Origin of the sequence: Rheinheimera sp. (assembly GCF_037442525.1) — a bacterium.
Classification (GTDB): domain Bacteria; phylum Pseudomonadota; class Gammaproteobacteria; order Enterobacterales; family Alteromonadaceae; genus Pararheinheimera.
In genome coordinates, this window is the sequence record NZ_JBBIQD010000009.1 from 1 (window position 1) to 57,671 (window position 57,671).

At 52.6% G+C, this 57,671-nt stretch carries 44 protein-coding genes and 1 pseudogene (1 of these 45 running past the window's edge); 33 read left to right on the forward strand and 12 right to left on the reverse strand.

What is annotated here, in order from left to right:
- Positions 1–112: 112 nt before the first annotated feature.
- Positions 113–1,309, forward strand: coding sequence for a hydrolase (locus tag WKJ03_RS13150; RefSeq protein ID WP_337842677.1), 1,197 nt, complete (start codon positions 113–115; stop codon positions 1,307–1,309).
- A 3-nt stretch (positions 1,310–1,312) separates the two neighbouring features.
- Here WKJ03_RS13150 and WKJ03_RS13155 read toward each other — a convergent pair whose 3' ends face one another.
- From WKJ03_RS13155 to ylqF, 5 genes are all read right to left on the reverse strand, one after another.
- Positions 1,313–2,203 carry a DMT family transporter gene (locus WKJ03_RS13155; protein WP_337842678.1) on the reverse strand — a complete coding sequence of 297 codons (891 nt, stop codon included), beginning with the start codon at positions 2,201–2,203 and terminating at the stop codon, positions 1,313–1,315.
- Positions 2,203–3,084, reverse strand: a complete 882-nt coding sequence (gene cysM, locus WKJ03_RS13160) for a cysteine synthase CysM (protein ID WP_337842679.1) — start codon at positions 3,082–3,084, stop codon at positions 2,203–2,205. Before cysM ends, WKJ03_RS13155 begins: the two co-directional genes overlap by 1 nt.
- Positions 3,084–3,839 carry an RNA methyltransferase gene (locus tag WKJ03_RS13165; RefSeq protein ID WP_337842680.1) on the reverse strand — a complete coding sequence of 252 codons (756 nt, stop codon included), beginning with the start codon at positions 3,837–3,839 and terminating at the stop codon, positions 3,084–3,086. Before WKJ03_RS13165 ends, cysM begins: the two co-directional genes overlap by 1 nt.
- A gap of 101 nt (positions 3,840–3,940) precedes the next feature.
- Positions 3,941–5,593 (reverse strand): amidohydrolase, encoded by a 1,653-nt coding sequence (locus tag WKJ03_RS13170; RefSeq protein WP_337842681.1) that lies wholly within the window; start codon positions 5,591–5,593, stop codon positions 3,941–3,943.
- Positions 5,594–5,633: 40 nt separating this feature from the next.
- On the reverse strand, positions 5,634–6,569 hold the full coding sequence (ylqF, locus tag WKJ03_RS13175; RefSeq protein WP_337842682.1) for a ribosome biogenesis GTPase YlqF: 936 nt from the start codon (positions 6,567–6,569) through the stop codon (positions 5,634–5,636).
- A 135-nt stretch (positions 6,570–6,704) separates the two neighbouring features.
- Here ylqF and WKJ03_RS13180 point away from each other — a divergent pair, with 135 nt between their 5' ends.
- Positions 6,705–8,141: a VCBS repeat-containing protein gene (locus WKJ03_RS13180; RefSeq protein ID WP_337842683.1), complete on the forward strand. Its 1,437-nt coding sequence runs from the start codon at positions 6,705–6,707 to the stop codon at positions 8,139–8,141.
- Here the strand turns inward: WKJ03_RS13180 and WKJ03_RS13185 are convergent, their stop codons facing one another.
- Complete coding sequence (locus tag WKJ03_RS13185) at positions 8,142–8,618, reverse strand: hypothetical protein (protein ID WP_337842684.1); 477 nt, start codon at positions 8,616–8,618, stop codon at positions 8,142–8,144.
- Positions 8,619–8,734: 116 nt separating this feature from the next.
- Between WKJ03_RS13185 and WKJ03_RS13190 the strand changes: the two genes are divergently transcribed.
- From WKJ03_RS13190 to WKJ03_RS13200, 3 genes are read left to right on the forward strand one after another with little or no spacing between them, the layout of a single operon-like run.
- The gene (locus WKJ03_RS13190) at positions 8,735–9,316 is read left to right on the forward strand and encodes an aspartyl/asparaginyl beta-hydroxylase domain-containing protein (protein WP_337842685.1); all 582 of its coding nucleotides are present in this window, start codon (positions 8,735–8,737) and stop codon (positions 9,314–9,316) included.
- A complete protein-coding gene (locus WKJ03_RS13195; protein ID WP_337842686.1) occupies positions 9,300–11,288 on the forward strand; it encodes a phytanoyl-CoA dioxygenase family protein in 1,989 nt (662 codons plus the stop codon). Before WKJ03_RS13190 ends, WKJ03_RS13195 begins: the two co-directional genes overlap by 17 nt.
- A complete protein-coding gene (locus WKJ03_RS13200; RefSeq protein ID WP_337842687.1) occupies positions 11,285–12,400 on the forward strand; it encodes a hypothetical protein in 1,116 nt (371 codons plus the stop codon). The genes WKJ03_RS13195 and WKJ03_RS13200 overlap by 4 nt, the downstream gene beginning before the upstream one ends.
- Here WKJ03_RS13200 and WKJ03_RS13205 read toward each other — a convergent pair.
- Complete coding sequence (locus WKJ03_RS13205; protein WP_337842688.1) at positions 12,370–13,134, reverse strand: hypothetical protein; 765 nt, start codon at positions 13,132–13,134, stop codon at positions 12,370–12,372. The two genes, WKJ03_RS13200 and WKJ03_RS13205, sit on opposite strands and share 31 nt — an antisense overlap.
- A gap of 101 nt (positions 13,135–13,235) precedes the next feature.
- On the opposite strand from WKJ03_RS13205, the gene WKJ03_RS13210 reads away from it, so the two are divergent.
- From WKJ03_RS13210 to WKJ03_RS13250, 9 genes are all read left to right on the forward strand, one after another.
- Positions 13,236–13,745 carry a GNAT family N-acetyltransferase gene (locus WKJ03_RS13210; protein WP_337842689.1) on the forward strand — a complete coding sequence of 170 codons (510 nt, stop codon included), beginning with the start codon at positions 13,236–13,238 and terminating at the stop codon, positions 13,743–13,745.
- 124 nt (positions 13,746–13,869) lie between these two features.
- Positions 13,870–14,157 carry a hypothetical protein gene (locus tag WKJ03_RS13215; RefSeq protein WP_337842690.1) on the forward strand — a complete coding sequence of 96 codons (288 nt, stop codon included), beginning with the start codon at positions 13,870–13,872 and terminating at the stop codon, positions 14,155–14,157.
- A gap of 71 nt (positions 14,158–14,228) precedes the next feature.
- The gene (locus WKJ03_RS13220; RefSeq protein WP_337842691.1) at positions 14,229–14,765 is read left to right on the forward strand and encodes a tail fiber protein; all 537 of its coding nucleotides are present in this window, start codon (positions 14,229–14,231) and stop codon (positions 14,763–14,765) included.
- 13 nt (positions 14,766–14,778) lie between these two features.
- On the forward strand, positions 14,779–15,300 hold the full coding sequence (locus WKJ03_RS13225) for a tail fiber protein (protein ID WP_337842692.1): 522 nt from the start codon (positions 14,779–14,781) through the stop codon (positions 15,298–15,300).
- An 11-nt stretch (positions 15,301–15,311) separates the two neighbouring features.
- Positions 15,312–15,857, forward strand: coding sequence for a tail fiber protein (locus WKJ03_RS13230; protein ID WP_337842693.1), 546 nt, complete (start codon positions 15,312–15,314; stop codon positions 15,855–15,857).
- 207 nt (positions 15,858–16,064) lie between these two features.
- On the forward strand, positions 16,065–17,399 hold the full coding sequence (locus tag WKJ03_RS13235) for a S8/S53 family peptidase (RefSeq protein ID WP_337842694.1): 1,335 nt from the start codon (positions 16,065–16,067) through the stop codon (positions 17,397–17,399).
- Positions 17,399–18,649 (forward strand): TIGR03032 family protein, encoded by a 1,251-nt coding sequence (locus WKJ03_RS13240; protein WP_337842695.1) that lies wholly within the window; start codon positions 17,399–17,401, stop codon positions 18,647–18,649. Before WKJ03_RS13235 ends, WKJ03_RS13240 begins: the two co-directional genes overlap by 1 nt.
- A gap of 539 nt (positions 18,650–19,188) precedes the next feature.
- Positions 19,189–27,357: an Ig-like domain-containing protein gene (locus WKJ03_RS13245; protein ID WP_337842696.1), complete on the forward strand. Its 8,169-nt coding sequence runs from the start codon at positions 19,189–19,191 to the stop codon at positions 27,355–27,357.
- A gap of 118 nt (positions 27,358–27,475) precedes the next feature.
- Positions 27,476–27,694: a hypothetical protein gene (locus WKJ03_RS13250; protein WP_337842697.1), complete on the forward strand. Its 219-nt coding sequence runs from the start codon at positions 27,476–27,478 to the stop codon at positions 27,692–27,694.
- A gap of 445 nt (positions 27,695–28,139) precedes the next feature.
- Here WKJ03_RS13250 and gorA read toward each other — a convergent pair whose 3' ends face one another.
- Positions 28,140–29,489, reverse strand: a complete 1,350-nt coding sequence (gorA, locus tag WKJ03_RS13255; RefSeq protein ID WP_337842698.1) for a glutathione-disulfide reductase — start codon at positions 29,487–29,489, stop codon at positions 28,140–28,142.
- Between the two features lie 153 nt (positions 29,490–29,642).
- On the opposite strand from gorA, the gene prlC reads away from it, so the two are divergent.
- From prlC to WKJ03_RS13300, 9 genes are all read left to right on the forward strand, one after another.
- Positions 29,643–31,682 carry an oligopeptidase A gene (prlC, locus tag WKJ03_RS13260; protein ID WP_337842699.1) on the forward strand — a complete coding sequence of 680 codons (2,040 nt, stop codon included), beginning with the start codon at positions 29,643–29,645 and terminating at the stop codon, positions 31,680–31,682.
- Between the two features lie 13 nt (positions 31,683–31,695).
- The gene (locus WKJ03_RS13265; RefSeq protein ID WP_337842700.1) at positions 31,696–32,112 is read left to right on the forward strand and encodes a hypothetical protein; all 417 of its coding nucleotides are present in this window, start codon (positions 31,696–31,698) and stop codon (positions 32,110–32,112) included.
- Between the two features lie 9 nt (positions 32,113–32,121).
- Positions 32,122–32,823 (forward strand): DNA-3-methyladenine glycosylase I, encoded by a 702-nt coding sequence (locus WKJ03_RS13270; RefSeq protein WP_337842701.1) that lies wholly within the window; start codon positions 32,122–32,124, stop codon positions 32,821–32,823.
- A gap of 130 nt (positions 32,824–32,953) precedes the next feature.
- Positions 32,954–33,847 (forward strand): ABC transporter ATP-binding protein, encoded by an 894-nt coding sequence (locus WKJ03_RS13275; RefSeq protein ID WP_337842702.1) that lies wholly within the window; start codon positions 32,954–32,956, stop codon positions 33,845–33,847.
- Positions 33,848–33,856: 9 nt separating this feature from the next.
- Positions 33,857–37,411, forward strand: coding sequence for a M1 family aminopeptidase (locus WKJ03_RS13280; protein ID WP_337842703.1), 3,555 nt, complete (start codon positions 33,857–33,859; stop codon positions 37,409–37,411).
- A gap of 99 nt (positions 37,412–37,510) precedes the next feature.
- The gene (locus WKJ03_RS13285) at positions 37,511–39,718 is read left to right on the forward strand and encodes a hypothetical protein (protein WP_337842704.1); all 2,208 of its coding nucleotides are present in this window, start codon (positions 37,511–37,513) and stop codon (positions 39,716–39,718) included.
- 76 nt (positions 39,719–39,794) lie between these two features.
- Positions 39,795–40,547, forward strand: coding sequence for a class I SAM-dependent methyltransferase (locus tag WKJ03_RS13290; protein WP_337842705.1), 753 nt, complete (start codon positions 39,795–39,797; stop codon positions 40,545–40,547).
- 22 nt (positions 40,548–40,569) lie between these two features.
- A complete protein-coding gene (locus tag WKJ03_RS13295; RefSeq protein ID WP_337842706.1) occupies positions 40,570–41,514 on the forward strand; it encodes a DUF6492 family protein in 945 nt (314 codons plus the stop codon).
- A 17-nt stretch (positions 41,515–41,531) separates the two neighbouring features.
- Entirely contained in the window at positions 41,532–42,005 is a 474-nt protein-coding gene (locus tag WKJ03_RS13300) for a peroxiredoxin (protein ID WP_337842707.1), read from the forward strand.
- Between the two features lie 70 nt (positions 42,006–42,075).
- Here WKJ03_RS13300 and gmhB read toward each other — a convergent pair whose 3' ends face one another.
- From gmhB to WKJ03_RS13320, 4 genes are read right to left on the reverse strand one after another with little or no spacing between them, the layout of a single operon-like run.
- Complete coding sequence (gmhB, locus tag WKJ03_RS13305) at positions 42,076–42,630, reverse strand: D-glycero-beta-D-manno-heptose 1,7-bisphosphate 7-phosphatase (protein ID WP_337842708.1); 555 nt, start codon at positions 42,628–42,630, stop codon at positions 42,076–42,078.
- Positions 42,627–43,664 carry a glycosyltransferase family 9 protein gene (locus WKJ03_RS13310; RefSeq protein WP_337842709.1) on the reverse strand — a complete coding sequence of 346 codons (1,038 nt, stop codon included), beginning with the start codon at positions 43,662–43,664 and terminating at the stop codon, positions 42,627–42,629. Before WKJ03_RS13310 ends, gmhB begins: the two co-directional genes overlap by 4 nt.
- Positions 43,665–45,116, reverse strand: coding sequence for a bifunctional D-glycero-beta-D-manno-heptose-7-phosphate kinase/D-glycero-beta-D-manno-heptose 1-phosphate adenylyltransferase HldE (gene hldE / locus WKJ03_RS13315; RefSeq protein ID WP_337842710.1), 1,452 nt, complete (start codon positions 45,114–45,116; stop codon positions 43,665–43,667).
- A 3-nt stretch (positions 45,117–45,119) separates the two neighbouring features.
- The gene (locus tag WKJ03_RS13320) at positions 45,120–45,707 is read right to left on the reverse strand and encodes an SIS domain-containing protein (protein ID WP_337842711.1); all 588 of its coding nucleotides are present in this window, start codon (positions 45,705–45,707) and stop codon (positions 45,120–45,122) included.
- Positions 45,708–45,870: 163 nt separating this feature from the next.
- On the opposite strand from WKJ03_RS13320, the gene WKJ03_RS13325 reads away from it, so the two are divergent.
- From WKJ03_RS13325 to WKJ03_RS13370, 10 genes and pseudogenes are all read left to right on the forward strand, one after another.
- Positions 45,871–46,659: a glycosyltransferase family 25 protein gene (locus tag WKJ03_RS13325; protein WP_337842712.1), complete on the forward strand. Its 789-nt coding sequence runs from the start codon at positions 45,871–45,873 to the stop codon at positions 46,657–46,659.
- Positions 46,646–47,428, forward strand: a complete 783-nt coding sequence (locus tag WKJ03_RS13330; protein WP_337842713.1) for a glycosyltransferase family 2 protein — start codon at positions 46,646–46,648, stop codon at positions 47,426–47,428. Before WKJ03_RS13325 ends, WKJ03_RS13330 begins: the two co-directional genes overlap by 14 nt.
- Complete coding sequence (gene waaA, locus WKJ03_RS13335) at positions 47,425–49,476, forward strand: lipid IV(A) 3-deoxy-D-manno-octulosonic acid transferase (protein ID WP_337842714.1); 2,052 nt, start codon at positions 47,425–47,427, stop codon at positions 49,474–49,476. Before WKJ03_RS13330 ends, waaA begins: the two co-directional genes overlap by 4 nt.
- 11 nt (positions 49,477–49,487) lie before the next feature.
- A complete protein-coding gene (locus WKJ03_RS13340; protein ID WP_337842715.1) occupies positions 49,488–50,672 on the forward strand; it encodes an NAD(P)/FAD-dependent oxidoreductase in 1,185 nt (394 codons plus the stop codon).
- Positions 50,673–50,974: 302 nt separating this feature from the next.
- Complete coding sequence (locus WKJ03_RS13345) at positions 50,975–51,373, forward strand: hypothetical protein (protein WP_337842716.1); 399 nt, start codon at positions 50,975–50,977, stop codon at positions 51,371–51,373.
- 272 nt (positions 51,374–51,645) lie between these two features.
- Positions 51,646–52,134, forward strand: coding sequence for a sigma-70 family RNA polymerase sigma factor (locus tag WKJ03_RS13350; protein ID WP_337842717.1), 489 nt, complete (start codon positions 51,646–51,648; stop codon positions 52,132–52,134).
- Positions 52,135–52,143: 9 nt separating this feature from the next.
- Entirely contained in the window at positions 52,144–53,103 is a 960-nt protein-coding gene (locus WKJ03_RS13355) for a FecR domain-containing protein (RefSeq protein WP_337842718.1), read from the forward strand.
- A gap of 15 nt (positions 53,104–53,118) precedes the next feature.
- Positions 53,119–56,100, forward strand: coding sequence for a TonB-dependent receptor (locus WKJ03_RS13360; RefSeq protein ID WP_337842719.1), 2,982 nt, complete (start codon positions 53,119–53,121; stop codon positions 56,098–56,100).
- A 179-nt stretch (positions 56,101–56,279) separates the two neighbouring features.
- A pseudogene (locus WKJ03_RS13365) lies at positions 56,280–56,681 on the forward strand (FKBP-type peptidyl-prolyl cis-trans isomerase); the annotation flags it as partial.
- A gap of 233 nt (positions 56,682–56,914) precedes the next feature.
- Positions 56,915–57,671, forward strand: partial view of a TonB-dependent receptor gene (locus WKJ03_RS13370; RefSeq protein ID WP_337842720.1) — the beginning only. 1,946 nt of this gene lie beyond the right edge of the window; 757 of the gene's 2,703 nt are visible here — the first part of the coding sequence; it begins with the start codon at positions 56,915–56,917; its stop codon lies beyond the right edge, outside the window.

Sequence of the window (57,671 nt, forward strand, 5' to 3'; positions counted from 1 at the left end):
GGCCTTTTTGCTTTTTGTTCTTGCCCACAGCTTCCATGCTGGATGCGGCAGAAACACTGCAGGAGAGCGGGAAAGCAGCTATAATGCGCACGTTTTTTGGTCAGGGGTCTTTATGTTAGTTCGGATTGTCCAGTACTGCTGGTTTCGGGTGTCGCGGTTAAGCTGGTTATCCTGGCTCAAGCTTATCCCTATTTTGTTCACCTTGCTGTTGCTGATATCCACTTTCGGTTCCCCGGTGCCCGACCGTCAGTACCATTTTCCAACGGCTGAAACTATTCAAAGTAATTTCCATGTGGTGGAGTTTAATGATGAAGGTGAGCCACATGATATGGCACAACAAGAAGCGTTATTTAAACGTATTGCAATGCCTGACAGTGCGACTGCAGAACTGGTGATCTTTGTGCATGGCTGGCATCAGAGTGCAGAGCCGCATGACGCGAACTTTGTTTCGTTTAAGAACTATATTGCCGAGCTGCAAAAAGCTGCGCCAGAGCGCAACCTGATTGGTTTGTATTTGGGTTGGCGCGGCGATAAATACGATCCCTTATGGCTGGATGAATCTTATCGCAGTGAGGGCTGGTTTGAACCCCTGGACTTCCCGACCATTTTCCAACGCAAGCGGGTGTCGCGCAAGGTTGGTGAAGTCGGTGTCAGTCGTTTGCTGGACAGATTGGATGCTGTGGTCGAACAGGGGGCATTAAAACGATATATTTTTATCGGCCACAGCCTGGGAGGCTCAGTGGCCATTCATGCCAGCAAGGGCCGTGTAAAAGCTGCTATCGATCAAGGGAAACAAAACCCGAATTTGTATTTACTGTTAAACCCCGCCATTACCGCCAAAGAATACAAGCCATTGGATTCATTGCTGAGTGTCGACAGGCAGAAACCCAGCATGGTGGTGTTGCAGTCCAAAGGCGATTTTGCCGTAAAAGAGGCTTTTAATTTCCTGAAGGATGGCGAACGCGCGGTTGGCAACTCCTGGGCTATTACCCACGACATTGATAAATGCCCTCGCGGCAATTGCGAAATACAGCTGAACCTGAACAGTCAGTTGGCGCAGCATGACGCCATCCCCGGCTGCATGATGCAGCTGGACCGCTCAGGCTGGCGTATCCGGGCCAGGGTACAAGCCCGCAGAGGCATCGACAGTTGTGATGATGCCAATATGCAGGCGGTATGGGTTCTGGCCGTGTCAGACGATATTATCTTTGGTCATAATGGTATTTTAACGCCGGACCATGCCGGTGCGCTGGCAGAGATTCTGCGCCTGATTGACCGTCATAATAACCAAATCCCGGAAGCGCTGTAAGGTTCAGTGCCATAGGATCAATATGGTGCCAGCGACTGTCATGGCTGCACCAAGCCAGGCGCCTGCTGCCGGCCGGCGTTTATACACCAGCCACAATAAAGGCACTACCACCACAGGGCTGACGGATGACAACATACCAACCAGTCCGGCATCACCTTGCTTCAATGCCTGCAGGATCAGCGTCATCCCTATCACCATGGATAATGCGGCGTTGATCAAAACCAGCATAAACACCCTGAAGTTCATCGGCAGGTAACAGCGGGCCACTTTGAACCCCAACCAGAACAAGGTTAAATGGGCCGCTAAAGCCACCGTCATCCGCACGGCAGAGGCTGCCACTGCATCAATGTCCGTTTCCATCAGCGGTTTAATCATCAGGGTGGATGCTGCCTGACAGAAGGCCGACACCAGGCCCAGTGCTATGCCTGATCGCAACTGGCCAGAATCCGCTTCCCAGTGGTGCTGTTCTTCATTGCGTCGGCCAAATAAAATGGCTGTCATGACCCCACTGCTGAGCAGGCTGCAACCAGCCAAAGTCCAGCCCCAAATGGACTCCCCCAGAAACAGGTAAGCCAGCAGTACGGAAAACATGGCATGGGTTGCAAACAGTACACCGGCGCGTCGTGGGCCAAGCCGGTTCATCGATGCAAAAAGCGAGGTGTCGCCTATTAAGATGCCAACCAGTGCCGAGACCGCCAGCAATGGCAGCTGTGAGCTTTGCAAGGTGCTGACGCCACCCAAAGCAAAGGCCATCAGCCATAACAAAGTAGCTGCACAGGCCAGGCGGTAGCGGGTAAACGCAAAAGCGCCCAGGTGACTGGCTGCTTTGGCCGACAGCAGACTGCCAACGGCCCAACAGCAGGCTGCCAGCAGGGCCAGATATTCAAAGGGCACTAATAGATCCCTGAAGAGAGATAACGGTCACCACGGTCACAGATAATGGCCACAACCACACGACCTGGCTGCTGCTGAGCAATTTGCAGCGCAGCATAAACGGCACCGCCAGAGCTGACCCCACAAAAAATACCTTCTTCGGTGGCCAGCTGGCGCATGGTACGCAGCGCGTCGTCCTGGGTGATATCCATCACTTCATCCACCCGCGAGCGTTCAAAGAAACCCGGCAGATAGGCCTCTGGCCAGCGGCGGATGCCTGGAATGCTGCTGCCTTCGGCCGGTTGCAAACCAATAATCTGAATGGCCGGGTTTTGCTCTTTCAGATAACGGGAGCAACCCATAATGGTCCCCGTGGTGCCCATGCTGGAGACAAAATGGGTTATCTGTTGCTGGCTTTGTTGCCACAGCTCAGGCCCTGTCGTGGCGTAATGTGCCGCCGGGTTGTCCGGATTATTAAACTGGTCCAGCACCAGTCCTTTACCTTCGGCCTGCAGTTGTTTGGCTAAATCGCGGGCGTATTCCATGCCCTGTTCTTTGCTGACAAGAATCAATTCAGCACCATAGGCCCGCATCGACGCTTTGCGCTCTTCGGTCATATTGTCCGGCATAATCAGCTTCATTTTGTAGCCTTTAATGGCGGCCGCCATGGCCAGTGCAATACCAGTGTTGCCGCTGGTGGCTTCAATCAGTGCGTCACCGGGTTTGATATCGCCCCGCTTTTCGGCTTGCTGTAACATATACAGAGCAGGTCTGTCTTTCACTGAGCCTGCTGGGTTATTGCCTTCAAGTTTTACCAGTACTGTACTGCCCAGACCTTGGGTCAGCCTTTGCAGCTGTACCAGTGGCGTCTGGCCTACATAAGATTCAATGGTAGGGAACATTAAGACCTCACTGCAGATAGGCGTTTCAGATTATCGACCAGCACAGCAGTCGCCATCGCGACATTCAGGGATTCAGTCTGGCCAAAGGCTGGGATCGTCACCTTGCGGCTGATCAGCGGCGCCAGCCCAGCGCTGATGCCGTTGGCTTCATTGCCCATCACCAGGTAACCGCCTTGCTGCTGCAGTGCTAACTGGTGAATGTTTTCACCTTGCAGATAAGCTCCAAACACAGGCAAGCGGGTCTGTCCAAGCCAGCCTGACAGGTCACCGTAATGCAACTGCACCCGCAAGAATGAGCCTTTGGCTGCCGCTATCACTTTAGGGTTATACAAATCCACAGTGTCGGATGAACAGAGGATATGGCGGATACCGTACCAGTCGGCAATGCGGATCATCGCGCCTAAATTACCCGGATCGTTGATTTGATCTAACACCAGCACCCAGTCGCCTTCACTTTCCAAAAAGCCTGTGTCGGCAGGAATTTCCACTGCGGCTACGGCGGCATCATTGGTCTGGAAGCTACCTACTTGGGCTAATTCAGCCGGGCTGGCCTGTTGCACCAAAGCCGCCTTTTGTGTGTACTGGGCATGCTGCTCTAAAAAGCTGTCTGTGGCGAATAAGGCTTTCACTTGCCAGTCACTTTGCAGTAATTCCAGCACCGCTTTTTCGCCTTCCACGACAAACAGCTGCTCAATTTTGCGGTACTTTTTTTGCTGCAACGAACGCAGCAGCTTTGCCCATTTCTGACTGATCATAAACCCTACTTACCTGAAGGCGCAGCCCGCCGGACCGCGCTTTTTCTTTCGAATATCTATTGCTTACCTGGACGGGCAGAGTCAACCCAACCCCTACGGCTTTACATGGAGGCCTGATATTTTTTCTGACCCGCTACCCAGCTTTGCTGAACCTGCACTTGCCACAACTGCTCAGCAGGAATTTGGTAGATATTCCGGTCAATTAAAATAAAGTCAGCCCACTGATCTGGCAGTAGGCTGCCCAATTGTTGATCCTGAAAAGCGCCGTAAGCGGCGTCAACCGTAAAGGCTTTTAAAGCTTGGGTCAGGGTTAAACGTTGTTGGGGTAACCAACCACCGACCGGCTGGTTCTGCTGGTCCTGGCGGGTTACGGCTGCGTGAATGCCGAAGAAGGGGTTGGCGAGCTCCACCGGGAAATCCGAGCCGCCGACAATACGGCTACCCTGGTCGACAAAACTTTTCCAGGCATAAGCGCCGCGCAACCGCGCCACACCTAAGCGGTCTTGCGCCATATTTTTATCTGAGGTCGCATGGGTCGGTTGCATGGCTGGCAGAATATGCAGTTTGGCAAAACGCGGAATATCTTTAGGCGCAACAATTTGCGCATGCTCCACCCGGTGGCGGCCTTGCAGGCGTTGCTCGTCTGTCGCCAGTTGCTCAAACCTGTCGAGTACCAGGCGGTTGGTTAAATCGCCAATGGCATGCACATTGGTCTGAAAGCCAGCCTCCAGTGTGAGCTTCATCACTGCCGTTAACTGATCCGGCTGAGTGACAAACAAACCTTTTTGTTCCGGTTTGTCACTATAGGGTTGAATTAATGCTGCGCCACGGCTGCCCAAGGCGCCGTCGCCATAAATTTTCACCGAGCGCACCACCAGTTGATCGGCCGGATCCAGCAGTGGGCCTGCCTTTAACCAGTTTTTCAGTTGTGGGTCAGTCGCAGACAACATGGCGTAGATGCGTACTGGCAATTGCTGTCTGCTTTTCAGCTGCTGATAGGTTTGCAAGGTGGCCGCATCAATACCGGCATCATGCACAGAAGTGATGCCCAGCGATAACAAGTGGCTAAATGCGGCTTGCAGTGCAGCCTGCCGTTCATCTTCGGTGCTTTGTGGAATGTGCTTTTCCAGCAACAACATGGCGTTATCAATCAGCACCCCGGTTGGGTTGCCTTTGGCATCACGGATAATTTCGCCACCTGGCGGGTCCAGGGTTTCTTTACTGATACCAGCCAGTGCCAGGGCTTTACTGTTGGCCCAGCCAGCATGGCCATCGATTCGGGTTAACCAGACCGGCTTGTCTGCAATAGCTTCATCAAGCAGGGTTTTTCCCGGAAACTGGCGCTCTGGCCATAACACCTGGTTCCAACCGCGGCCAAGCACCCATTGAGCCTGTGGCTGGGATTTGGCAAAGGCAGCAACGGCAGTGACGGCTTCTGCTTCACTGCGACTGTTACGTAAATCCACCTGATTCAGGTTTTGTCCCAAACCCAGCACATGGCCGTGGCCGTCAATCAAGCCAGGCAACAAAGTTTTACCCTGACCATCCAGGGGGTTCGCCTGCTCAAAGCCGCTTAGCTGGTTACCGCGGGCCAGCACTTTGCCACTTTGGTCATCAAAAGCCAGCTGGCTGAACTGGATCAGCTCGCCTTTGGTATCAAAACCATAACCCTGAATATTGGTCAGCAGCACAGGAGCAGCACTGACGGTGCTGCTGAGTAATGCAAAAACCAGTGAGGAGGTGAACAGCTTCATTGGAGTTTCCCTGGGTTGGTCCGCGCCGGAACCAGCCGGACTAGCGGTAGCGTTTTTGAGCTTTTTTCTGGCGGATCTTGTCGCGTTCCGCTTTTTCTGCCGCTTTTTTGGCTTCTTCTAACTTAGCATTCTGCAATTCCACTGTCACCATATCCGGGGTTTCCAGACTGATGGGCCCAAACAGGCCGGCTCGCAGTTCGGTGATCAAAATGGCGCCGGCTTTTTGCAGGTCGACCACACCACCTTTTTTCATACAACCACGGCGCTCGCCTAAGGCATCCAGCAGTGCCACGTCATTCTCTGGCTGTTCGGTCAATTGATAACGCGCCATCACCTGTTGTGGATAATGTTGCAATAAGTAATCGGCGGCAAAAATAGCGATATCAGCGTAATCAAAAGCGGTGTCTTTAATGGCGCCGGTCACAGCCAGGCGGTAACCGCAACTGGCCGGGCTTAACTTCGGCCATAAAAAGCCAGGCGTGTCGGTCAAAATGACATTGTTGTCCAGCTTAATACGCTGCTGCATTTTGGTGACGCCGGCTTCGTTGCCGGTTTTGGCAATGACGCGACCCGCCAGGGTGTTGATCAGGGTGGATTTACCGACGTTTGGAATGCCCATAATCATGGCGCGGGCACCGCGTATCTCTAAATTGCGCTCTGGCAGCATCTGATTACAGAGTGCCAGCAGGCTTTTGATATGCTCAGGGTTTTGTTGGCTGATCGGAATAGCCTGAATGCCTTTTTCTTCGCCAAACTTCTGCACCCAGAGTTCGGTGACGGCCGGGTCGGCCAGATCGGCTTTATTCAATACTTTGATCACTGGTGTGTCGCCCCGTAACTCGGGCACCAAAGGGTTTTCGCTGGAAAAAGGAATGCGGGCGTCCAGCATTTCGATAATGATATCGACCTGCGGCATCACTTCAGCAATTTCTTTTCGGGCTTTGTGCATGTGGCCCGGGAACCAGTTTATCGACATAAAGCTTCTCGCATACGGATCTGCTGTGGCAGACTGAATCAACAAAACCAGTATTTTACGCTGTTGTGGCGGCTGGCAGGAATTTTTTTCCAAACAGCTGGTCTTTGTTGCAGTGAATTCAGGGAGTGAGTGGGTATGAACAAAGTAGTCAGCCTGTTGTTGATGCTGTGCAGTAGTTCTGCGTTGGCGGTCAGTTTTGTGCAACAGCAAGTGCAGTTACAACATCCAGCCAACGGCGATATGGTGCTGATGCCCAAAGCCGGGGTGCTGTTGCAGTCTGGCCATTCCGATACCCAGCGCTGGCTCAGCTGGGTGGATTTATCCAACCGGCAAGTCACATTACTGGGCTTACCCGCTCATGTGCAGTTCTTCCAGCAAGCCAGCTTAGCCGGCCAGGCCAGCGAAAGTCTGGTGGTGTTGGGCTCTGAAGGCGTCAGTCGCTATGACGCCACCAGCCAAAGCTGGTCCCGTTTAATTAATACCGAATCGCTGTACCGGGCTGTGGACCAAAAGCGCCTGCCGAGCCTGGATTTTGTGCAAGACGTTAACAAAGATGGCTTGAGCGATTTTCTGATCCCGGATTTTCAGGCCTACCATCTTTACCTGCAGCAGGCCGATGGCAGCTTTAACCGCTTCAGCCTGCCGGTGCAAAGCCGGATGTCGGTGTTTCAGGCTGAACCTGATTACCGCAGTAAAAAGCCGTACCAGCTGGATCTGGATCAGAATGGCCTGACTGATATTGCCTTTCAGCAGGACGACCAGCTTTTGGTGTATATGCAGCAGGCTGGGGGCTTTAGCACTGAGCCAAAACGGGTTGACCTGCAGTTGGGGTTAACACCGGACAACCAGGCCGAGCTGAGGGGCGGTGATGGTCGCAGTTTCCAGGGCCTGCAAATTCGCCGTCTTTTTGATATCAAAGACTTAAATGCAGATGGCCTGGCCGACCTTGTGGTGCGCCAGGAGCAATTTCAGGACGCGGTAGAACAAAGCTACAGCTACAGGGTGCATTATGCGGTGGCGGGGGTGCAAGGTCTGAGCTGGCCCGCCGAACCTGGAGGCCTGATTCATACCAAAGGTATTCAGTCGGAGCCGTTGTTTGTGGATTTAAATGGTGATCAAAAGCTGGATTTTTATACCCCGGCCGCCGAGTTTGGTATTGGTAAGCTGGTACGGGCTTTGCTGGCGGGAACGGCGGGGCTTGAGTTGCAATTTTTCCCTCAGTTGACCAGTGGCCAGTATCCGGTAAAACCCGTGTATCGCCAGGATGCAACGGCTCAGGTCAGTATCGGCAGCGCTCAGGTGAATTTGCCGGTGCTCAAAGTGCTGAGCAGTGCCACTGTGCCTGCATTATTACTGATAGGGGATGAAGACCATCTGAAAATCTATGCCAGTGCCAAAGAGAAACTGTTCAGCAGCAAAAGTGTGAGGTTAAAACAAGCGGTACCGCTTAATGGTATGACCGCTGAAGCACTGGATTTAGACCAAAACGGAAAAATGGATTTGGTGTTGCCTTTTACTCACCAGGACCCGGCCGAAGTGCGAAATCAGCTGCATTTTTTACTGCAGCAATAATCAGGGGCGCAACCAACGCTGCATTTTTGGGTAACCTTCCAGTTGTCCGGCAGGGGCACACATTCCATACCAGCTGAGCAGCGGGTGGCCAAAACCACCCTGTTCGGTGAACGCCTGGATATAACTGGCGGATCCGCCTTTGTATCCATCCGGGTGAAACAAAAACTCTGCAGGCAACTGCAACTGTTGTAACGCAGCCCAGGACCAGGCAATAGCCGCCATTTCTTCTCCGGGTCCCTGATCCGCAGATTCATTGACATTGTCATTTAACAGATGCCGGGTTGCTTCCGGCATCACTGCTATATGTCCGGCTTCATGCAATAAATCACCGGGATAGGTCAGTTGTTCCGGGTCAATCAGCAGGGTGCCATTTTTGATCAGAATACCGGGTAAAAAACCGGATGCTGCCAGAGGTTCCAGCTGATAGCTGATACCAATAGCCCTGAAAAAATTCAGCACCTTAGATAATTCATCCATTCAACTCATATCCTCTGCAGTGGAACTAATAGACTTCAGATTTTCCCGGTCGGAGCTTTCTTAGTTCCTTTTTTCTGTTAGTCTGGATTTTATAGAGGAAAACCAGTGGTTTAGCTATGAGTATTTGTCATTTTTCTTTCCTGGGATATGCGGAGAATTATCGGCAAATCCAACAGGAATTGCCGCTGCTGGAAGCGCAGCCGTGGACAGAGCATGTCAACAGGCGGGATTATCAGGGCGAATGGGATGTGCTGCCGCTGCGATGTGCTGCGGAACATCAATATGCCCACGGTATTTTGCAAAGTTTTACCCGGACTGACGCTGAAGATTGGGTGGATTTAGCTGTGCTCGAGCTGGCTCCAGCCCTGAAACACTTTTTGGCCTCCTGGCCTTGCCCCGTCAAAGCGGCCCGTTTAATGCGGCTGCAGCCACAGGCTGTGATCAAACCTCACCGCGATCACGGGCTTTGCCTGGAGCAGGGCGAAGCCCGTTTGCATTTATGTCTGCAGTCCAATCCGCTGCTGCATTTTTATGTGGCAGGGCAAAGAGTGCCTATGCAGGAAGGGCAAATTTGGTACATCAATGCCGATCAAACCCATAGCGTTGAAAATCTGGGTGCGGGCAGCAGAATTAATCTGGTGCTGGATTGTGTGGTGACCCCCTGGCTGAAGGAGCAAGTCTGTGCAACAGCAGAATAACGAACTTTTTAACAGCGCTTTTCTGGAGCGGTTTGGCCGTGCTTTGCTGGATTGCCCCTCCTCTGGTTTATCCAAACAGCTGGTAGACCCTGTATTGCATAAGCTGTGCGACCTGATTGATCTGGAATTGCATCCGGAATTTTTTACCGATCCAGATGCAACAGCGACAGCTTATGGCAAGGCCGTTTCCCCAACCACTGCAGCTCAATGTGCGGAAGACGCAGAGCGGGGCCGGGTTTTTACCCAGGGACTGTATCAGGCTATTTGTGATCAGTTGCAACTGAAGCCCACACAACCGGTGCGAGTATTGTATGCAGGCACAGGGCCTTTAGGCTGGTTGTTATTGCCCCTGCTACCTCTGTTTACTGCACAGCAGTTGCAGGTAACAGCTTTGGACATTCATCAGTGGTCATTACAAAGTTTGAGGCGTCTGACCGATGGTTTTGGTCTGTCGGACCGGATTTGCGACTGGGTTTGTGCCGATGCCACTGCCTGGCAACCTAAATCAGCTGAGAGTTTTGATTTAATTCTGTCAGAGACGATGAAACATCTGCTGCAACAAGAGCCTCAGGTGCAGGTGTTTCGTCATTTGCAGCAGTTTTTAGCACCTCAGGGGCAGCTGATCCCACAACAAATTAAACTGGATGCCTATCTGGAGTGGACTGAACAACAACAGAAAAAGCTGCAGTGGCTTGGGCCCTTATTTAGGCTGAATTTAGCCTTATGCCGCACTTTGGCTGCTGGTGATGAGTCGGCTTTTTCTGGCGAATTGTGGTTGCCTGAGTTTGAAGCAGGGCCAGTGGATCTGAAGTTAACCACAGAAGTACAGGTGTACCGGAGCCACTGGCTGAAAGAACAACAGTCACAACTTACCTTACCCCGTTATAAACAGCGGCTGATGCTGCAACCCGCTTCTGTTGTGCGCTTTCAGTATCAGCAGTTGGGTGAACCTGATTTTGAGTTTCAGTACACCGAGTTATGGCCAACCCTGTGTGAGAGCAGCGACACCAGTTGTGCCGGTTTATTCCATGCCAAAAGGTTATGGCAAAAAGCCATGCTTAAACGCTATAAAAAGTTGCAGGCTGATGTTGCAGAAGAGTGGGTGCTGGATAAAGCGTTGTTGGATTTGTCTGGTATTGGGTTGGAACCCGGTATTCAGGCTTTGCATCGTTGTGGCCGGTTAAGCGACTTTGCTGCTTTTTTAACGCCTTATCTGCAGCAACTGGACCTCGATGCGCTGAATCAGCAGTTGCGGGATTTACAGCAGCAATCCGCCACGCCTTTGCCTGTGGTACTGACTGCTGAGCAACTGGAGTTCTGGCAGCGTGAAGGTTATCTGGTGATCCCGGGCGTATTAAGCCAAGAGCAATGCCGGCAAAGCCGTGAGGTGATTTGGCAGTATTTACAGGCGGATCCACAAGAGAGAGACAGCTGGTATCAGAAAACCGACAAAATGCAGAAAATTATGCTGCAACTGTTTCGCCATCCTGTGTTGGATGCCAATCGTGACGTACCGCTGATCCGGCAGATTTTTCAGCAGCTGTGGCAGCGCACCGATTTAGTCATGACCACAGACAGAGTGAGTTTTAATCCACCGGAAACTGCGCTTTGGTCGTTCCCCGGACCCGATATGCATTGGGATGCGGAACTGATAGCGCCAGTGCCTTACGCCACTCAGGGACTGATTTATTTAACAGACACTGAAGAACAGCAAGGTGCTTTTAGTTGTGTGCCGGGTTTTCATCATCAGATTGATGATTGGATCAGAAACTCAGGCAAATCGGCTATGCAGTTGCAGCAGCAAAATTGGGCTGACTGGCCGGTGAAAGCCATAGCGGCCAAAGCGGGTGATTTAATTATCTGGCATCAGGCGCTGCCTCATGGTGCCAGCCCTAATCGTCATCATCTGCCCCGTATGGTGCAATACATCAATATGTATCCGGCAACAATGTTATCGGCCGCCAGGTCATGAACAGGCCGCAGCTGTACCAGCAACTGCTGCATAATGAAGCACAATTGCGCTTTTTGTGGGGCTGTGAAGGACTGGAGCAGTTTGTCCGCCTGATGGCTGATTTTTTACACTGGCCTGAGCTTGAATTTCAGCAACTGCTGGTATTTTTGCGCGAGCAAAACCAGCAACTGCTGCAGCCTGATCTGGAGCTGTTCAGCCGGTGTTGGTTTCCTTATGCCTACAAAAGGGCAGGGCAACAACTACTGTGGATCCCGGCTTTTCAAAAACCTGAACAGCCTTTTCTGGAAGATGATCTGGTGAGCTGGCGGCAAAGTTTGCTGGCGCAATTGATCCGGCCTGTGACACAACTGCAGCCTCTATTGGCGCAACTGCAGAACCTGCCTGTGGTGCAGCCACAATTGCTGATCTTTCATTGGTCCAGATGTGGTTCTACCCTGGTGTCGGGTTGCCTGATGCTGGAGCCAGAGCTGAACGTCTTGTCGGAATCTATGCTGATCAGTGATGTGTTACAGGACCCTGAGCTGAGTCCTTATCAGGCACAGTGTCTGGATTTGCTGGTACGGTTACAGGGCAGGTTCAGGCATCAGGAGCAACAGTTGGTGATCAAATGCAATGCCTGGGATTTACAGCACTGGCGGCTATGGACTCATGTGTTTCCAGAGAGCAGATTATTGGGGTTGATCCGGCAACCTGAAGCTATTCTGGCGTCCCACCAGCGTGTATCAGGCCGGCATATGGTGCGGCAACCACCAGAGCTCTGGTCCGGTATACAACAAGGGCTGAGCTTATTGCAATACAGAGTCGAAGTGATCCGGCAGATGGCGGATTTTATGCTGCAATTACAACAGGAAAAGCCAGTGCTGGTGCTGGATTACCGGCAACTGGTCGCCACTTCAGCCACTGAACTGGCCACACTGCTGGGCATTCAGCTGGATGAGCCACAATCTATGGCCTGGCAAAAGCGCAGAACTATGGATGCCAAGGCCCGGCAGACGGTATTTATCGCTGCTCCACAAGACCCGGCAACACAGTTCACAGCGCAGGAACAACAACTGATCCGTGAGCGGCTGCACAGTTGTTATCAGCTGTTATCTGGCCAGGGACTGGCATAACCCAGACGTTGTGCCAGCCGGGCTATTTGGTCAAACTGACAAAGCCGTGGAAACTCCAGTGGCTGGGGCTGCATCGCCAAACCAAACTGATCCACCTTCTGCTGCACAGGCCAGTAGCTTGTGGTGGGGCTTTCTAAAAAATCGGCCAGTTGCTGCTGGCTTTTGGCTGAAAACAACTCACTAAAACTCAGACTGAGCCAGTCGGCTTTTGGCCAGTGTTGTTGATAACGCAAAGCCTGATGCTGAACTTCAGCCCAGTACCACAGGTTTTTTTCCGCCGGGTTTAATTCAGGCCAAAGCGCTTTATGTTGCTGCAATAAATCCTGCTCATCTGCCGGCAGATACAGATTTTTGATCGGCAAATGGGGCAAAAAAGGTGGCACAAAAGCATTCAGTTTCAGTAGCGATTCTACAGACTGCAGCGGGTCACGGTGAATATGCAGCACTTTTACCCGGTCCAAATGTTGTTTAAACCAGTCCAAATGCCGCCAGCACGGAAAACCCGTTTCGATATAAGTATAACCTTGTGCTATTTGTTGCCGGATAAAATCCAAATGTGATTTTAAAAGTTCCGTATTCTGTGCCAATGGCGTAGTCGGGCTATTGAGATCTGGCCTGTACTGAAAGTGTAAAGGCTCATGCCGCACAACAAAATTGTCAGACCACAGCTGTAAGGTATCGGCCAGCCATTGGGTACCACAACGTCCTGTGGACAGAACAAAATACGCTGTCATTAGCTCTTCCTTTTCACGTATAGCCCGGCAGGTACCGGCTGGTAATTTGAAACCTGCTTGGTTATGCTGAGCCAAAACATAATATAAAACAAGGATATGCTATGCAAAAGCTGCAACTGCCTGAGGGGTTGTCAGTGCGCCCGGCCAATGGCAAAGACAAGGTGTTTCTGGAAGCCTTGTATCAATCCACAAGGGATGATTTGGGGCTGATGGATGTATCCGCAGAACAAAAAGCTGAACTGCTGGAAATGCAATTCAGGGCTCAGACTCAGGGCTACGGCGATGCGTACCCGAATGCGATGTATTTTATTATCGAAAAACATCTCGAAGCCATAGGCAAAGCCACGCTGGATTTTGGCCCAAACGAAGTGCGGCTGATTGATTTAGCCTTAATACCGCCGGCCAGAGGCAAAGGTTTAGGGGCTGCGGTAGTACAGGCCTTTCAGCAGGCTGCAGCTGCGGTGGCTGTGCCTATGACATTGACGGTGTTGCAGGAAAATACAGTAGCCAAAGTGTTGTACCAGCGGCTTGGCTTTGTCACAACAGCAGTACAACAGCCTTACGAGCTGATGATCTGGTATCCGCCTGCCTTACAAAAAATCATTGTTTGAGTTTTAACTCTAAATGATGACTTAAATTAACTTATTAAAATCTATGGTTTTTAGTGGCTTTTATCCGCTTACTTTTCTAAGCTGATTTGGCGCGACTAAAGGGTCATGGTATTTGGGAACTAGAATGCAACAATTTAACTTCGATACATTAACGGCCTTGCTGAACCAGCAGATCCAGTTGAAGGACGGCAGCAACAATGTGGTTCAGCTCAATGTAGACAAGGTTTCGTTACCCCGCTTTGCAACCGACGAGTATGAAGCTTTTTCGGTTGACCTGAGCAGTGCAGCAGAGGTGCATTGCCCCAGTGGTAATTATCTGTTTTGCCACCCGTCTTTTGGTGAAGTGCAGCTGTTTATGTCGCCTTATGCAGCAGATAAGTATCAAATTGTGGTATCGCGCAAAAAGAACTGACACTGCCAGGGTGAGCTGGGTTTTGCACCTGAAGTTGTAGTGTTTCCTTTCATTTCAGGAGAACAATAATTATGTCCATGCCTTATATAGGTGAAGTCAGAATGTTCGCCATCCCCTTTGCCCCGCGGCATTGGGCTGACTGCTCAGGTCAGCAGTTGGCGATTAATCAAAATCAGGCCCTTTTTTCGTTGTTGGGTACTGTGTTTGGCGGCAACGGCACTACAACTTTTGCATTACCGGATTATCGCGGCAGAACGCCTTTAGGTACAGGGACAGACTCAAGTTCAGGTATGACCTACACCTCAGGTCAATCCGGTGGTCTGGAGAATGTAACGTTGATCACTTCTCAGTTGCCGCAGCATAACCATTATTTTTACGCGCAGAATGACACTGGTACTTTAGCCAACCCAAATCCTCCTGCAGGCTCTAACATCTGCGCCAAACCTGATGTTGGTTCTTACTATGTGGCGCCCGACAGTAATCTGACGACTTTGGCTGCTGATGTTTTGTCAGAGACGGGTGGAGGTCAGCCACATAATAATTTGCAACCCAGTTTAGTGTTGCGTTTTTCCATTGCCCTGCAGGGCGTATTCCCATCCCGTAATTAAGGAGAGCCAAATTATGTCAGCACCTTTTATGGGGGAAGTCCGTGTTTTTGCCGGTACTTTTGCCCCAAGAGACTGGGCCTTTTGTAATGGACAAAGTCTGGCTATTTCTCAGTACGACGCGCTGTATGCACTGTTGGGTACCACCTATGGTGGTGATGGCGTGAATACCTTTAATGCACCCGATGCCAGAGGCCGTGTCCCTGTAGGGCAAGGCACTGGTCCGGGTTTAACCGCCAGAGTGCAGGGTCAGATGTATGGCACTGAAACTGTGACTTTGCTAAGCGCACAAATTCCTGCACATACTCATACAGTAGCTGTATCTAATACCGAAGCTAATCTGAATACCCCTTCGGGTCAGCTCATTGGTCAGGGTTACCATTATTTTGCTCCGACCACACCGATACAACGCACTGGGCAGTTATTACCCAATGCCATAGGAACTACTGGTGGTAGTCAACCGCACGAAAATATGATGCCGTTTCTGGCCATGAGTTTTATTTTGTGTTTGCAGGGTATTTTCCCTTCACGTAACTAAGGAGATACATAATGTCTGAACCATTTGTGGGGGAAATCCGGCAGTTTCCTTATAGTTTTGCGCCACATAACTTTGCCTATTGTGCTGGTCAGTTAATGCCTATTCAGCAAAACACGGCTTTGTATTCCATCCTGGGGATCAATTACGGCGGTAATGGCACCAGTAACTTTGGTTTACCTAATTTACAAGGCCGGGCCATGATGCATCAGGGCAACGGGCCCGGTTTAACCCCCCGTGTTGTCGGGGAGAGTGATGGAACACCCTCTGTGAATTTAATTCAAACAGAGATCCCTGCTCATAATCATCTGATGACAGTAAAAATTGGTGCCGCTGGTAGTATTACTGTAACTGGCACTGGTGGATATCTGACTGTATCAGAGCAATCTGATGGAACAACCCGGCAAAATGCCTACAGTAATCAGACTAATCAGTTGGTACCCTTAGCGCCTACTATGCTTAGTGTTTCAGGTGGCAGTGCTGCGCATGAGAACCGTCAACCTTTTTTGGTGATCCCATTTTGCATCGCATTATTTGGTATGTTCCCGTCACGTAACTAAGTCAACGTTTAGCTGTTTAAACCTGCAGTAAGCTAATATTCTTATCAACTTATTGCAGGTTTTTTAGTTATATCAGTATGTTTTTTAAGCGAATTTCCATTATTTTCATTTAACGCTGGCGCGCAGTACCTGTTGTGATTACAATTTAGGCAAAATGAATTGGAGCTGAACCTGCTTTAGCTCAAAGAAGTACAACAGGGATTTGTAGTGGCGCGTTTTCATTTTATATCCGGTTTGCCGCGTTCAGGCTCCAATTTACTTGCTGGTACACCGCAGCTATGCCTCGACGCGTATCCAAATTACAAAGCAGGAGCGAGTAAACCACTTGAGTCAAATAAGCTTTCTGCGTTGAAAGCTGTTCTGCAGTGGTGTTTTTGCGTATTACTTGCCATAGCCTCTGGTTCTGTCTTTGCCTCCCTCTCTGAGCTGAAGCAGCGTTTGCCGCTAAGATTTACCAATTTAAATTCAGACGTTGTATTGCAACACACAGACACGGGTTATGTATTAACTCAGGCACAACGTTCACTCCCAGTGGCGCTTGCCAGTCGTCTGGTTGTTAAAACGCGATTTGATGTTTCTGCAAGCGAGTTAAAGGCGTTGGGGCTATCTGTTTCCAGAGTTCAGCAGCTAGCAAAATTACAACAGACAAGCCTTTGGCTGTTGACGTTTGAACAGGTGAATGACTTACAAAAAGCAATCACAGCTCTACAGCAAGACCCCCGGGTATTTTACGCTCAACCGGATTTGTTACAAACTCGCCAGTTTGCACAGCAACAGCCCGGTAACCGAGAGCTGGCGAAGGTTTCTAATCATGCCGGTGTACAAAAAAGGCCAGTTCGTTTAGCCGTTGTCGATGATGGCTTTAATTTTAAACACCCTGAATTCGCCAGTTTAAATCTGATATTTGAATATGATGCCGACCTGAAGGTTAAGAATGCCAGCCCGAAAAGCGATCTGGATCAACACGGTACATTAGTGGTTGGTGTCATTGCGGCTGCTGCCGATCACAAAGGTATAGATGGCTTGGCACCAACTGTTGAGCTGATTGCCATTCGACAGGTGTCCAGTTGGACATCTGATATGGTGGTGGCTTTTTCGGTTGCGCGTATGATGCATGCCGATGTGGTGAACAGCAGTTGGACGCTGCCGTTTTTACCTGAGCCTCTGTTTGATCTGTTAACAGATTGGGTGCAGGACACCCAACCTTATCTACTGTTTGCCGCCGGAAATAATCAGCAGGATGCCTGTAATATCAATGCCTTGAGCCACTTGCCTCAGGTCTGGCTGATTGGTGCAGCAACCCGAGATGGCAAGAGGTTACCTTACTCTAACTATGGTTCCTGTGTGGCTTTTTACGCGCCAGCAAAGTTTAGCAGTACTGCAGCTAATGGGCAGGGTTATAGCGAATTTGGCGGAACCTCAGCTGCAACTGCTTATGCAAGCGGATTGGTGGCCCGCGAGCTGGCTCAGGGCCGTAAACCGGATAAAGCCACTATGCAACAGTTGTTCAGTAGATCAACGCCAACTCATGGTAGCTTGTGATGAGCGATAACAGTAAAACGGCGAACCCTGAACTGCCGCAGAACATGGATTCTCTCTATGCGAAAATGGACTACAGTGCGCATTATTCTGCCAACTTACCTGCATTGCTCAGTCAACTTAAAATTTCGCTGGCATTCACTTCATATCAGGCTGGACGCTTGATGCTGGTGCGCAGTGACGGTCATCAGTTGGATGTGAATTACAAAAGTTTTCCCCGCCCTATGGGGTTGAGTGTGACTCGCAATAGTCTGACATTAGGTATTTTTACCCAGGTCATCAAGTTCCAGCGGGAAGACGATTTGCTGCCGCAAATTAAACAACCTCTGCAACCTATAGAACAGGATATTACTGCCCCCCGGATTAAGCCGAAAGTCACGCAGGAAAAGGGAACAGCAGAAGAACCGTCAGAATTAACCCCTGAGCAGCAAAAGCAGAAACAGCAATGGTTGGACTATCAACAGCAGTTAATGGCACCTGTTGATGAGAGGGTAGATGGCTGCTTTATCACCCGCAGTGCGCACTATACAGGCATGATTAATATTCATGATATCGACTGGGGGACAGATGGGTTATGGGCCGTCAATTCCAGCTTTTCCTGCTTGTGTACTTTAAGCCCTGAGGCCAGTTTTGTGCCGAGGTGGAAACCTCATTTTATTTCGGAATTGCTGCCGGAGGATCGTTGTCATTTAAATGGCATGACCTTAAAAGATGGCAAACCGGCCTATGTCACAACATTCTCTACTTTTAATGAAGCAGGTATGTGGCGTAAAGGCAATAAGTTCGATGGCACCCTGATGGATGTTGAACACAATGAAATTTTGCTGCGTGGTTTAAGCATGCCCCATTCGCCGCGTTATTACCGTAATAGGGTGTACTATTGCAATTCTGGCGAGGGGCAGTTGTGTCGTTTTGATCCAAGCAGCGGGCACAATGAGATTCTTGCAGAAGTGCCAGGTTTTACCAGAGGCATGGATTTTTATGGTCCATTACTTTTTGTCGGTTTATCCAAAGTGCGTCCGAGCGATGTGACTTCGCCGGCACCTTTAGCTAAAAAACATGCGGAGACATTTTCAGGGATTTGGGTATTTAATCTGGATACGTTGCAAATCGTAGCCACGCTGAAATTTACCGGCAATGTGGATCAGATTTATGACGTGGCGGTGCTGCCCAATTGCAGTTTCCCTGAGCTGATCGAGCCGTCTCATCCTCGCATGCGTAATCATTTTTGTTTTCCATCATCCAAACTTTAGTACTGGCTCGCCTTTACCATGACAGGGATTAATGTATGAGCACACATTTCAAAAAAGCGGCGTTCAAGGCCTTGTTTCCCGCACTGATGGTTGCCCCACCCGGCTTCGCTTCCGTTCGTTCGGCCTCAGTGTCGCGACAGCTGTTAACACGAGCTGTGGTTGTGGCCAGTCAACCGGAGCATCCGGAAACGCTGGATGAAAAGCAGCAGACACAGGCAAACCCTTTTGCCGCTTTCGGCCATCATGATGCCGTGGAACACTTGATGCAAGATGAGCCTGCCGCAGAAACTTATGCATTTTTAGCGGAGCAAGGGCTGTTACAAGTGACTGAGCAGGTTCAGGCTACAGAATCCGGAGATAATTTTGATGGGCGTAAGGTGTTTGCGAGCCTTACTGGACTGGCATCTTTTGACGTAGATTGTGATGCGACTGGTTCAAACCCCGCCTGGCATGCAACCCCGGGACGTCACTTTTTTCGATGGCAGGAGCAAAGCGGATCAAGCGGATACTGTTATGTCAATGACAGAAATATAACCCCAATGTCTGTTGCTTTTGCATCAGGTGTTGCTAATTGCAACGCGCTTTATGTTCAATGTAAGGCTTTTGCTCCAACTAATACAACACCTGCATTCAATGATGGCGCAACAGCCACTTTGAACGTGCTGGAAGATAGTGGCGCTACTTCTATTAATTCTTTACTGGATGTCAGTGATGTAGATGCCAGCCAGACCTTAACCTGGACAGTCACTTCAGCCCCGACAAAAGGCAGTTTAGGTGGATTCCCTGTGACAGCCAGTTCAGGCAGTGCGACAGTGACGCCGGCCGGGCTGACTTATACCCCAACAGCAAATGCCTCAGGTTCGGATACGTTTACAGTTCAGGTGTCCGATGGTACTGCAACCGATAGTATCGTGGTGAACACAACAATCACAGATGTTAACGATGCGCCGACCCTGACAGCTACAGGGGGTACACCCACCTATACAGAGAATGGTTCGGCGGTGGATTTATTCAGTGCTGTATCTGCGAGCACAGTAGAGAGCGGCCAGGCCATTAACAGGTTAGTTTTAACTGTGGCTAATCTTGCTGATGGGACCAGCGAGTTACTACGAGTGGACGGCACGGACGTCGCACTGACCAATGGCACTTCAGGCACCAGTTCTGGTGGTAATTCAGTCGGCTATAGTGTCTCGGTGACGGGTTCAACGGCTACTGTGACTCTGACAGGGAGCTGGACTACTGCTGTGACACAAACACTGGTGGATAACCTGAGTTATCGTAATGCCAGCGAAAATCCGACCACAACTTCAAACCGCGTTGTCACTTTAACTAGTATCCGCGATAACGGTGGAACCAGCAACAGTGGGGTTGATACCACAGCTTTATCTATTGCCGCTACTGTGACGGTATCCGCAGTCAATGATGCCCCCAGCACTCCTACAGACGCTAATGTCGCAAGCAATACTGTGGCGGAAAATGCAGCCAATGGCACCACTGTAGGCATTACTGCCTCGTCCACTGATCCGGATAGTTCGGTCAGCTACAGCCTGACGGATGATGCAGGTGGCCGTTTTGCTATTGATAGCAGTACAGGTGTGGTGACTGTACTGGATGGCAGCTTGCTGGATTATGAAACGGCAACCAGTCATGACATTACAGTGCGGGCAACAGATGGCTCTTTATTCGCCGATCAGACTTTTAGTATTGCAGTAACAGATGTGGACGATACCGGACCTGTAGTCACTAATGTTTCATCCACTAAAAACGATGGCAGTTATAAAGCAGGCGAAGTGATCAGTATTCAGGTGACTTTTGATGAAGCAGTTACTGTCAGTGGTGGCACGCCGGGCTTATTGCTTGAAACCGGTAGTACCGATCAAACCGCCAGCTATAGCTCAGGTTCGCCCGGCACCGAGCTGAACTTTACCTACACAGTGCAGGCAGGTGATACCAGCGCGGATCTGGATTATGTCAGCACCGCAGCTCTGGTGGATAATGGTGCAACACTGCGTGATGCGCTAAATAATGATGCCACTCTGACCTTACCAGCTCCTGGTGCTGCGGGTTCATTAGGGGCAAATAAAGCGCTGGTGATAGACACTACGGCCCCTAATGCACCTTCAACCCCGGATTTAGCCGCAGGTTCAGATTCGGGCGCAAGCTCCAGCGATAATATAACCAATGACACTACACCCACACTGACAGGTGTTGCAGAATCGGGCAGCACTGTCACTTTATATGATACAGACGGCACTACAGCTCTGGGTTCAGCAACTGCAACGGGGGGGGCCTGGAGTATTACAGCCGCTCCAGCCCTGAGTGAAGGCAGTCATACGTTAACGGCCAAAGCTTTGGATGCCGCAGGCAATGAGTCTGTGGCTTCTGCTGGTTTAACTGTCACCATTGACAGCACGGCTCCGGCAGCACCTACGGTGCCGACGCTGGATGCAGGCTCAGATACCGGCAGCAGTAACAGCGATAATCTGACCAATGCATCCAGCCTTGACTTCACTGGGACAGCCGAAGCGGGTAGTACCGTGGCTTTAAGCTCTAACGTGAACGGGGCTTTGGGTTCTGCTGTTGCCACAGCGGGTAACTGGAGTCTGACCACTTCAGCTGTCACCACCGCAGGCAGTCACACTATTACCGCTGTCGCCACTGATGTGGCAGGTAACTCCAGTGGTGCCTCATCCGGTTTAGGGATAGTGCTGGATCAGACCACACCAACTGTGACTGCGACCTCACCGGCAGGAACACCGGCAGCAGAAGATACCACTGTCGATTTTACCGTCTCTTTCAGTGAGGTTGTGGCTAATATTTCCACTGATGACTTCGCATTGGGCACCACAGGCGGTGTCACTGGAACTATCTCCAGCGTCTCGGCAAGTTCAGGCGCCAGTGTCACTGTGACTGTCAGTGGTATCAGCGGTAACGGTACGGCCAAACTGAATCTGAATGCGTCAACTGACATTACTGACGCAGCTGGTAACGCCGGCCCCCCGGCCTACACTGGAGGTACTGGGCATACAGTCGCTATTCCAACAGCTCCTGATGCGCCAACAGCGGTCACAGCTGCTGCAGGTGATGGTGCTGTGACTGTAAACTTCACTGCTCCAGTCAATGATGGTGGCGATGCTATTGTGACTTACACCGCCACTTCTTCACCTGATAATGTGTCTGCAAGCTGTAATGGGCCTGCCGCCTGTCCGATCACAGTGTCAGGCTTAACTAACGGTACTGCTTATACCTTTACGGTCACCGCAACCAATGGTATAGGCATCAGTGTGGCTTCTGCGGTTTCTTCAGCTGTTACACCCAAAGGCAATCAAAGTATTAGCTTTACTCAACCAGCGGCACAGAACTTTGGCTCCAGCCCGACTTTATCAGCCACGGCCAGTTCTTCCCTGGCGGTCAGCTTCAGTTCGGCGACGACAGGAGTCTGTACTATTACCAGTGGTGGCGAACTGACTTTTGTCAGTGCAGGTACTTGTAGCATCAATGCCGACCAGGCAGGTAACGGCAGCTGGAATGCCGCCACGACCGTCAGCCACAGCTTTACGGTGAATGCTGTCGCGCCAACAGCACCAACTATAGGCACTGCAACCGCTGGCAATGGTGATGCGACAGTGGCTTTCACTGCACCTTCCAGCTCTGGTGGTGTCGCTGTAACGAGTTATACAGTCACTTCAAATCCTGGTGGTTTCCAAGGTACAGGTGCAGCTTCGCCTATTACGGTCTCAGGCTTACAAAACGGTGTCGCTTATACCTTTACCGTCACTGCAACCAATGCCTCGAGCTTAACAGGGGCTGCTTCAGCAGCTTCTAACTCAGTGACGCCTGCATCACCACAAACTATTAACTTTGGTAATCCAGGCTCGCAGAACTTTGGTACTACACCAACGCTGACAGCCAGTTCATCCGCTGGTGGTGGTTATCCGGTTAGCTTTACTTCTGCAACTACAAGTGTGTGTACGGTAACAGGCACAACAGTTACTTTTGTCACTGCGGGTACCTGTACTATTAATGCTAATCAGGCCGGTGATACCAGCTTCCTGCCTGCACCTCAGGTCAGTCAAAGCTTTACTGTGGCCCCTGTCGTACCGGGCGCCCCAGCTGCCCCTGTAGCAACTGCAGGTAACCAGGAAGCTTCTGTTGCCTTTAGCGCACCTGTGTTTACTGGGGGGAACGCTATTTCCGGTTATACAGTAACGGTAAGCCCGCCTGATGTTGCACCGGTGAGTGGCGCAGCCTCACCCATAGTGGTGACAGGCTTAACCAATGGTGTGGCTTATACCTTTACAGTAGAAGCAGAAAACTCTGCAGGTTCTGGTGCTGCTTCTGCGGCCTCCAACAGTGTGACTCCGGCCGCGACTCAGACTATTACCTTTGCTCAGCCAACTGCGCAGAACTTTGGTACTACACCAACACTCACTGCTACTACAGATGCAGCAGGCCTGGTACCTACCTTTAGTTCCGCCACTACCGGGGTTTGTACCATCACCAGTGGTGGCCAACTGACCTTTATCACCGCAGGGACCTGTACCATTAATGCTGATCAGGCGGGTAATGCCAGCTATTTAGCTGCCACTCGGGTGACCCGCAGCTTTACCGTGAATGCGGTGATACCGGGTGCGCCAACTATTGGGACTGCTACGGCGGGTGACGCACAGGCGACTGTGACGTTCAGCGCACCAGCAAACACAGGGGGTACCAGTATCAGCAGCTACACCATTACGGCCAGCCCGGGAGGCTTGAGCAGGACTGCAACCTCATCACCATTTACCTTTACGGGTCTGACAAATGGGACTGCTTATACCTTTACTGTGACGGCTACAAACTCGGCCGGTACCAGTGTGGCCTCTGCCGCGTCGAATTCGGTGACACCGCAACCAGCTAATACAGCACCGTTAATTTCTGGTACTCCGGCAGGATCTGTAGTTGCCGGAACGGCCTACAGCTTTATTCCAACAACCAGCGATCCGGAAAACGATGCCTTGAGTTTCAGCATCAGCAATCAGCCTGCCTGGGCCAGCTTTAACGCCAGCACCGGTGCGCTGAGCGGCACGCCTGCGGAAACCGATGTAGGGACCAACAGCGGCATTGTGATTAGTGTCAGCGATGGCTCTTTGAGTGCATCACTTCCAGCCTTCAGCATTACCGTGACTGCGGCAAATAAAGCTCCGGTGATTTCCGGTACGCCAATCACCAGTGCTGAGGCAGGAACTGCCTACAGCTTTGTGCCGACTGCATCGGATCCAGAGCAAGATCCGCTGACATTCAGCATTACCAATCAGCCTGCCTGGGCCAGCTTTAACGCCAGCACCGGTGCGCTGAGCGGCACGCCTGCGGAAACCGATGTAGGGACCAACAGCGGCATTGTGATTAGTGTCAGCGATGGCTCTTTGAGTGCATCACTGCCAGCTTTTTCGCTGACGGTGGTGAAAGCGAATGAAGCTCCGGTAGTGGCAGACCGCTCAGCAAGCACGGCAGAAGACACACCTTTGAGCCTGACGCTGACAGCGCAGGATCCGGATCAGGACGAGCTGACTTATGAAATTGTGACTCAACCTGAACATGGTACTGTCACCTTGCAAGGGGCTTTACTGGTTTACACACCAGAAAAAGACTTCAACGGTTCTGACAGTCTTGGTTATATCGCCAAAGATGCAGAGTTAAGTTCAGACGCAGCCACTATCAGTATTGAAGTCACAGCAGTGAATGATAATCCTGTGGCGACCGATGACAGCTTCAGCCTGCAACGGGTTGACACTAACCAGTATCAATTAGCGGTATTGGCCAATGACAGCGATGTGGACGGTGACACTCTGACGATAGACGGAGCTTCGACCAGTGTGGGTACTGTGGTCTTTAATGCGCAAGGCTTAACTCTGACAGTGCCGGATCTGTATGTTGGCCCGGTCAGTCTGCGTTACACAGTGACTGACGGCAAAGGTGGGCGTGATAGTGCTGATGTAAACCTGATTATTGAAGGAGGAGCTGCATCAAACCTGCCAGTGATTACAGTGCCTGCCGATATTGAAGTGAATGCAACAGCACTCTTTACCCGCGTACCGCTTGGCACTGCAACTGCAGTGGATCGCAATGGTCGTCGCCTGCGGGTGTCCTTGATTAACGGCAGCCTGTTCTTTGCACCAGGTGAGCATATTGTCTACTGGCAAGCGACGGATGCCGACGGCAATACCGCGACTAAAGCTCAGCGGGTCAGGGTGAATCCATTGGTGTCCTTAAGCAAAGATCAGCTGGTGACCGAAGGCAACGAAGTGGAGGTTCAGGTGATACTGAATGGTCCGTCTCCTGTTTATCCGCTGTCTGTGCCATACACTGTCAGTGGCAGTGCAGGTACAAATGACCATACACTGGTGTCTGGTGTCGCTGAAATCAGCTCAGGCCTGAGCACGACTATCCGCTTTAATGTACTGGAAGACGGTCAGGCTGAACCATCTGAGGATATCATTATTACGCTGGATACCAGTGTCAATCGAGGCAGCAAACGCAGCAGCCGTATCCTGATCAGCGAAGCGAATGTGGCTCCTGTGGTGTCTTTAACCGTGAGTCAGAATAACGAAAATCGTCTGACCATCAGTGAGGGTGACGGTGTGGTGACTGTCACTGCCACTGTGACAGATGCGAATCCACAGGATCAGATCAGCGGCACATGGGACTTTGGTCGTCTGGAGAATGTAACGTCCGATCAGACGCAGTTAAGTTTTGATCCGGACGAACAAGGGCCAGGTTTATATCTGGTCAGCTATACGGCTACAGATAATGGCACGCCGAATTTATCCGCCACCTCCAGAGTCTTTATTGTGATCCGGCCAAACTTACCGACTTTGGGCTCTGCTGATACGGATGGCGATTTAATACCGGATGATCAGGAAGGTTTTGCCGACTCAGACGGTGATGGTATTCCGGATTATCAGGATGCGATTAACGAATGTAACGTGATGCCAACCGAGTTCCTGGGACAAACAGAGTTTGTGGCTGAAGGTGATCCTGGGGTCTGTTTACGCTTAGGTACAGTGGCGGCAGAAACAGATGCAGGTGGTTTGCAAATCGCCAAAGATGCTGTTGAAACAGACAATGTTGCGGTCAATATAGGGGGTATCTTTGACTTTATCGCCTACGGTTTGCCTGAGCAGGGGATGAGTTACAGCCTGGTGATACCACAACGTTTACCAGTACCAGCCAATGCGGTGTACCGTAAATTTAATGATGTGACAGGTTGGGTAGATTTTGTCAGCAATGAGCGGAACTCAGTCTCCAGTGCGGCTGGTGAGCGTGGTTTCTGTCCTCCTCCTGGTGATGCGGTCTGGACTGCAGGTTTAACCGAAGGTCACTGGTGTGTGCAGGTGACAGTCGAAGATGGTGGCCCGAACGATGCCGACGGTATAGCCAACAGCGCTATTGTTGACCCAGGTGGTGTGGCTGTTGAGCTCAATGACAATACATTGCCTGAAGCCACAGCAGATGAAGCAGTGGTCAGAATGAACAGCAGCGTTGATGTTGATGTACTGGCGAATGACACAGATGTGGACGGCGATACGTTAACTGTCAGTCAGGCCATCAGTAGCTTTGGTACTGTGACTATTCTGGCGGATCAACAGTTAAGCTATACACCAAACCCAGACTTTGTCGGAACTGATACAGTGATTTACAGTATTACCGACGGTAAAGGCGGCACAGCAAGCAGCGAATTAGTGGTGACAGTGTTCAGCAACAATGCGCCAGTCGCTGTGAATGACAGTGCATCGACCGATGACCGAACTGCGATACTGATAGCTGTACTGGCCAATGATACAGATGCAGAGGGTGATGTACTGACTGTAAGTACGGCAACAGCGTTGGAAGGTACGGTCAGTATTGAGGCCGACCAGCGTCTGCGTTACACACCCAAAGTGGGGTTTCATGGCGTGGACACTATTACCTACACTGTGACAGACAGTTTTGGTGATTCAGCAACAGGCACAGTGAGTGTGCAGGTCAATGCGTTCCGTGATGTGACAGTCGAAAATAAATCCGGTGGAGGCAGTATGTCGGCATGGTGGTTGGGTTTGTTAGTGATGGTGGCGGCACTGCGCCGTCAGCGTCTGGCGGTGTTGTTAAGTGCTCTGGCGTTATTGAGCTTTAAATCTCAGGCTGGAGACTGGTACCTGCAGGCCAATCTGGGGCAGGGAGAAACCGAACATTCTGCCGGGGAGATGCAAAAACAATTGCCCGCAGGCAGTGCTATTTCAGGCTATGACAATAAAGACCAGTTGATGGCGGCCAGCCTGGGTTATCAGTGGAACTCTTTTCTGGCCTTTGAGCTTGGTTATCTGGATCTGGGGGAAGGTTCCGTCGGTCTGACATCCACAGTGCTGGACCCGGCCGCTTACCATCAGTTGGTCAAAGCTGTCAGCCCGGTTCTGGCTGACGGCTGGACTTTAGGGGTGAAGTTGACTCTCTGGCAAGTGGAGCAGTTCAGTGTGGAACTGCCGGCAGGTTTTTTCGGCTGGCAGGCCGATATTGAAAGTCAGCGTGGTGCAGATCGGCTGGTGTCGGAGTTGGATGGCACTGACCCTTATGCCGCCATACAGGCCAGTTATCAGTTATCGGCGCAATGGGCTGTGCAACTGGGGTATCAGTATATCGATATGGACCCGAACACAGTCAAAGCCTGGTATCTGGGTGGCCGTTACCGATTCTGATCCGTCGGCACATTGTGACAAAAGCCAGCCTGATGCTGGCTTTTGTTTTTGAACCCGAGTCAGTCAGCATAAATCTGTTATGCTGACAAAAAAATCATGAGTGAAAAGGAGAACTGCTGTGGCAGGGCAAGGTTCTGGCGGCAATGTTTTAGCCGCCTTATGTACGCTGTTTATTCCGGGCTTAGGTCAGCTACTGCAAGGCCGGTTGCTGGCGGCCATTGTGTTTTTTGTAGTGGTGGGGCTGGGTTATGCACTGTGGTTTTTGGTGGTGCCGCCCATTATCGGAGCATTGGTTCACCTGTTTGCCATTCTGGACGCAGCACGCTTTAAAGGCTGACACCAAGCAAAAAGGGCACCGATGCAGGCTAATGCCAGTCAGATAAGCAGTTTTTATGCAAAAACTGCTTATCTATTCACTAGCTTGGTTCAGCTGCAGCGGAAAAGGCAAAGCCCACGCAGACACGCCGTGAATACAATCCCTGTAGGCTCGGCTTTGGCTTGCCGGGGTTTTGCAGAACAAAACCCGTTCGGTGGGCAGCAAGCCAGATGGCTGGCTTGCTGAAATCCCAACCTCACCCTGCCAAAGACGGTCTGCTTAGTTCTTTGCCTTCCCTCGCTTTGGATAGACTCAGTGACTTCACTGTTTTAGTTCAGGTGAATCCTGATACTGCACCGTAAAAAGTAATATCAGTCGGCTTAACTGACTGGCATTACACCGATGCAGTCGCCCTTTTTCATATCTTGATAGGTAATTGAAGGTTATGCAGTGACCATGCGCAGGCTCAGCGCATGGTCACGAACTCCTCAGCCGACGTTGGGTGGATCGCCACGCAGTTATCAAAGTCGGCTTTGGTGGCGCCCATTTTGATCGCTACCCCAAAACCCTGCAGCATTTCATCGGCGGCAAAACCTATTACATGCAAACCTACCACTTTTTCGTCCGACCCGGCGCAGACGAGTTTCATCCGGGTGGGCTGGCGGTGTGCTGTCAAAGCTGTGTACATGGCGGCAAATTCGCTGCGGTACACTTTGATGGCCGCTTCACCATACTGCGTTTTGGCTTCGTCTTCGGTCAGGCCTATGGTGCCAATAGGCGGGTGGGAGAACACCACGGTTGGCACTGTGTGGTAATCGAGTTTGCTGTCGGCTTTGCCATTAAACAGCCGTTCAGCCAAACGTCGCCCTGCCGCCACTGCCACCGGCGTTAAGGCCAGACGGCCGGTGTTGTCGCCGACGGCATAAATACCGGGCACATTGGTGTTCTGGTAGTCGTCTGTTGGAATAAAGCCCTGAGCGTCTGTCTGCACACCTGCGTTTTCCAGTTGCAACTGATCGGTGGCTGGCACCCGGCCTATGGCCCAAATCAGGCAATCCACTTGCAGTGAACGCCCGCCATTCAGCTGCAGGGTCAGGCTGCCATCGGCATTTTTTTCCACCGCCAGTACTTCAGTGTGCGGGTGCAGCGTTGGACCCTCTTTGGCCATCAGCTCCACTAAAGTGTCAGACAGCATGTGGTCGAAGCTGCGCAGCGGTTTATCGCGGCGCACCAGCAAATGGGTCTGACTGCCAAGGGCATGCATGACGCCGGCTATTTCCACTGCGATATAACCGGCACCCACCACAGCGACCCGTTTCGGCTGCTGCTGCAGCGCAAAAAAGCCATCACTGTCGATGCCAAGTTCAGCACCCGGCAGCTTAGGCACCAGCGGGCGGCCGCCAGTGGCAATACTGATATGTGGCGCGCTGTAGCGTTTGCCGTCGACTTCCAGGGTATTTTTATCAACAAAACGGGCAAAACCACGGATCACTGTGACATTGTTTTTCGCCAAAACCCGGTCGTACGAGGCATGAATACGGGAGATATAAGCCTCACGGCTTTCCACCAGTTTGGCCCAGTTCAGCTCCGGCATGCTCAGGTCCATGCCATAATCCGGTGCGTATTTAATGGCATCGGCAATCTGACCTGCATACCACATGGCTTTTTTCGGCACACAGCCGACATTGACACAGGTGCCGCCCAGGTATTTGGCCTCAATAATGGCGCATTTGGCGCCGTGGCTGGCCGCTCTGTTGGCGCTGGCAATACCACCGCTGCCGCCACCAATGGCGATATAGTCAAAGTGTTCGGTCATGGGTTGCTCCGGGCAAACGAAAACATAGTGGGTTTATATGGGGTGATAGGGCTGAACTCAAGCACCATTCTGTCGCCTGCTGTGCAAGCTTTGCTTGAGATACGCAAAAAAATCCCAATACTATGGGTATTCCATCTGCTAAAGAGAGTTGCGATGAGCAATCTGTTAACACAATTCCAAGGCTTGCCGCCTTTTAGTCAAATTACCCCAGACTTAGTCAAGCCAGCTGTTGAACAATTAATAGCTGCCTGTACCGCTGATGTGAATGCGGTGGTGCAACAACAGAATCACAGCTGGCAAAGCCTGATTGTGGCCCAGGAAGAAAACAGTGATCGCTTAAACCGGCTCTGGTCGCCGGTGTCGCACCTGAATTCGGTGAAAAACAGCCCGGAGCTGCGGGAAGCTTATGAAAGCTGCCTGCCGTTGCTGTCGGATTTTGGCACCTGGGTGGGCCAGCACGAAGGTTTGTATCAAGCCTATCTGGCGTTATCCAAAAGTGCTGAGTACAAAAGTTTAAGCAAAGCGCAGCAGAAAGTGATTCAAAACGCGCTGCGCGATTTTAAGTTATCCGGCATTGGCCTGGCGGATGAGAAAAAGCAGCGTTATGGCGAAATTCAAAGCCGCCTGTCAGAGCTGGGTTCCACCTTCTCCAATAACACTTTGGATGCGACTCAAGCCTGGTTTAAGCATATCGAAGACGAAGCCTTGCTGGCTGGTATTCCTGAAGACGCCAAACTGGCAGCGGCCGAAGCAGCACAGCAGCGCGAGCTGAGCGGCTGGGTCTTTACGCTGGAGTTCCCAAGCTATATAGCTGTGCTGACGTACGCCGACCATGCCGACTTACGCGCAGAGCTGTATCAGGCTTACTGCACCCGCGCCTCAGACCAGGGCCCGACCGCGGGTCAGTTTGACAACACGGCCATTATTGAAGAAACCCTGGCACTGCGCCACGAACTGGCGCAGTTGCTGGATTTTAACAACGCGGCTGAAGAATCTTTGGCCACTAAAATGGCCGAAAGTCCGGCCCAGGTGCTGGATTTCCTGACCGATTTAGCGCGCCGCGCCAAGCCTCAGGCGGCGCAGGATTTAGCCGAGCTGCAAGCTTTTGCCAAAGCGGAGTTTGGCGCCGACAGCCTGAACGCCTGGGATGTCACTTATTATTCCGAGAAATTAAAACAGGCCAAATACGCCATTTCCGATGAAGCGCTGCGGCCATATTTCCCGGAAACGAAAGTGGTGCCTGGCCTGTTTACGGTCTTGAATAAGTTGTTTGGCGTTGAAGTAAAAGCCCGTGACGGTGTCGATGTCTGGCACCCGGATGTGAAGTTTTATGACATTTTTGACCAGCGCGGCGAGCTGCGCGGCAGCTTCTATCTGGACCTGTATGCCAGGGCGAAAAAACGTGGTGGTGCCTGGATGGATGATTGCCAGGGCAGGCGTTGGCTGGCCGATGGCAGCCTGCAGCGCCCTGTAGCCTACCTCACCTGTAACTTCAATAAACCTGTGGGCGGCAAACCGGCCTTATTTACCCATGATGAAGTGGTCACTTTGTTCCATGAGTTTGGCCATGGTATTCACCATATGTTGACCAAAGTGGACGCCAGCGCTGTGGCTGGTATTCATGGCGTGGCCTGGGATGCGGTCGAGTTACCCAGCCAGTTTCTGGAAAACTGGTGCTGGCAGCCCGAAGCGCTGGCGTTGATTTCCGGCCATTACGAGACCGGCGAACCTTTACCGCAGGATATGCTGGAAAAAATGCTGGCGGCGAAAAACTTCCAGTCAGCGATGTTTTTAGTGCGTCAGCTGGAATTTGCATTGTTTGATTTCCGCCTGCATGCGGAGTACCAGCCAGAGCTGGGGGGCCGGGTGCAAGAGTTACTGGATGAAGTGCGCCAGCAAGTCGCGGTGATAGTGCCCCCCCGTTTTAACCGTTTCCAGCATGGTTTCAGCCATATTTTTGCCGGTGGTTATGCGGCCGGTTATTACAGTTATTTATGGGCCGAAGTGCTGTCGGCTGACGCCTTTGGCCGTTTTGAAGAAGAAGGCATATTCAGTACTCAGGCGGGCGCAGATTTTCTGCACTGCATTTTGGAACAAGGCGGCAGTGCCGAGCCGATGGAGCTGTTTAAAGCTTTCCGTGGCCGTGAACCGTCCAATGCGGCTTTATTACGGCATATGGGCATCGCTGCCTGACAGTGAGGGTGTGATGAACAAAGTGTTGACTATACTGGCGTTGGTCAGCCTGGGCTTGCATCAGGCTGTTGCTGCTGAACCCATTCAGCGGATGACACAAGGGGGCACTATGGATCTGAAAACACAAATTCAGCAGCAACGCGCTGAAATTTTCCGTCTGATTGGTGACGCCAAAGCCGAGAGTCCACAGCAGTGCCGGGTGCTGGCCTTGGGGCAAAAAGCCTGCGGCGGGCCAGAAGCTTATGTGGCGTATTCGGTATCCAGCACAGACGAGGCCAGGTTGTTAAAACAGGCTGAACTCTATAAAAGCCTGCAGCAACGCTGGTTTAAAGAATCCGGCATGATGTCAGATTGCGCCATAGTGCCGCCGAAGCAGGTGGAATGGGCCAATGGCTATTGTGTGTTGGGCCCGTCGGCCGATTCCATCTGAGGATAAATGATGGCTTTTGTTGAACAATTTGAGCTGATTTACCACAGAGCAGCTGAACGCAAAGGTGGTATTGCGGCGCTGGAGGCATTACTCAGCAAGCCCCGTACCTCAGAACAGCTAAAGCAATTAACAGATGCAGAGTGTCTGAGCGAATTCAGTAAAAAAATCTTTCAGTCCGGTTTTGTCTGGTCTGTGGTGGAAAAAAAGTGGCCTGAGTTTGAGCAGTTATTTTTTGGCTTTGAACCCGCCAAAATTCTGCTGATGAGTGACGGGATGCTGGCCGAAAAAGCCACAGACCCCCGTATTATCCGCAATGCCACTAAAGTCTTTGCGATACGTGACAATGCGTTGATGATTAACGACATAGCAGAAAAATACGGCAGTTTTGGTCAGTTTTTAGCACAGTGGCCCGACACGGACACCATAGGGCTGTGGGCTTACCTGAAGCAGCATGGCAACCGGCTGGGTGGCAATGTGGGCGCTTATGGCCTGCGGTTTCTCGGCAAAGACACCTTTATCCTGAGCCAGGATGTGGAAGCCTACCTGCGCAGCTCTGGTTTGGTCGAAGGCGGCCTGACCAGCCAGAAAAACCTCAAAGCCATCCAACAGCAGTTTAATTTGTGGCGTGAGCAATCCGGTCGCAGCCATCAGGAGATCAGTAAAGTGATCTCCATGAGTGTTGGCGATAACCATGTGGGCATGGCGACGTAGAGGGTGGATTTACCCAACCCGCACAAAACCCGAATTCTGCACTGTTCAGGATTTGTTACATTTTTGTTTTAGCTTTGCGTGAGCTCCGTGTTAAGTTGACCGCTTTATGGTCTACAACACGGAGCTTCTTATGGCCACCTCAGGGTTAGAAATCAAAGGCTTAACCAAAACTTACGACAACGGCGTCAAAGCGCTGAACAATGTAAACCTGTCGATCAGCAAAGGCATGTTTGGCCTGCTCGGGCCCAATGGTGCTGGCAAATCCTCGCTGATGCGCACCATCGCCACCTTGCAGCAACCCGACACAGGTTCCATTCAGTTTAATGGCATCGACGTGCTGAACGACCCGCAGGCGCTGCGCAAAACCCTGGGTTATCTGCCACAGGATTTTAGTGTGTACCCCCGCATCAGTGCTTTTGATTTATTGGATCATCTGGCGGTACTGAAAGGTTTTAATCAAAAGAAAGTGCGCAAAGAGCTGGTCGAAAGCCTGCTGGCGCATACCAATTTATTCCAGCATAAAGACAAAGCGGTCAGCGGTTTTTCCGGTGGCATGCGCCAACGTTTTGGTATTGCTCAGGCGCTGCTGGGCGACCCGGATTTACTGATTGTCGATGAACCGACCGCTGGCCTGGACCCGGAAGAACGCAACCGTTTTCACAATTTGCTGGTCAGCCTGGGTGAACAAAAAGTGATTATTTTGTCCACTCACATTGTGGATGACGTGGCTGAGTTGTGCCCGGCTATGGCGGTACTGGCCAGCGGGCAAATTCTGCAGCAGGGCAGCCCAACGCAGTTGATTGAACAGGTGCAAGGCAAAATCTGGAGCAAAACCGTGTCTGCGGCCGAAGCGGCGGAGCTGGAGCAGCAGCTGCCGGTGATTGCTAAACGCTTGTTTGCCGGCCGCACCGTGCTGCATGTGTATGCCGAGCAGGCGCCCGAAGGTTTTGCTGCCACGCCAGCCGGTCTGGAGGATGTGTACTTCTCCACTCTGGCCAGCCACCGCCAGCAACATGCAGCTTAAGGGGGCCTTATGTTTGTCGCCATGCTGCGTTTTGAGCTGCGCTATTTTCTGCGCCAGCCGTCTTTTTATGTGGTCAGTTTGCTGCTGTTTTTAAGCAGTTTCTTTTCGGTGACGTCCGACAATATAGTGATTGGCGGCGGTGGTGAGGTGTTTAAAAACAGCCCCTTCGCTATTGCCCAGACGCTGTTGATCCTGAGCCTGTTTGCGATGTTTGCCGTGGTGAACTTTGTTGGCAGTGGCGCCGTGCGTAATGCGCAGCACCAAATGGAAGAGCTGATATACACCAAACCACTGCAGGCGTTTTCGTACCAGTTTGGCCGCTTCTTCGGCAGCTATCTGGTGGTGCTGCTGGTGTACCTGAGTGTACCCATAGGTATTTTATTGGGCAGCTTTATGCCTTGGGTTGACGCCAGCCGCTTTGGCCCGACCAACCTGTACTTCTACCTCTATAACTTTGTGGTGCTGTCGGTGCCCGGGCTTTTTGTATTGTCGGCACTGTTTTATGCGGCGGCCACCAAATTCCGCTCTTTAATGCCGCTGTACCTGATTGCTGTGGTGATGCTGGTGCTGTATGCGGTGTCCGGTACCTTTGCCCGCATGCCGGAATACCGCAGCCTGGCCGCCCTATTGGACCCTTTTGGCATCCGTACTTTCCTGGATCTGACCCGCTACTGGACCATTCAGGAAAAGAACAGCCAGTTGGTTGAGCTGAGCGGAGTGTTACTGCAAAACCGTGGCTTATGGTTGCTGATTTCCTTTGCATTGCTGGCCGCAGCCGGTTTATTCCGTGTGCCGGGGCTGGCGAAAAAAGATCTGAAAAAAGCCAAAGGCAAAGTGCTGCAGCCGCCTGTGGTGACTGTGGCGCAGTTGCAGCAAAAAGCCAGCCACTGGGGTGGCAGCAGTGCACTCTGGTGTCGCATTCGTTTTGAAATGCGTCAGGTGCTGTTCACTGCACCTTTTGTGATCCTTGGCCTGATTGCCATGGCGCAGCTGATTGGTCCCTTGTTCGGCGATTTTGACTGGTACGGCACCTCGAACTGGCCCGTGACCCAGCGTATGGTCGAGCATATCTCCGGCTCGCTGGGGCTACTGGTGGTGCTGGTGACTGTGTATTACAGCGCTGAGGTGATCTGGCGTGAACGCAACTCCGGCATGGGCGATATTATCGACACCATGCCAGTACCCAACCTGACCTTCTGGCTGGCGAAATTACTGGCGGTTGGCGCGGTCATGCTGCTGCTGTTTGTGCTGGGCACTTCGGTCACTGTGGTTTACCAGGCGATAAAAGGCATGACAGAGTTTGAGCTGTCACAGTACGCCATCCGCCTGGGCTATTTCTTCTGGGTACCGGCCTTGTTCACAGTGGTGCTGGCGTTTTTCCTGCAGGTGCTGAGCCCGAACAAGTTTGTTGGTATGGGGCTCTTTGTCGGCTACTTTATGCTGTCGCTGGTGTTGTCGAACTGGGGCTTAGGCCACAGTTTGCTGAATTTTGGCACCTCACCTTCAGTGGCGTTTTCGGACCTGAACCAGTATGGCTCGACGCTGGAAAGCCATAGCTGGTACATGTTGTACTGGGGCGCTATTAGTCTGGTGTTGTTTGTATTGGGGTACGGCTTGTACCACCGCGGCCCTATGCAAAGCCTGAAACAACGCTGGCGCATTTTGGGTTACCAGTTGGGCGCGACAGGCAAAGGCCTGATTGCTGCGTCGGTGTTGGTGGCCCTGGGCAGCGGCAGCTTCCTGTTTTACCAAACCACAGTGCTGAATAATTACCAAACGGCCGACCAGCAGCAAGATCTGCAAGCCGATTATGAGAAAGAATTAATCCAGTACGCCGGCTGGCCCATTCCGGTCACTACAGCTGTGGATGCGGCGGTGGATTTATACCCTTCAGAACACAAAGTCAAAGCCAGGGTGCAGCTGAGTTGGCAAAACAAATCCAGTCAGCCTATTGAAAAAGTACTGGTGAATTGGCCGGAAAACACGGAGCAGCTAAGCATTCGTATCGACGGCGCCAGCCTGAGTGAGCGCGATGACAAACTGAGAACCAGCTGGCTCAGCTTTACCCCTGCAATTGCGCCAGGCCAGAGCATCAGCGGTGAAATTGAGCTGGTGCGTCAGGTGGTGGGCATTCGCGAAACCGGCTTTGACCCGTCCGTGGTGGAAAACGGTACCTTTATTAATAACAGGGCGCTGTTGCCCACCTTTGGTTATCAGGAAGACTACGAGCTGCAGGACAGGCACGAACGGCAAAAGCGTGGCCTGCAGCCGAACGAACGCGCCAATAAGCTGGAAGACAGCCGCTTCTACCGGCAGAACTTCTTTGGCCAGGATGGCGACTTTATTCAGTTTGCCGCCACCATTTCAACCGAAGCGGATCAGATAGCACTGACACCGGGTTACCTGCAAAAGCAGTGGCAGCAGGATGGCCGTCAGTACTTCCGCTATGAAATGGACCAGCCGATGGTGAACTTCTACGCCATAGTGTCGGGCCGGTATGCGGTGAAAAAGCAACAGCACAATGGCATCAATATTGAAGTCTATTACCACCCGGCCCATGGCTGGAACGTGGACCGCATGATCGAATCGGTACGCGATTCTATCGATTACTTCAGCAAAGAATTTGGCCCTTACCAGCATAAACAAATGCGCATTATGGAGTTTCCGGGTTACCGCAGTTTTGCCCAGAGTTTTGCCAATACAGTGCCGTATTCGGAGCGTATTGGCTTTATTACCGACCTGCGCGACCCGGACAATATAGACCCTGTGTATTACGTGACTGCCCATGAGGTGGCGCACCAGTGGTGGGGCCATCAGGTCGGCGCCGCTGACGTGCAGGGCAGTGCGGTGATCTCCGAGAGTCTGTCGCAGTATTCGGCACTGATGGTGATGGAGCAGAAATACGGTGCCGATAAAATACGCCAATTTGTCAAATACGAGCTGGACCGCTATCTGCAGGGCCGCTCGGCAGAGCGTATTGGTGAAATGCCTTTGTTGCGGGCCGAGAACCAGTCGTACATCCATTACCAGAAAGGTTCTGTGGTGATGATGGCGATTAAAGACCGGCTGGGCGCAGAGCGGCTGAATGCCAACCTGAAGGCCTTTAACGAACGTTACCGGCTGCGCAACGACCCATTCCCGACCACGCTGGATCTGGTGCAGTACTTAAGCCTGAATACCAGCATGGAAGAACAGGCCTTTATCAACGACCTCTTTACCCAAATCACCCTGTACGACCTGCGGGTGAAAGACGCCAAAGTGACGGCGCGGGAGGATGGCAAATTTGTGCTGGACCTGACCTTGTATGCACAGAAACTGGTGGCCGATGACAAAGGCAATCAGCAGGAGCAGCCACTGGATGAACTGGTGGACCTTGGTGCCTTCAGCGCCGACCCGGACAAAGCCGCAGCTGCAGGTGAAACCCTGTATCTGCAAAAACACCGTCTGGTGTCCGGTGATAACCAGCTGCAGATCATTCTCGACAGCAAACCGCTTTATGTCGGTGTGGATCCGCTGGTGCACCTGATCGACCGCGACAGCGCCGACAATATCCGCAAGTTGTAACCCCCTCCTGGGGTCAGAGTAGGACTCTGACCCCAGCCTGTTCCTTTTTTAGAATCTCAGCTACAGTAAGTTGCTTTGTTTAATTAAAAGGAACTTGCAATGGTATTGGCACATCATCAGCCGGCTTTATCGGCGGCCATTCGCAGCTGGCTGAGTGGTTTTGCTGCAACGGCTTTTACCCTGACTCTGATCCTGCTGATGTGGGCTATGGTCAGTCTGATTGGTCAGACTCAGGATATTGTCACTCAGCTCAATGCCGAGTTGCGTTGGGCTTCCCCTCAAATCGCTTTGTCCGCTGCAGCGGCTTTGTTGTGGTTCTCGCTGATGAGCTGGTGGTCGGCCCGTTATATTTTTCAGCAGACAGAGCGTTGGATCACGGGTTATCAGGGCGATGAGCAGCACAGGCCCACCGCTTTTATCAGCGCCCAAACTGCCCTCTGGTTACCCAGAGTCTATGCGGTTGCGCCTGGGGTGCTGCTCTGCACCACAGGTTTGAGCCGGAGTTTGTATGGCACGGCATTTTTAGGTGTGCTGGTGGCCCTGCTGGCTTTGGTGTTGGTACTCAGCCGAAAAAGCTGGCGGCACGCGGCGCTGCTGAGCCAGACAGGTTTAGACCAGACCCGCAGCTGGCAATGGCTTAGCCTGGGTTTTACGGCGCTGATGGCGTTTTTTTCCATTTTCTTTTTGCCACACACAGCGGCGCTGCTCGGGGCCTTTAACACCTTGTTTATTGGCTTGGGCAGCCTGCTCTGCGGCATGACTTTTGGTGTGTATTTTGTCACCCGCAGGAGCTGGAACTGGCCGGTGATTGGTGTCATTCTGCAACCCCCGGTGCCTGTGCTGAGCCTGGCGATTTTGGCGGCACTGGCGATCAGTGCGGTGTTGCCGACCGACAACCATGGGATCCGCCGCTGCCTGACTGCGGCCGGTGCAGACGCAGCGCTGCAGTGCCCGACTCCTGCCGCTTCAGCTTCCTATGCCTACCCTGATTTAGCTGCAGCCTGGCAGGATTTCAGCCAGAAGCTGGAGCAACATCAGGCAGGAGCAGGGCTGGTGCCGGTGTTTTTTGTCGCCAGTGAAGGTGGTGGTTTGAGGGCGTCTTACTGGACAGGTCTGGTGATGTCTGAGCTGGAAAAGCAAATCCCGGGTTTTTCTGCCCATGTATTTTCGCTGGCTGGGGTCTCTGGCGGTTCGGTCGGAAATAGCTTTTATGCCGCCGCTTTGGCCGAACAGCAACAAAGTACAGTCAATGGCGCAGTATTGCAGCAACAGCTGCAGCAAGCCGTCGGGCAGGATTACCTGACACCTGTGACCACCTCGTTTTTATACAACGATTTATTGTTCCGCTTTTTGCCGTTGCAGTTTGACCCTTATCAGCAAGACAGGGCTGAAGCACTGGAACGCTCCTGGGAGAGGGGCTTTGCCAGTGTCTTTGCACTGGCGGGGGATGAGGGCCTGAGTCAGCCGTTGCAGCAGTTTTACCGGCCTTCAGCCCAGGATACAAAACGCCCCTGGTTGCCTTTGTTGTTGAGTCTGGGGTCACATCAGGAAGCCGGGGCTATTGTGGTGACGGCGCCTTTTCCGGTTGATGCGGAGGATTTTCCCGCAAGCTATGATGTTTACCAACTGATGGGCTGCCGCAGCCCTGCAGGTTTGAGTTGTGATCTGCGTTTAAGCACTGCAGCACTCAATGCCGCCCGTTTTCCTTTTGTCACACCAGCCGGTTCCATCAACTACGATTTGCGCACCGGCGACACAGCCGTCAGCTGGTCGGCGAAAACGCATATAATTGACGGTGGTTATCTGGATAATTTTGGCGCTACTGTCACCCGCCAATTGATCGCGCGGCTGACGCAACAAGGAGCTTTTGATAAAAAGCCGGATGGCCGGCAACTGGTGCCGATAGCGCTGGTGATCAGCAATGATCCGGCGCTGGAGCCAAACATTCTCAATCTGCAACGAATCGCACCCGACAACACCAGCAGTATGGTAGCAAACGAGCTGACAGCACCTCTGCAAGGTTTGTTGTCGGCACGTCAGGGCCAGGGCTACAGTGCGCTGACTCAGCTGCTGGTGACACAGAACCAAGGCGCTGCGGCCAATCCCTATTTTCAGTTTCAGCCTGAGCAGGGCTCCGTATTGAAAAACAGCCTGGTGTTTCGTTTGCCACCCAGCCTGAGTGATGTCCCCTTGGGGTGGTGGTTATCTGACCATGCGCAGTTGCAGATGCAACAACAAGTGGGACCTGAACAACCTGCCGGGCTATTGATCCAGGCTCTGCAACGCCAGATGTCAGCTCAGCCTTGAGATTGTTGCAGAGCCTGCTGGCCCAGACCTCAGGCTCTGCGTTAGACTAAAGGCCATTTTTGTCACTGGTTTGTCTATGTCGATTGCAATATCCCCTTCCGCCGAATTTCCGGCCGCGTTGCGTCAGCAACTCCAACAGAGCTTTGGTCTTTCAGTGCAACCTGACCCTGTTGGCTGGTATTTGTGCTGGAATGGTGAGGCTTTGGTGTTGCGTCATAGCGAGCTGCCGAAACAAGGCGATGTGCTGGTGGACTTTTGCAGCGGTACTGCGGCCTGGCGGCGTAAACACGGTGGCGGCAAAAGCGAAGCCATTGCCAAAGCTGTGGGGCTGAATAAAAAATCCGGCCTGAGGGTGGTGGATGCGACCGCTGGCCTGGGCCGGGATGCACTGGTGCTGGCCAGTTGCGGTGCCAAAGTAACGCTGGTGGAACGTAACTCAGCGGTGGCCGCTTTGTTGGCTGACGGCCTGCGCCGGGCTGCAGTGCACCCGGACACCGCCGACTGGTTACCAGAGCGGATGCAGCTGGTGTTTGCACCGTCGCAGCAGGCTTTAACTGAACTGCCAGCCCCCGACGTGGTCTATCTGGACCCTATGTTTCCGGCGCGGGAGAAATCGGCGCTGGTGAAAAAAGAAATGCAGGCCTTTCATCAGGTGGTGGGGACGGATGAAGACGCCGATGCGCTCTGGCCTCTGGCCTGGCAGCTGGCGCAAAAACGTGTGGTGGTCAAACGCCCGGGGTATGCCGGCTTTCTGGCCGGGCAAAAACCCACTATGCAGGTGGAAGGCAAAAACAACAGATTTGATGTGTATGTGAAAGCTGCACTCTAAGCCACAGGAGAAGGAAGACAGCATGACCATTGGCGCAGTACTGCCGCTGAAAGTGACAGGCAGTTATGGGGTGGATGATCTGAACCGCGCCCATATTTTATTCAGTTCGTTGGACCGTTTTGCCGAACCCGGTTTATTCAGTGAGTTTTATGTGGTGGTGCCCGCCAATGAAGTGGGCATTGTTGAGCAGGCCTTTGCCCGTTGGGCGCATTTGGGCATTAAGGTGTTGTCCGAAAATGAACTGGTGCCAGAGCTGGCCAACTACCCGAAAATGCGTGGCTGGCGCAAACAACAGGTGGTGAAACTGGCCATCGCCTCTAAAATGCAGGCGAAGTTCTACCTGACTTTTGATGCGGATGCCATTTGCCTGAAAGCCATCAGCAAAGCAAACCTGTTGCCTGAAGGCAAAGCGCTGCTGCAATACGAATTCCGCGCCCAGCATCCCAAGTGGTGGAAATCGTCTGCCCGTATTTTAAAAATGAACCCGAATGTCGGTGACCCGGCGGTGGGGATGACAGTGACTCCGGCCATGCTGTCGGTCGAACTGGCGAAAAAGCTGCAGCAGGAAATCACCCGTCTGCATGGCAAACACTGGGTCGATTTCCTTGGTCAGTTGCATATTCCGTCGTCGCCGCTGAACTGGTTACCGCATCGTTTTCTGATGCTGAAATGGACAGAGTATTCGTTGTATTACCTCTGTGCCCGCAAATTGGGGCTGCTGGAGCAGTACCATGTGATTGCTGGCACAGCGCAGTACCCGCAACGTTTGCTGGTGCATGAATCGCACCCTTATGAGCAGTGGGATACCGCCTATAGTTTCAGTAACCGTTGCCCGGGTTTGTTTTGTGTGGTGGGCAGCAAAACCTTTTTAGCACCGGCCGAAGTCTGGGCTAAAGTTGGGCCCTTTATTAGTACCGATAATGAAATCAGCAAATTACTGGCTGCCACCCAAGCGGTGCAGCCCTGAAGACCAAGGAGTAAGTCATGATTCAGATTGGTGAGCGATTACCGGATGTACAGTTTCAGCGTTTAACCGACAATGGGGTAGTCACGCAAAGCACGGCCGAGTTGTTTAAAGGCGAAAAAGTGGTGTTGTTTGCCGTGCCGGGTGCTTTTACCCCCACCTGCAGCGCGGCCCATTTGCCGGGTTTTGTCGAGCGGCAACAACAGTTCTATGACAAAGGGGTGGACCGTATTATTTGTCTGTCGGTGAACGACGCTTATGTGATGGATGCCTGGGGCAAGGCGCATAACGCCGGTGATATTCTGATGCTGGCTGATGGCGCCGGTAAGTTTGCTCAGGCCACTGGTCTGGCGGCAGACACAGGTGATTTTGGTGGCCTGCGTTCACGCCGTTACGCCATGCTGGTGGACGACGGCGTGGTGACACAGCTGCAGGTGGATGAGCCCAAACAATTTGAAGTCAGTAAAGCAGAAGTGATGTTGACTCTGCTGTAAAGTGGAGAGTAGGGGTGGGTCTTGACCCGCCCACGTTGTTTACAGGCCGGTCTTGACCCGCCCTTGTTAGTCAGAGCAGGCTGCTGGCAGAGGCAATGGAAGGCCAGACTTCATCGGCCAGTTGTTTATCTTCGTCACTGAGCTGCTGGCCGGATAACACCAGAATTTTTCGCCTGACGCCAGCCGCCGCAGCCGCCTGCATATCGGCGGCTTTATCACCCAGCATCAGGCTCTGGGCCGGGTCAATGCCAAAGTCAGCCATCGCTTGCTGCAACATGCCCGGTCTGGGTTTACGGCAGTTGCAGTCCAGCTGATATGGCGGCAGGGCGTTGTCCGGGTGATGCGGGCAAAAATACAGGGCGTCAATCTGCACGCCATGCTCAGCAAACTGCTGCTTCATCCAATCCGTCAACTGATGAAACTGCTGTTCAGTGTAATAACCGCGGCCAATACCGGACTGGTTGGTTACCACAATCAGCAGGTAACCCTGCTGTTGCAGTAAACGGCAGGTGTCAAACACACCGTCTATAAATTCAAACTGCTGCGGGCTGCTGACATAACCATGGTCGATATTGATCACACCGTCTCTGTCCAGAAAGGCCGCTTTGCGGGTCGGCTGACTCATAACCTGTGTTCCCGCACCAGCTTGTCAAACATCTGCTGCACTTGTTCTACCGTGATTTGTTGCATCAGGTCGGCCCCTTTCACCCGGGTGCCCCATTTCAGCTCCGACGCCAGTTTGCCGGTCTGAGCCAGCAGGTTCTGGTGGTACACCTCCACCACATAATCGCGGAACTGGTAGGGGCCGGTACGGTCCGGGTTGCTGTGCGCATACAGGCCGATCACTGGTGTGCCGACGGCCACAGCCATATGGGTCGGGCCCGTATCCGGCGCCAGCACCAAAGACACCGACTTGAGCACTGCCAGCAATTGTTTCAGGCTGGTCTGGCCGGTTAAATCCAGTATTTCTGTGCTGGCATAACGCTTAATGTCCATCGACAGCTGCTGCTCAATGGCACTGGAACCACCACACAGCACTATGCTGAAACCACGGCGGGCCGCGTAGTCGGCCATAGCGGCATAACGCTCGGGCAGCCAGTTACGGTCCGGATTGGAGGCGGCCGGGCAGATGGCCATCATTTTCGGCGACGGCAGCCAGTCGAGCTTTTTGGCGGCGAATTTAACGTCGTCGGCACTGATGGGTAACTGCCATATTGGCTGGCCGAATTCCACACCTATGGCTTTGGCAAACTGACGAAAGCCATCCAGCACATGGCCACGTGGCGCCGCTTCAATACGTTCCGACATAAAGAGTGAATGCAGCTCTTTGCTGCTGTGCCAGTCAAAACCAATTTTGCGTTTGGCGTTAATGCACAAAGAGGCCAGGTTGGCTCGAAAGGCCAGTTGCATATGCAGCAGGCAATCAAAGACTTCACCTTGCAAATCACGTTTTAACTTCAGGTAAGCCTGGCGGCCCTGCTTTTTATCAAACACCACCAGACGTACACCAGGTAAGCCTTCGAGCAACTTAGCTTCAACTTTGCCAATCACCCAGGTGATGGCCGCTTCCGGGTACTGGCGTTGAATGGCCTGTACCACAGCGCAGGCATTGACCACGTCGCCGATGGCGGATAACCGCAGAATGCAGATAGAGCGCACTTAGCTTAAGTCCTGTATTTTACGGATCACTTTACTGGTGGAGCGGCCGTCAACAAAGGTCAGTACCTGCACTTCGCCGCCGTTTTGCAACACAAAGTCAGCACCCACTATGGTGTCAATGGAATAGTCGCCGCCTTTGACCAGCACGTCAGGGTTCACCTGCTGGATCAAGTGCAACGGCGTGTCGTTTTCTGCGGCATTGTCGCCAAAAGGCACCACCCAGTCGACACTGGCCAGGCTGGACAGCACAGTAGCACGGTCTTCCAGGCTGTTGATGGGGCGTTGCGGGCCTTTGAGCCTGGCTACAGAGGCATCGGTATTCAGGCCCACTACTAAACGATCGCCCAGAGCTTTGGCCTGCGCCAGATAACGCACATGGCCGGCATGCAGAATATCGAAGCAGCCATTGGTAAACACAATACGTTCGCCGGCTTTTTTGGCAAACTCGATGTGCTGCAGCACTTTGTCGTAAGGCGTCTGGTAATGCTCACCCTGACGGAATAAATGTTTGTTCAGCTTCTGCGCCAGCTCTTCCGGCGACACTGTAGCAGCGCCAACTTTACCCACCACAATGCCTGCCGCCAGGTTCGACAGTTCTGTCGCTTCCGGCAGGCTGAAGCCTGCGCTGAGCATCACTGCCAATGTGGCAATCACCGTATCCCCTGCACCTGTCACATCACTGACTTCCAGCACCTGGGCCGGAAAGTGGTGGTGGTCGCTGGCGGTGATCAGGCTCATGCCCTGTTCGCTGCGAGTCAGCAGAATGGCACCCAGCTCCGCTTTTTGCATAAAGGCGCGGGCGGATTCCAACATCTGCTGTTCAGAGCCGGTCTGGCCACCGGCCAGCCGGAATTCGGCCAGGTTGGGAGTGATGATATCGGCCCCGGCGTACACTGTTAAATCCGCTTGTTTCGGGTCGACCAGCACTATTTTACCGGCGGCTTTGGCCTGGCGGATCATCGCCTGCACCTGCTGCAACGAACCTTTGGCGTAATCACTGAAGACCACTACATCATAAAGCGGCAGCACAGCGGCGAATTTTTCAGCCAAAGCAGTGGCATCGTCGGCACTGAAGCTTTCTTCCTGATCCAACCGCACTATTTGCTGCTGGCGCGACACCACCCGCATTTTGGCAATGGTAGGTCGGCTGTGCTGGCGCACCAGCTGAGATTCAATATGTTCGCTTTCAAGCAGCTGCAACAGACTGTCACCTGCACTGTCCTGGCCGATAATACCGAGCAAACCCACTTTGCCGTCCAGATGGGCAATATTACGTGCCACGTTGGCGGCACCACCGGCTTTGTCTTCAATTTTACTGATCTTCACCACAGGCACAGGAGCCTCTGGTGAAATGCGCTGTGAGTCGCCGTTAAAATAACGGTCCAGCATCACGTCACCGACCACCAGAACCGACGCTTTGGAAAGCTGCTGCAGCAGCGCCAGATTGATCATGGCTTAAGCGCCTTGTTTAGCCAAAATGGCAATATCCAGCGCTTCACAGAGCCAGTGGCCGATAAACATATGCACTTCCTGAATGCGCGCTGTTTCGTCGCTTTTGACAATAATTGGCAGTTTGGCAATGTCTTTGACCAGACCACCGTCACGGCCAGTCAGGGCAACGGTAAAGGCACCCAGTTCATTGGCTGCTTTCAGGGCCAGATTAATGTTCGGGCTTTTGCCGGAGGTGGTCAGGCCAATCACAACATCCTGTGGCCTTACTATGCCACGCACCTGGCGTTCAAATACCGTATCGAAGTGGTAGTCATTGGCGTGCGCGGTCAGAATAGAGGTGTCGGTCGTCAGTGCAATGGATGCCAGCGGGCCACGTTCCGCTTTGTAGCGCACCATAAACTCAGCGGCTAAATGCTGGCTGTCAGCCGCACTGCCGCCGTTGCCCATCCAGACCACTTTGCCGCCAGCCGCCAGACAATCCTGCACGGCGGCCAGCAGCTGTAAGGCCTGGTCGGCATACTGTTCTACGGTCGCGAACGCATCACGGTGACGTTGTAAACTGGCGATAAAACTCTGTTTAAACTCTGACATAACAGTCTCTTGCTGACGGAATTGTTTGCATTTTAACGGATATTTACCGGCACTAAAGCACTTTTTCAGCCGTCGCTTCAGTTCCGGACAGGAAAGATTTTTGCTCCTCCGCTGATGTGGGGTAAGATCCTGCGTCATTTGGGACGTTCAGCAAAGGCAATTCATGAGCACAGAGCCACAGGCGCCGATTTGGCTTATTAACTTAGATTCCAACCCGGAGCGTTACCAGTCGGCTACAGCCCAACTGGCGAAACTCGGTTTAACAGCTGAACGTTTCAGCGCTGTGTATGGTAAAAACCTGTCTGCCGCCGATGTGGCAGCCTGCTACGACGTGGCGCTAAACCAGCAAAAATTCCGCCGCCCTTTGTCGCCCGGTGAAATTGGTTGCTATTTAAGCCACCGAACTTTGTGGCAACGAATGGCTGATGAGAATATTGAGCTGGCCTTTATTTTGGAAGATGACATAGATCTGGAACCGGAGTTTCCAGCTTTGCTGAAAAAAATCAGCCAGTTACGGAACTGGGATATGATTAAACTGGCGGATGACCGCGCTGGTGAAGGCGAGGATAAACTGGACATTGGTGACGGCTACCAGCTGGTGAACTTTGCCAAAGTACCCAACTGCACCACAGGGTACGCACTGACCTTAAGTGGTGCGAAAAAACTGCTGAGCCGACCGAAGTTTTTCCGCCCTGTGGATGTGGACCTGCAGTTTTACCCAGAGCTGAACCTGAGCGTCTATTCCATTCTGCCATACCGCTTATGGTCGGCCAGCCGTTTTGACAGCGAAATCGACAAAATGAGTGGAGGCAGCCGGAAGGGCGGCACCTCCTTTTTCCGCAACCTGAAATACCGCTGGCAGCTGGCGCAAATTCGCAAACATCATAAATCCGGTGATGTGCAGCAGGTCCGGCTGCAGCCGGAGCAGGAGGCTGACCATGGCGCGGCGTAAAATTTCCTGTTTTGTCATTTGCTGTAACGAGGAAGACCGCATTGAGGCTTGCCTGAAGCCGCTAAAAGGCTGGGTCGACCAGCTGATTGTGCTGGACTCCGGCAGTAAAGACCGCACTGTTGAGATAGCCCGGCAGTACGCCGATACTGTCTACCAAACCGACTGGCCTGGCTTTGGCCCACAGCGCAACCGTGCTCTGGCGTATTGCGAACACGACTGGGTGCTGAGTATTGATGCCGATGAAATTATCACCGAGCCGCTGAAAGCCGAAATTGATGCCGTGTTATCAGAACCCGACCTAAAAGCCAACTTTATCAAAATGCCCTGGCATACCTATTTTTTTGGCAAGTTACTGAAACGGGGCCGTTATTCCACACCACAAGGCAAACTTTTTCTGAAAACCGGTGCCGCTTTTAAAGACCGGCAGGTGCATGAAACTCTGTTGTTACCTTATGAGAATATCCGGGTATTAAAAGGCGCCATTATTCATCACAGCTGGCGCAGCTATCTGCATTGCCAGGAAAAACACCTGAAGTACGCCTGGTTAGGGGCAGAAGACAAATTTGCCTGTGGCAAAAGCGCCAATCTTGGTTTTGCGGTGTTGCGCTTTTTTACCGATTTTATCCAGCAGTACCTGCTGCGTGGTGGTTTTCTTGATGGCTGGCGCGGTTTGCTGATGGCCATTGTACTGGCGCAGTATGCCTTTCATAAATACGCTGCGCTGACTACCCTGGTGGCAGAAGCCAAAGCACACAAGGCCAAAGCATGAAATTTGCGCTGCTGCGCTGGCTCTATAACCTGCTGGTGGTGCTGCTGACGCCGCTGTTGCTGCTGTATTTGCTGCTGCGCTCACGCAAAGACCCGGCCTATCGCCGTCGTTTTGCCGAGCGTTTTGGGTTGGTGGTGCCTGTGGGCGCGGCAAAAGGCGGCGTGTTGCTGCATACCGTCTCAGTGGGTGAGTTTAATGCCGCCAAACCGCTGGTGAACCAATTACTTGCCAGCTTAAAGCTGCCGCTGCTGGTCAGCTGTACTACCCCCACAGCCTCAGAAGCCATTCAGTCCTTTGCTCCCGGTCAGCTGCAGCATGCCTACTTGCCCTTTGATTACCCCTGGCTGACCAAGCGCTGGCTGAAAGCGCTGTCGCCCAGGCTGGTGATGGTGATGGAAACTGAGCTGTGGCCAAACTTGTTACAGGCCTGTTTTGAGCTGGGCATTCCGGTGCAACTGGTGAATGCCCGCCTGTCGGCCCGCTCGGCCAAAGGCTATCGCCGTTTTTACTGGCTGACGGCGGGTTTGTTGGCGCGGATCAGTCTGGTGCAGACGCAGGACAGAAACAGTGCCCGGCGCTTTAAAGCGCTGGGGGCGGCCCGGGTAGAAAACGCTGGCAATATTAAGTTTGACCTGCAGATCCCGCCGCACAGCACCGCATTGGCGGCACAACTGAAACCGCAGCTGCAAGGCCGCAAAGTCTGGGTGGCGGCCAGCACCCATGCGGGTGAAGATGAAGTGCTGCTGCAGGCCTGCCAGCAGCTAAAAGCGCAGATCCCTGAACTTTTGCTGGTGCTGGTGCCGCGGCATAAAGAGCGGTTTGACAGCGTCGCCACTCTGATTGAACAGGCGGGGCTGAGGTACTGCCGTCGCAGCCTGCAGCAGTGGCCAGAGGCCGACACCGCCGTCTGGCTGGCGGATTCCATGGGCGAACTTTTAAGCTGGTACCAGCTGGCCGACTGGGTTTTTATCGGCGGCAGCCTGATTGAGCGTGGGGGGCACAACCCACTGGAAGCGATGGCCTTCGCCAAACCTGTGCTCAGCGGTCCTTATGTGTTTAACTTTGCCGTGCTGTTCAGTGCCCTGAAAAAACAACAGGCGGTGCAGTTTGCTGCCGATGCCAGCGCCATTTCCACAGCTTTAATGCAATGGCAACAGCAGCCCGGGCTGGCTGAACAGCTGGGACAGGCCGGTTATCAATTGTTCTGCCAGCAGCAGGGGGCCGTTGCCCGGTTGTTACTGCGCACTCAGCAATTGCTGGCGCTGCAAGATTTTGTATCTGAAGAAAAAAGTTCATCGGTGTTATGGGCTGATACTAGTTTTTTCTCCGAACTTTCAACCGCCGGATTTTCAGAAAAACCAGCGCAAATTTCCGCGGACTGTTTAAGGCCGCAATTCTGGCAACAACAGCAGGCGGTGGTGGGCAGCAGCAAGGGCCGCCATACCGTCTGGTTTGTCAAAGCGGCTGGCACTGAATGGGTGTTGCGGCATTATTACCGTGGCGGCCTGGTTGGCAAGCTGAACAAAGACTGGTTCTGGCCTGTGCCTGTGGCACAAAGCCGTGCTATGGCAGAGTTTCGTTTATTGCGCCAGATGCATCAGGCTGGTTTGCCTGTGCCTTTGCCCGGCCTGGCTCTGTTTCAGCGCCGGGGCTTTGGCTATAGCGCTGATATTTTGCTGCAGCGCATTGAAGGGGCTGTGGATTTAAGCCAGTTGCTGCAGCAGCGCGCGTTAAGCCCAGCAGAGTGGCAGCAGGTGGGCGCGATGATCCGGGCCTTTCACACAGAGCAAATCTGGCATTCGGATTTAAATTGCCACAATATTTTGCTGGCTGATGGCCGTTTTTACCTGATTGATTTTGATAAATGCGCTCAGCGTGGCGGTCAGCAGTGGAAAGCGGCGACTCTGGCACGCCTGCGGCGCAGTTTACGCAAAGAACAGCAGCAACTGCCGCAGTTTCACTGGCAGGACGCCGATTTCCAGGCCCTGATGCAGGGCTATAAGTTAACGCAACACCTGACAGAGCATGGCTCTTCAAACCAAGATTAAGGCAGACAGTGGTGCAGGAATTTGATGTGATTGTGCTGGGCGCAGGGGCGGCCGGTTTATTTTGTGCCATTGAAGCGGCCAAGCGTGGCCGTAAAACCCTGGTGCTGGACAACGGCAAACGCATAGGCCGCAAAATCCTGATGTCGGGTGGTGGCCGTTGTAACTTCACCAATATCTATGCCAGCCCGGCCAATTACCTGTCCAGTAACCCGCATTTTTGTAAATCGGCGTTAAGCCGTTACACCCAATGGGACTTTATTGCGCTGGTGCAGCAATACGGTATTGCTTACCACGAGAAAACCCTGGGTCAGCTGTTTTGTGACGACAGCGCCAAAGACATTGTCGATATGCTGCAACAGGAGTGTGACAAAGCCGGGGTGCAGATTGCGCTGCAGCAGGACATCACGGCAGTGCAGGCGTTGGAACAAGGTGGGTATCAGCTGAACACGGCTGCAGTGTCGCGCCGCTGTCAGAGCCTGGTGGTGGCGACCGGCGGCCTGAGCCTGCCCAATTTAGGTGCCACCGCCTTTGGTTTTCAGCTGGCGGAACAGTTTGGCCTGAATGTATTGCCGGTGCGGGCCGGTTTAGTACCGCTGACCTGGCAACCGGCCGATAAGGCGGTGTTTGAAGAAATCAGCGGCGTGTCGCTGCCGGTGACCGCTGAAGCCAACGATGTCGTATTCCCGGAAGATATGCTGTTTACCCACCGCGGTTTAAGTGGCCCGGCTATTCTGCAAATTTCCAGTTTCTGGCAACCCGGTGATGACCTGATTATTAACCTGGCACCGCAACAGGACCTGCATGCCTTTTTGCAGGAGCAGCAACAAAAGCATCCGGAGCAGGAGTTAAAAACCATTTTGTCGCGTCTGCTGCCAAAACGGCTGGTGGAAAAGCTGCTGGAACTAAAAGTTTTTCACAATCAGCCAATCAAAGCCTTGCAGGGCAAAGCACTGCAGAAGCTGGCTGACAGCCTGACTCATTATGTGTTTAAACCCAACGGCACCGAAGGCTACCGCACCGCCGAAGTGACTTTAGGCGGCGTTGACACCAACGAGTTATCGTCCAAAACCATGGAAGCAAAAAAACAAGCCGGCCTGTATTTTATCGGCGAAGTGGTGGACGTCACCGGCTGGCTGGGAGGCTATAACTTCCAGTGGGCCTGGGCCTCAGGTTGGGTAGCCGGGCAGTATTGCTAATTGACAAGACTTAATTACAGCGAACAGATTCTGAATTGTGCGAACAGATTTCGCGAAGGCGATACAGAAGCAGTGCATCAGCTTTGCTAAAAGAACCACTTTATGCTGGCTCACGCGCAAATTCTTGCTACTGCACTGGGTTATGAAAGAGGTAATGAGTGATCTTCCATTGCACTAAAAAGCTGTATACAAAGTTACCTGTTAACACCTCAATAATTGCACCGATGCAAACAAGTATTGGCTTACAGGCAAAGTGGCTAAACTGGCACGCTAACCTCATCACAATCCAACGCAGACAATGCGTGATCGCCGTGCATGACGCCACGCGCTACGCCGTGTTTATTCCCTGTTTAACAAAGTCAGACTTTGCCAAGCTGCAATGGCATTTTGAAGATGTGTTTATCAACAGCTTGCTTAAAAGCGGTTTACCGCACGAGCTGGTCGAAACCGCCACGCAGTATTTGGCACAGTTACAGTTCGACACCGAACGTAACCGCTCGGTGCAGGGTACAATGAACCAAATAGCGCAAGACATTGATTACGGCCTTGGTTATGCCAACACAGCCGTGTCAGATATTAGCCCTTACCGTTACAGCGCCGAGTTAAGCCACAGGCCATGTACCATAAAAGGGCTAAAAGACTACTTATGGCCAGACAAAGCCATGTCGGAATTATTATCTAACTTACAAAACAAAGGTTAACGCTATAGTGCGTTAATTCTTTTAGGAATGATTTACTAAGGATTCGTTACCCAAATGGTTGAATGAATCGCCACCAATAAATTAGACACTTCCCAATCGTTCTTGGTAACGGTTTTCAGACAGCGCTTCTGGCTTTAGGGTCTGCCATCTTACAGCAGCTGTGGTGGCCTGCCGCTATTTTAAGTTGTTTCCTAAAAAGGCATGGTTGATTGTAAAACTATTGTCATACGCCTCAGCTAAGGTATGGCGAACACTGGAAAATCAGAGCCTTTATGTCTACTGCAGAAAAGCCGGAGCCTCAGCCGAACCAGGAGTTGGAGAACTCCGGGTCTCTGGCGCGTTATCTGGAGCGGCATGCCAGCAGGGCCGATGCTGCCGATATTTTTCAGGAATCCATTACCAGGGTGCTGGAGCAGGCGCGGCAGCGGCCTATTCAGAATCCGCTGGCTTATGCTTTTACCGTGGCCCGCCATATGCTGATGCGGCTGAAAACCACGGCGGCAGAATCTGTTGATGAACTGGTCTGCCAGAGCGCCAACCCGGAGGAGCAGGTCAGCTCCCAACAAACACTGGCCTTGCTGGAACAGGCGCTGCAACAGATGCCTTCACAGCGGCGGCAGGCTTTTGTGCTGTACCGGATGGAAGGCAAAAGCCGCAGCGAAATTGCCAGATTGATGCAGATTAGTGATGATGCAGTGTCGAAACATGTCAGCAGGGCATTGGCAGATATCCAGCGCCTGATTGATCAACACCGCAGATGAGTAGCAGACTTGACTGATTACCAACGAACAGAGCAGGACATCTATGAGCAGGCCGCCGCATGGCTGGAAAAACTCTCAGCGGGTGAACTGGACAGCCTGAGCAAAAGACGTTTCAGCCATTGGCTGGGCGCAGATCCTAAACACAGAACTGTACTGGTTGCGATGGTAGAAACCTGGAACGACCCGGCCTTAAACCTGGTGTTGGCCCGTTACCCATCCCGCAGTCCGGGCCGCCTGCAAGCGGCCTGGTCACAGTTCGGCCTGGCCACTGCGGCCGCTTTTGTTATGGTGCTGCTGGCCGGTGGTTATTGGAGCCTGGCCCGGCAACCGGCTGTCACACCTTATGAGCTGCGTACCGCCAAAGCCGAAAGTGCTCAGCAGCAACTGGCGGATGGTTCTGTGCTGGAGATGGCCCCCGACACCCAGCTGACCGTCAATTTCAGCTCCGCCAGGCGTCAGGTAGTGCAGGGGCTGGGAGCGGCTTATTTTTCGGTGGAAAAAGACCAGCAACGGCCTTTTGAAGTGCGGCTTGGGCAGGCCAGTGTGGTGGCTGTTGGCACCGAATTTACTATCGATCAGGACCCGGATTTAATCGACATCACTGTGTATGAAGGCGCAGTGCAGGTGCAAGCCAGTGCGGCCGGCCCTAATTTGTTGCTCAAAGCAGGTGAGCAGGTGCGCATCAGTAACCAGCAGTTGTCAGAGGTGCGCAAAGTGGACCTGCAGCAGCTGGTGGACTGGCGTTCTGGCTGGATTGAAATTGAAAACGAGTCATTGGCCTACCTGCTGCACCGGCTGAACCGTTCGGGCAACACAGAAATCAGCGCCACACCGGAGCTGAGGCAGCTACGGGTAGCCGGCCGTTTTGAGCTGGCCAACATCAGCCAGACCCTGCAAGCCTTGCAGCAAACCTATGATTTGCAGCTGGAAAGCTCACCGCAGGGGATCCGGCTGGTACGGTCGCCCTGACATCAGGTGATGCAGATGTTCAGGCTGCTCTCTCCCTGCTTTGCCCTGACAGCCGCTGTGAACCTGAGTGTGCTGGCAGAACCTGCCAGCCCGGCCCAGCAGCATTTTGATTTACCCGCTCAACCGCTGAGTTCAGCTTTATTGCAGTTTGCCCGCCAGGTGAATCAGCCACTGTTGTTTGACCCGGCCTTAGTGACTGGCCTGCAGGCCCCGGCTATTCAGGGCCCTTTTCTGCCGGAGCAGTTACTGGCTGAGCTGTTGCGCGAACAGCCGCTGCAGGCAATGCCCAGGGCGCAGGGCTGGCTGATCAAAGCCAGACCAACACCTAAGATGCCACAAGCTGCCGCACCGACAACCACAGTCAGCACCACAAAACCTGAGGTGGAGGTCATTGCCATCCGTGGCAGCGGTCATCTGTCCGACGCCAGCACCGGCCCCTTGTTATGGCCAGAGCGGCTGGTGTTAAAGCGCCAGGCTCTGGGGGTACAGGACTCACTGGTTGCAAAAGACATAGCGGATTTTCCGGATTTGAACCTGGCGGACTCATTACAGCGGGTGCCTGGGGTCAGCATTAGCCGGGAAGCCGGTGAAGGCCGGCAGATTTCTTTACGGGGGTTGGGGCCTGATTTCACCAGGGTGCAGCTGAATGGCATGGAAGTGCTGGGCACCTCGTCTTCGCCTATGGATTCGCGTGGCGCTGTGTCACGCTCGCGCGCCTTTGACTTTAATATTTTTGCGTCCGAGCTGTTCCAGCAGATTGACGTGACGAAATCGTATTCGGCCAGGCAGGACGAAGGTGGTATTGCCGGTACTGTGAACTTACGCACTGCGCGGCCTTTTGACTATCAGGGGCCCAGGGCTGTGGTGTCGGCTCAGCTTGGCAGCAACAGCTTGACCCACAGCACGGACCCACGGCTGGCTCTGCTGTTGTCAGACAGCTGGGCGGATCTGGGCGCTTTGCTGTCGGTGGCATACAGCAACAGAGCCACCAAAGAATACGGCAGCAATACCACACGCTGGCGTCGCGAAACCGGTAAAAAAGCCGCCGATGCGGGCGACACCGAACTGCAGGCATTGCTGGATTCAGGTGAGCTGTGGTTCCCGCGTGGCCACCGCTATTCAGTCTGGCAGAATGACCAAAACAGGTTGGGTATAACCGCAGCACTGCACTACAAACCAGGCGATGACTTCAGCCTGGTGCTGGACCTGATGCATGGCACGCTGAAGAACAAACTGTCGGAACACCATATGGCGGTCAAAGACAACACAACAGTCAACAGCCTGGTGTGGCGGCAACACAACGGCGACAAAGAAGTGGTCTATGCCGACTACCAGAATGCCAGCTGGCGCAACGAGAACCGGCAGGATTACAACGAGTCGGTGTTTAACCAACTGAGCCTGACTGCCGACTGGCGATTGAATGACGACTGGCAACTGAGTGGGATGCTGGGCCACAGCGCTTCCGATTACGAACAGCCGTGGGTGAATAAGCTGAATATTGAAGCCAGTAAAACTGTGAATATCATCACCGACTTTACCCAGGATGCATTTTACGGCCGCAGCTATTCGCCGGATTTTGATCTGACCAGTCTGGACGGCTACAGAGTCAAAGATCTGTACTTTCAGTCGAACTTTATTTATTCAGATTTTGACACTGCGAAGCTGAACCTGAGGTACCGGCTGACCGACCAGATGGCCCTGAGTTTTGGCGCAAACTATAAGAAGTTCAGTAACTCAGGCTATGAGCGTATGGCGCAGGACTTTCCGGCCAACGCCGCCACCCCACAGAATCAGGGGGTGAAGACGCTGAGCGCGGACAGGGTCAGACTGTTTAGCGGTCATCCTGACCAAAGCTGGCTGGTGGGGGACTTAAACCGCATTTTGTCATTTTACGGTTTGCAGCATTTTGTGCTGACGGATCAGCACCTGATGAAAAACTCTGCCTACGACCTGACTGAACAGACCCAGGCCTTTTATCTGATGCCGCACTACCAGGCTCTGCTGGCCGGGAATGTGCTGAAGATGGACCTGGGCCTGCGTTATTTCAGCACAGAGCTGCGCTCACAAGGGTATCCGGCCAGCGAGCTGGTCAGCCTGCAGCGGCGTTATGACTATTACCTGCCAAGCCTGAACCTGGCCTATGAACTGACGGACCATCTGATTTGGCGCGCCGGTCTGAGCCAGAATATCACCCGGCCTTCGCTGACTGATATGTCCTTGTCGGCCACCGTCAGCCAGACCTCGCAGAGTGAGGCGGATTATGGGCAGGTGAGCCGGGGAAATCCAAACCTGAATGCTTTTGAGGCGGATAACCTCGATATGGCGCTGGAATATTACCTGGCCGGGGGAGGGCTGGCGTCTGTGGCGCTGTTTTATAAAGACATTCACAACTTTATTGTGACCGGGACGCAGCAGGTGCGGTACAGCGAACTGGGCCTGCCCGCTGAATTGTTACCCAAAGGCAAAACCGTCAACGATATCTTTAACCTGTCATCGCCACAAAATGCCGGTTCCTCCAGCGTCAAAGGGGTGGAGCTGGCGCTGCAACGGGACTTCGACTTTTTACCTGCACCATTTCACCAGCTGGGCCTGATGGCTAATTACAGCTGGGCGGACGGAGAAACCCTGTACCGCAATGTGCAGAACTCAGGCAAAGATGAAATCAAAGCCTTGCCAGGATTATCGAAACAAAGCTACAACGTTACGCTCTATTACGAATCGGCGCAGTGGGGAGCCAGGGTCTCGGCAGCGCACCGCAGCCGTTATATCACTGCAGTGGAGAGCGGCTCGGCCGATGATGACGAACGGGGTTACCATGCCAGCACTACGCTGGACTTCTCTGCCTTTTACCGGCTCAGTGACCAGCTGAAACTGAATATCGAAGGGATGAACCTGACCAATCTGCGGGATGAATCCTACAGTGACTCCAGTGACAGAGCCTACAACACTACTTTCAGTGGCCGCACTTATATGATTGGGCTGACGGCGGAGTTTTAAGTCACGCCTCGTACTTGAAGCTGCAGCCTTGCGCGTTCTGGCTTCAGGTTTTGACCAAAAGCGGCAAGCGCCCTAAGATGGCCTTTATTTTGTTAAGAACCGGACCCACTATGAAAATTGCGTTAATTATCCTCGTTATTGCCTGTATCGCTTTTTACTTCTACAACAGCAGCAACAACCAAAAAGCCGCCGCGCTGAACCAGGAAAAAGGCAGTGCCTTTTTAGCGGAAAACGCGAAAAAAGACGGCGTCAAAACCACAGCTTCAGGCCTGCAGTATGAAGTGTTGCACAGTGGCAACGGCGACAGCCATCCAACAGCCAGCAGCACAGTGCGGGTGCATTACCACGGCACCTTGATCGACGGCACAGTATTCGACTCCTCTGTCGAGCGTGGAGAAACTATTTCTTTCCCGCTAAACCGGGTGATTCCCGGCTGGACCGAAGGGGTGCAGTTAATGAAAACGGGCGATAAATTCCGTTTTTATATCCCATCCAATCTGGGTTACGGCAACCGCAGCGCAGGTAAAATCCCGCCTGGCTCCACCCTGATTTTTGATGTGGAATTGTTTGAGATCCAATAACTCAGTGGGGCGGGCCTGAAACCCGCCTCTCTCAAGGCCCTGGCTGCGGCCTTGAGAGTTCTGTTTCAGTTGTGGCCTGTGCAATTTGACTCCACCCCAATCACCGTAAAAAAACCTTCATAAATTTTTTTGTCCATAAATCCCTGCTGGTTGCTCTTTAGGGGGACTGCCGCGCATTTACGCCTGGCAGATTGACTAAATCAGCTTAACTAACCAGGAAGAATGGATTAATGATGAAGACGAATCTTCGCAAGAGTCATCTGGCTCTGGCCGTGCTGGCTGCACTGCCGGCTTTTTACAGCTCTGCCGTTCTGGCGCAAGCTGCTGCAGACCCCGCAGCCGCAGAAACAGAAGTGATTGAAGTGAAAGGCTTTCGCAGTTCCATTATCAAAGCCAAAGACTTAAAGCGTGAAGCCATGATCGCGCAGGATTCGATAGTGGCGGAAGACATCGCTGACTTTCCTGATCTGAACCTGGCCGACTCCTTACAACGTGTGCCTGGTGTCACTATTACCCGTGAAGGGGGGGAAGGCCGGCAGATTTCTTTGCGTGGGTTAGGCCCTGATTTTACCCGGGTTCAGGTGAACGGTATGGAAGCTTTAGGCACTTCGTCCTCGCCAATGGATGCGCGCGGTGGGGTGTCCCGTACCCGGGCTTTTGACTTTAATATTTTTGCCTCTGAGCTGTTTAACCAGATTGATGTGAAAAAATCCTTTTCTGCCGATCAGGAAGAAGGGGGCATCGCTGGTACTGTTGATTTACGTACAGCCAAACCTTTTGATTACGATGGTGCTCAGGCCGCTGTCTCTGCTCAACTTGGTACTAATACCAATACCGACAGCACAGACCCTCGTATCGCGGCTTTGTTATCCAATACCTGGTCGGATTTTGGCGCGCTGCTGTCTGTAGCCTACAGCGACAGAGCCACTAACGAATACGGTACCAACACCACCCGCTGGCGCCGTGAAACCGGCAAAAAAGCCGCCGATG

Bases quoted from the DNA above. Each gene is read 5' to 3' on its own strand.
- WKJ03_RS13180 (WP_337842683.1), top strand. From the start codon at position 6,705: ATGAACAAAGTAGTCAGCCTGTTGTTGATGCTGTGCAGTAGTTCTGCG.
- WKJ03_RS13170 (WP_337842681.1), bottom strand. From the start codon at position 5,593: ATGAAGCTGTTCACCTCCTCACTGGTTTTTGCATTACTCAGCAGCACC.
- WKJ03_RS13220 (WP_337842691.1), top strand. From the start codon at position 14,229: ATGTCCATGCCTTATATAGGTGAAGTCAGAATGTTCGCCATCCCCTTT.
- gorA (WP_337842698.1), bottom strand. From the start codon at position 29,489: ATGACCGAACACTTTGACTATATCGCCATTGGTGGCGGCAGCGGTGGT.
- WKJ03_RS13225 (WP_337842692.1), top strand. From the start codon at position 14,779: ATGTCAGCACCTTTTATGGGGGAAGTCCGTGTTTTTGCCGGTACTTTT.
- WKJ03_RS13325 (WP_337842712.1), top strand. From the start codon at position 45,871: ATGAGCACAGAGCCACAGGCGCCGATTTGGCTTATTAACTTAGATTCC.
- WKJ03_RS13290 (WP_337842705.1), top strand. From the start codon at position 39,795: ATGTCGATTGCAATATCCCCTTCCGCCGAATTTCCGGCCGCGTTGCGT.
- ylqF (WP_337842682.1), bottom strand. From the start codon at position 6,569: ATGTCGATAAACTGGTTCCCGGGCCACATGCACAAAGCCCGAAAAGAA.
- WKJ03_RS13150 (WP_337842677.1), top strand. From the start codon at position 113: ATGTTAGTTCGGATTGTCCAGTACTGCTGGTTTCGGGTGTCGCGGTTA.
- WKJ03_RS13320 (WP_337842711.1), bottom strand. From the start codon at position 45,707: ATGTCAGAGTTTAAACAGAGTTTTATCGCCAGTTTACAACGTCACCGT.
- waaA (WP_337842714.1), top strand. From the start codon at position 47,425: ATGAAATTTGCGCTGCTGCGCTGGCTCTATAACCTGCTGGTGGTGCTG.
- WKJ03_RS13280 (WP_337842703.1), top strand. From the start codon at position 33,857: ATGTTTGTCGCCATGCTGCGTTTTGAGCTGCGCTATTTTCTGCGCCAG.
- WKJ03_RS13245 (WP_337842696.1), top strand. From the start codon at position 19,189: ATGTCTGTTGCTTTTGCATCAGGTGTTGCTAATTGCAACGCGCTTTAT.
- WKJ03_RS13240 (WP_337842695.1), top strand. From the start codon at position 17,399: ATGAGCGATAACAGTAAAACGGCGAACCCTGAACTGCCGCAGAACATG.
- WKJ03_RS13265 (WP_337842700.1), top strand. From the start codon at position 31,696: ATGAACAAAGTGTTGACTATACTGGCGTTGGTCAGCCTGGGCTTGCAT.
- cysM (WP_337842679.1), bottom strand. From the start codon at position 3,084: ATGTTCCCTACCATTGAATCTTATGTAGGCCAGACGCCACTGGTACAG.
- WKJ03_RS13350 (WP_337842717.1), top strand. From the start codon at position 51,646: ATGTCTACTGCAGAAAAGCCGGAGCCTCAGCCGAACCAGGAGTTGGAG.
- WKJ03_RS13190 (WP_337842685.1), top strand. From the start codon at position 8,735: ATGAGTATTTGTCATTTTTCTTTCCTGGGATATGCGGAGAATTATCGG.
- hldE (WP_337842710.1), bottom strand. From the start codon at position 45,116: ATGATCAATCTGGCGCTGCTGCAGCAGCTTTCCAAAGCGTCGGTTCTG.
- WKJ03_RS13330 (WP_337842713.1), top strand. From the start codon at position 46,646: ATGGCGCGGCGTAAAATTTCCTGTTTTGTCATTTGCTGTAACGAGGAA.
- WKJ03_RS13295 (WP_337842706.1), top strand. From the start codon at position 40,570: ATGACCATTGGCGCAGTACTGCCGCTGAAAGTGACAGGCAGTTATGGG.
- WKJ03_RS13185 (WP_337842684.1), bottom strand. From the start codon at position 8,618: ATGGATGAATTATCTAAGGTGCTGAATTTTTTCAGGGCTATTGGTATC.
- WKJ03_RS13275 (WP_337842702.1), top strand. From the start codon at position 32,954: ATGGCCACCTCAGGGTTAGAAATCAAAGGCTTAACCAAAACTTACGAC.
- WKJ03_RS13205 (WP_337842688.1), bottom strand. From the start codon at position 13,134: ATGACAGCGTATTTTGTTCTGTCCACAGGACGTTGTGGTACCCAATGG.
- WKJ03_RS13215 (WP_337842690.1), top strand. From the start codon at position 13,870: ATGCAACAATTTAACTTCGATACATTAACGGCCTTGCTGAACCAGCAG.
- gmhB (WP_337842708.1), bottom strand. From the start codon at position 42,630: ATGAGTCAGCCGACCCGCAAAGCGGCCTTTCTGGACAGAGACGGTGTG.
- WKJ03_RS13300 (WP_337842707.1), top strand. From the start codon at position 41,532: ATGATTCAGATTGGTGAGCGATTACCGGATGTACAGTTTCAGCGTTTA.
- WKJ03_RS13210 (WP_337842689.1), top strand. From the start codon at position 13,236: ATGCAAAAGCTGCAACTGCCTGAGGGGTTGTCAGTGCGCCCGGCCAAT.
- prlC (WP_337842699.1), top strand. From the start codon at position 29,643: ATGAGCAATCTGTTAACACAATTCCAAGGCTTGCCGCCTTTTAGTCAA.
- WKJ03_RS13360 (WP_337842719.1), top strand. From the start codon at position 53,119: ATGTTCAGGCTGCTCTCTCCCTGCTTTGCCCTGACAGCCGCTGTGAAC.
- WKJ03_RS13285 (WP_337842704.1), top strand. From the start codon at position 37,511: ATGGTATTGGCACATCATCAGCCGGCTTTATCGGCGGCCATTCGCAGC.
- WKJ03_RS13200 (WP_337842687.1), top strand. From the start codon at position 11,285: ATGAACAGGCCGCAGCTGTACCAGCAACTGCTGCATAATGAAGCACAA.
- WKJ03_RS13230 (WP_337842693.1), top strand. From the start codon at position 15,312: ATGTCTGAACCATTTGTGGGGGAAATCCGGCAGTTTCCTTATAGTTTT.
- WKJ03_RS13165 (WP_337842680.1), bottom strand. From the start codon at position 3,839: ATGATCAGTCAGAAATGGGCAAAGCTGCTGCGTTCGTTGCAGCAAAAA.
- WKJ03_RS13270 (WP_337842701.1), top strand. From the start codon at position 32,122: ATGGCTTTTGTTGAACAATTTGAGCTGATTTACCACAGAGCAGCTGAA.